This window comes from Corynebacterium sp. KPL2830, from assembly GCF_040225635.1.
In the GTDB taxonomy this organism is placed as follows: domain Bacteria; phylum Actinomycetota; class Actinomycetes; order Mycobacteriales; family Mycobacteriaceae; genus Corynebacterium.
The window spans coordinates 115,065-171,671 of the sequence record NZ_JBEHFR010000001.1 but is presented as its reverse complement, the minus strand read 5'-3'; the positions used below and the strand labels follow the sequence as shown (position 1 = coordinate 171,671).

Genomic DNA, 56,607 nt, shown 5'->3' with positions numbered 1-56,607 from the left:
GAGGACCAAGAATATTTCATCCTCAATAAACCCCGCGGAATGCAGTCGACGATGTCAGATGATCTCGGCCGCCCCTGCGTGGGCGACGTGGTTTCTGAAAAGGTTGCCTCGGGCCAGCGCCTATTCCACGTAGGCCGCTTGGACGCGGATACGGAAGGCCTGCTCATCCTCACCAACGATGGGGAATTGGCCAACCGCCTGATGCACCCCAAGTATGAGGTGAAGAAAACCTACCTGGCCACGGTATTGGGCGAGGCCGATAATAAGCTGGTGCGCCAGCTTAAAGAGGGCATCGAGCTAGAAGATGGCCTAGCCAAGGCCGATTTTGTGCAGGTAGTGGACAAGAACCAGGGGTTCTCTCTGGTCCGAGTCGAGCTGCACGAAGGGCGCAAGCACATCGTGCGCCGCCTGCTGAAGGAAGCCGGCTATCCCGTGCAGCGTCTGGTGCGCACCAAGCTGCATACGGTCCAATTGGGTGATATGAAGCCCGGCGGGTTACGCGCGCTGAATTCCAATGAGTTAACGAGCTTGTACAAGGTGGTGGGGATGTAATGATTTCGAATATGCCTGATGAGGGCCTGATCCTCGCGGTCGATGGCCCCTCCGGAACAGGGAAGTCCACGACCTGCCGGGCCTTGGCCAAGCAGTTGGACGCAAAATACATCGATACCGGCGCCATGTACCGGGTGGCAACCTTGGCGGTATTGCGCCAAGGCGTGGATCCCGCGGACAAAGAGGCGGTGATTTCCGCGACGGCGAACCTGCCCTTGGAGGTTTCCGATGATCCGGACTCCACCCAGGTGCTTTTCGATGGCGCCGATGTCTCCCGCGTCATCAGGGAAGACGAGGTTACCCAGAACGTCTCCGCAGTATCAGCCATCCCGGAGGTGCGGGAGAACTTGGTGGCATTGCAGCGCACGCTGGCACAGCGCGCCCACCGCGCCATCGTAGAGGGCCGCGATATCGGTACCGTGGTGCTTGCCGATGCCCCAGCGAAGGCCTTCATGACGGCCTCGGCTGAAGTTCGCGCGCAGCGCCGACACGGTCAAAACGAAAAGGCCGGCATCGCCTCCGATTTTGAATCGGTACTGGCAGATGTGCAGCGCCGCGATGCCGCGGATTCTTCCCGCGCCACCTCGCCGCTTCGCCCAGCCGACGATGCCACTATTGTCGATACCTCTGACATGAGCCCGGAGGACGTCGTGCAGGCTCTTATCAACGTGGTTAAGGAGTCCCGCTCATGAGCAATAAAGATTTTGAGTCCCCAGAGGAAGAAGTCACGCAGTTCCATTACCCTGCGGGTAAGTTCGACGAGGAAACGGTAGAGACCTCGCCGGGGTGGGCTACGGACGATTTTGATGCCGAAGAATTCGACTACGACTTTGATGAGTCAGAGTTCGGCGAGGCCGACTACGGGGACGAGGACGACCTCGAGCAACCTCTCAGTGAGGACGAGTGGGAGCAGCTCTCGCAGTCGCTTGGCTTTGCCGATGCCACCGAAGAAGCCCTGTGCACCGTCGCCATTGTGGGCCGGCCGAATGTGGGCAAGTCTTCGCTGGTTAATCGCTTCCTCGGCCGCCGCGAGGCCGTCGTAGAAGACCACCCTGGCGTTACCCGTGACCGCGTCTCCTACGTGGCGGACTGGAATGGGCAGCGCTTTATCGTGCAGGATACCGGCGGCTGGGATCCCAACGTTAAAGGCATGCACGCCGATATCGCCCGCCAGGCAGAGATGGCGATGGATACCGCAGATGTCATCGTGATGGTGGTAGACACCAAAGTGGGCATTACCGAAACCGATGAGGTTATGGCGCGCCGCCTGCAAAAGTCCCCGGTTCCGGTGATCGTTGTATCGAATAAGTTCGATTCCGATAACCAGTATGCGGATATGGCGCAGTTTTACGCCTTGGGCCTCGGGGATCCGTGGCCGGTGTCCGCACAACACGGGCGCGGTGGCGCGGACGTGCTGGATGAGATCCTGCGCAGCTTCCCCGAAGAACCGCGCGAGACCTCGATTACGTCGGGCCCTCGCCGCGTCGCGCTCGTCGGCAGGCCTAATGTGGGCAAGTCTTCGTTGCTCAATAAGCTCACCAGTGAGGAGCGCTCGGTGGTAGATAATGTCGCCGGCACCACGGTGGATCCCGTGGACTCGCTGGTGCAGCTAGATGAGCAGTTGTGGAAGTTCATCGATACCGCGGGCCTGCGCAAGAAGGTCAAGAACGCGCAGGGCCACGAGTATTATGCGTCCTTGCGCACCCGCGGCGTGATCGATGCGGCCGAGGTATGCATCATGCTTATCGATGCCTCCGAGGAGATTTCCGAGCAAGACCAGCGCGTGCTCAATATGGTGCTGGAATCCGGTAAGGCGCTGGTCATCGCGTTCAATAAGTGGGACCTGATGGACGAGGACCGCCGCTATTACCTTGACCGCGAGATTGACGAGCAGCTGCGGCACTTGCCGTGGGTGACCCGCGTTAATATTTCGGCTGAGACCGGCCGCGCCTTGCAAAAGCTGGAGCCGGCCATGATCGAGGCCCTAGAAAGCTGGGATCAGCGCGTGTCCACCGGCCAGCTCAATAACTGGATGCGTGAGGCGATTGCGGCCAACCCGCCGCCGATGAAGAATAATCGTTTGCCGCGCGTGCTGTTTGCTACGCAAGCATCGACCCAGCCGCCGACGATTGTTCTCTTTACCACCGGATTCCTCGACGCGTCCTACCGGCGCTATCTTGAGCGCAAGTTCCGCGAGCGCTTTGGTTTCCACGGCACCCCCATCCGTATCGCCGTGCGCGTGCGCGAACGCCGAGGTAAAAAGCGGAAATAAGAGTTCACTGTGACAACGAGCGAAGCACCCACAACCGTGGGGCTTCGCTCAGTTTTTTTATCTATCTCATTACCCTCGGTGTCATTGGCAGCTAAGCTTGAAAGACATCAGCTCATTGGCTTAGGCCCAGAAAGCAAGAAGGTACATACGGTGTCACAGAAAATCGAGATCTTGCACGGGCAAAATATCACTCTCAAGGCGTTGAGCGTAGACCATACCCTTGGACTGGCTGAGGCGGTGCAGGACGGGGAATTATGGAAGCGGTGGTACACCAAGGTTCCATCACCGAGCGAGATGGAAAAAGCCGTGGAAGAGCGCATTTCTTGGTATGACTCCCACGGGTCGCAGCTTTTTACGGTATTTGACTCCGCTGGCACTACGGTGGGAATGACTGGCTATCAGGCCTTAGACCTAGATAACAGGCGCGCACAAATCGGATACACCTGGTACAGGCAATCGGCGCTGAATACGGCGGTTAATGCTGATTGCAAACTGGCCCTCATGGGCCATGCATTTGAGCAGCTTGATTGCTTATCCGTGTTCTTCACCACCAACTCCTTTAACCGCGAAAGCCGCCGCGCGTTGGAATCCCTAGGGGCACATCTTGATGGAATCCTTCGCGGCCACCAGATACTAGATAATGGGATAGTCAGAGATACCTGCGTATACAGCGTGCTGCGGCATGAGTGGCCCGCAGTGAAAAATCACTTGCACTATAAGATTGACCTGAAGTCTGGGAAGGACAAGGCCTGAGGAATCGACAACTAATAGTGCGCAACAGCTTTCGGGGTTGGCACGTGAGGTGTAGTTGAGTTTGTCTCGCCAGCAAAGCCGGATCTCACTGAAGAGGCATCAGGGCGCCTCAAAACTACATAATTTCGCCGGTTAACCCGGTATTTTACCACTTAGGAGAGCAAAAGTGTCACCAACAATGGTGTGACACTTCGCTCTCCTTTTCGCTTCGGTGAAAGCACTATGGCGCCGATAGGATAAAACTTGTCAACCATTTACTTTCTGTTTGAAAGGCATGACATGTTAGCGAATGTGATTGCCCCGGATTCAGTCCTGGCTATCGTGCTTCAAGTCATAATCATTTTAAGTGCTTTGTTATTGGGCACCCGCTATGGCGGGATCGGCCTTGGATTAATTTCTGGCATCGGCTTGATGCTGATGGTCTTCGTATTTGGCTTGGCACCGGGCGAGCCCCCGTGTCGGTCATGCTCACAATCATTGCCGTTATCGGCTGCGCAGCCACACTGCAACAAGCACAAGGTTTGGAAGTGATGATGCAGCATGCAGAGAAGTTCTTGCGTGCTCATCCAGAGCGCATCACCATTTTGGCACCACTGACTACTTGGTTCCTCACCGTATTGTGCGGCACTGGCCACGTGGTCTACACCATGTTTCCGATCATTGAAGACATCGCGCTCAAAAAGGGAATCCGTCCTGAGCGTCCGATGGCAGTGGCCTCGACCTCGGCCCAGATGGGTATTACCGCTTCGCCCGTGTCCGTGGCTACCGTTTCTCTTGCGTCGATCCTTGCGGAAAATGCTGGAGCTATCGACAAGGCTTATTCGATTCCGCAGATCCTTACGGTGGCGCTACCCGCGTCCTTGTGCGGTGTTCTTCTCGCCGCGCTATGGTCGCTGCGTCGCGGAAAGGACCTGGACAAGGATCCGGTATTCCAAGAGCGGATGAAAGACCCAGAGTTTGCTGCTAGCATCAATGAAAGCGCCGATTCGCTCATCGGTAAGCAATTTTCCCGCGAGGCTAAGCGCTCGGTAGTAGTCTTCCTCGTCGCTATTGCCTGCGTGGTCCTCCTTGGCGCTTTCGAGTTCCTGCGCCCGCTGGTTCCTGGTGATGATGGCGAGCTGAGCCCGGTATCGATGAATCTAGTGATCCAGATGGTCATGCTCGTCGCCGGTGCCATCATCCTTCTTAGCTGCAAGGTGGATACTAAAAAGATTGCGTCTACTCCAGTATTCAAGGCCGGCATGACCGCTGTATTTTCGGTCTTCGGTGTTGCGTGGATGGCAGATACGTTCTTCCAATCCCATATCGATGCCCTGGAAACGAACTTGGGATCTGTCGTCGAGGCGGCCCCATGGACGTACGCCGTCGTGTTGGTGGTTGTGTCCAAGTTGGTCAATTCGCAGGCCGCTGCACTGGTAGCAATTGCCCCCATTGGCTTGCAATTGGGTATTGACCCAGCCGTCATCGTTGGTTTCTACGGCGCAGCTTATGGTTACTTCATCTTGCCAACCTATCCTTCTGACTTGGCCTGCATTGGCTTCGATCGCACGGGTACGACGCGAATTGGCAAATACGTCATCAACCACTCGTTCCTCATCCCCGGAGCGATCTCCGTATTTACCTCCTGTGTGATCGGCTCCCTCTTGGCCCAGGTTCTCCTGTAATCAGTCGCGAGACTTCGCCTCCCGTACCAGCACGAATGCATCCGTGCGGTACGGGATGTGCAGTTTTTGGCCGGCGGAAAAGCCCATGTGTTCGTAGAGGTACCAGTTCAGGTTGTGGGTCATGCGCTCGTGGATGGCCTCGTTATTTCTGAGCCAGTATGAACGAGTGTGCATGAGTTGGTGGAGCTGCTCTGGGGTAAGTTCGTGGGTCCAGCTCAGCCGGAGTTCGCGCTCTAAGGTCCAGGGTGCTTTATATTCGGGATAGAAGCCGGGCTTATGCACGTCGCCGGAGTGCATGATGCGGCTGAGACGGAGGATCCAGGGATCCGCGTGTACGTCGAGGGTATTCCACACTAAAAGCACGCGCCCGCCCGGCGCGAGGATGCGGTCCAGCTCGGCAGAGGCGGCGGCAACGTCGACCCAATGCCAGGTTTGGGCGAGGCAGGCGGCGTTGAGGGAGGCATCGGCAAGCGCGGTGTGCTCGGCCGTGGCGCGGATGATGGGGATATCCAAGCGGCGTTGGAGCACGCGGGCCATGTCTGGAGATGGTTCAACCGCGAGCACGTTGGGGTTGGTGAGGGACTCGGTAAGTTTGCCGGTGCCGGCGCCGATATCGGCAACGCGGTGGGCGCCGGCGATGAGCTCAGCAACCTCGGCCGGGTAATGGGGGCGGACATCCTGATAGGTGTGCGCGCCGTGATGGAAGGCGCGCGCTGCCTGGGTGCGCTGGGGATCGGTGCTGAAGGTAGGCTTCTGCTTCGCAGAGGGATTTCGGTAGCTGGGGAAGTGCTGGGGGTTGGGATGGCGAGTCGACATAGGCTATCTAACCTACCGGGAATTAGAATGGCTTGTTATGGCAACACTTCCAGAACCATCAGATCCGCGGTGGTTGCTGAAGACTGTCTTCTCTCGGCCTGGGATGACCATCCCCGCGGCCGTGTGCATGGCTATCTCCTTCGTGCTCAACGGCACAACGTCGGTCATCGTGGGCTACGCCATCGATGAAGCGGTGGTGGAAGGATCGATAGGGCGACTGTGGTGGTGGCTTGCACTTCTGGCCCTAGCCTTCGCCGTTAATGCCGTCACTGGGTGGTGTGGCCGCGGGCTCAACGCGCGCAGCATGCTGGTCATCGGCCACGACGTGCGCATGGCCATCACGGATCGGATTATGGATCCCAAAGGGATGGGCGGGCCGAAACGCACGCCAGGGGAGTTATTGGCCATTGCCTCAACCGATGCGACCCGTGTGCAGAATGCCGTGATGATGACGGTGTTCCCGGTGGCGGAGATTACGTCGATCATTTATGTCGCGGTGATGACCAGCCGGGTGAATGTGCCGCTAGGTGTGGCCATTTTATGCGGCGGTCCCATCGTGGTGTGGGGATCGCTGCGCTCGGCTGGTCCCTTGCGCAAGCGCTCTGGTATCCGGCAAGAAGCATTGGGCCGGGCTAGCGCGACGGCGACGGATATTGTCCATGGCCTGCGCATTATTAAGGGGATCGGGGCGATTGGTACGGTGCGCAAGCGGTATGCGGGCGATTCCGATGCCGCCTACGAGCGAACCGTTGAGGCCAATGCAGCGCAGGCTGGATTGAATGCTTCTACCGAGGCGCTCGGGTCCATTTATGTCATCGCCGTCGCCGTTGCCGCCGGCTACCTGGCGCTGGATGGGCAGATGAGCATTGGTGAGCTCATTATGGTAATTGGCCTTACCCAATTCATCATTACCCCGATGACCATGCTGGGAAGAAATATTGCCTCCCGGTGGGCCGCGGCGCAGGCGAGTGCGCAGCGAATCGTGGGCCTGCTGAGGGCTCCCGGACTTCCCGGGGACGCCGCACCACAGGTGCCGGCGCTACGGCCGGGTATCACCGCCATCGATGGACATGCTCCGGAAGAACTGCGGGAGCTGGCCCGGGAAAAATTCATCGTCGTACCACACGAGGTCATGCTGTTTACCGGAACCGTGCAGGATAATATTCATCCGGATGCAGATACGGCCGCACGGGCCCTAGAGGTGGCCGCGGGCGAGGATATTCCCGGTGGGCTCGAGCGCGCCGTGGGGGAGCACGGGAATAACCTGTCCGGCGGCCAGCAGCAACGAGTCGCCCTTGCCCGCGCAATTGCTGCAGATCCAGAGGTGCTTATCCTTTCTGATCCCACCACGGCGGTCGATTCCGTTACCGAGCAAGAGGTAGCCCACCGCGTTGCGGCCTACCGAAAGGACAAACCCACCATCGTCTATACATCGGCGCCCGCGTGGCACGCCGTGGGGGTGGAGTTCTAATGCGATTCCCCACAGCAACGTGGCCACAGGTGAGAAAGGTTGTGGCACAGCAGCTTTCAGCCATCCCGCACGCGCGCCGGCGCACCCTCATCGCCGTGGCATTTTTGATAGCCGGAGCAGCGGCCAATGTCACCATTCCGATCCTGCTCGGCAAGGTCGTCGATGCCGTGACGACGGGCACCAGCATCGCCCTTCTCGGAGTCCTGCTTATCGGGGTCGCGGCCGTATCTGCCGCATTATCGGCGGCGGGATTCTATGTCCTCTCCCAGCTCACCGAGCGCGTTATTGCGTCCCTGCGCGAGGATATGGTCTCTACGGCACTCGGCCAACCCACCCACCGCGTCGAGGATGCCGGAACAGGGGACTTGGTATCGCGTTCAACGGATGATGTGGCGGAGCTATCCGCCGCGGTTACAGAAACGGTCCCCGTGCTGGCGAAATCCATTTTTGTCATTGCCTCAACGGCAGTGGCACTACTTACGGTGGACTGGCAATACCTCGTGGTCATTGTTGCCGTGACCCCGCTGTATTTCTTAGCCGGACGGTATTACTTGCGGCGTGCCCCAGGCAGGTATGCCGCTGAGCGCGCCGCTATGGCGGACCGCGCCCGCCGGCTTTTGGAGGCAATCCACGGCAGGGACACGGTGCGCGCATTCCGCATGGAACATACGATGCGCGATCGGATCGGCGCGGCTTCAACGCGCGTGGTTGAAGAGGGATATAACGCGCGCCGGACGATGATGGTGCTCCAGGCTCACCTCACCGGCATTGAGCTGGTCTTATTGGCCAGCGGTTTGGCAGTGAGCTTCTGGGTGGTGCAGGCCAATGCGCTTACGGTTGGAGCGGTCACCGCAGCGATGTTATTACTCATTCGCTTGCGCGGGCCGCTAATGGGGCTGATGCGCGTGCTAGATACAGTGCAATCTGGGTATGCTTCGCTGGCGCGCATCGTTGGCGTGGTTATCGATCCGCCCGCACCGGTACCGGATAGCGGTGCACCGAGGGGCGATGGCAGCGTGGATATGCGGGATATTTCCTTCCGTTATGGCGATAACTCTTGGGCCATCGAGGGAGTCAACCTAAAGATTAAGCCGGGCGAAACGGTTGCCCTCGTCGGGGCGTCTGGGGCAGGAAAATCCACCGTGGCAGCGTTGCTTGCGGGCTTGCGCGTTCCGGATAAAGGCACCGTGCTTGTCGATGGCGTCGAGGTTGCCCTGCTTTCCGATGCCGAGCGTATCCAACGCCTCGCCCTCGTCTCCCAGGAGGTGCACGTCTTTTCCGGGAGTCTGCGCGAGGATCTTGCGCTCGCGGCGCCGCAGGCTACCGATGCGGAAATGGTGCAGGCGCTGCGCCAAGTCCGGGCCGACTGGTATTTCGATCTGGAGGCAGGCCTCGATACCATCGTGGGCGCGCAAGGAATGCCGCTAGACCCCGTGGCAGCGCAGCAATTGGCGCTTGCCCGAATCGTACTGTTGGATCCGCGTATCATCATATTGGACGAAGCCACGGCGGAAGCAGGCTCGGTGGGTGCTGAATCCTTAGAAGACGCCGCAGAGTCAGTAATGGAGGGCCGAACCGCCTTGGTGGTAGCGCACCGCCTGGATCAAGCCTCGCGTGCCGATGCCATCGTGGTCATGGATAATGGCCGGGTGGTAGAACAGGGTAGTCATGCAGAGCTGCTAAATTATGGGGGCCGTTATAAACAGTTATGGGCCGCTTGGCAGAAGGGACGAAAATCATGAGACGGAGGCCGGTGCGCGCGACGTTGAGCACCGCAGTCTTGTGCTGCGTGGCGGCGCTGGGCGTGTCATGCGCAAATAATGAGGAAGAATCGGACTCGGCGGTACGCAGCGAAAGCACGCAATCGCACGGGTCGGCTGCCTCGCAGCTCGGGATTCCTACCTCTGCGCCGCTCAGTGGTCCAGAACCGGGATCGTATTCGACGATTAACCTGCCGTCCGGGCGCTCATTTATTCTCAGCGTGCCTAAAAGTTATACGGCACAAAAAGAGTGGCCTGTTGTAATGGCTTTTCACGGGTGGGGGCAGTCAGCGGAAAACTTGCGCGACTATTCCCGCCTTGATGCGGCACAAGCCATTACTGTATTTCCCGCGGGAAAAGAGAAAGCGTGGAGCCCCGCGCCATACGCGAAAACCAGCGGGAGCGAAGACAAAAAATTCGTTCTTGACATCCTCGATTCCCTGCGTGCGACCTATAACGTTGATGATTCGCAGCTTTTTGCCACCGGCATGTCCAATGGCGGTGGCTTCGTAGCCTATTTGGCCTGTCAAATGCCCGGCATCTTCCATTCGGTTGCCACTATCTCCGCTGCATATTACGAAGATATTCTGAAAGATTGCGCCCATGAACCGGTAGGGCGCCTCGATATGCACGGCACCGATGATCCCGTCGTGGGCTATTACGGCGGAACTCGGCACAAGACCAAGTATTTCTCCGTTGAATCTGTCCTAGAGCAGGACCGCAAGCGCAATAAATGCTCGGAGAAGGTAGAAACCAACCGCTTGGTCAATAATGCCCTCGACATGCATTGGCGGGGCTGCTCCGCACCGCTGGAGCATATCCGCATCGGCGGCGGGTCCCACGTGTGGCCGGGTGGTCTTGGAGACAAAAATAATGAAGTAGGACAATTCTTCGCCACTGACCGCGTCTTGGACTTCTTCGGCATCCCGGGCAGGCCTGACGGTACCCGCGAAACCTAGGTTGCGCGGTAGGCCCGGAAAGAGGCCCCAGGCACGGATCGCACGCGCTCTACGCAAATATCCGCGACGCTTAAAAATCCTGCCCGGTGCGCCGAACTGTCCGGGGCGGTGGTCTCTGGAATTTGTACTAGGTGAAAGCTGCGCTCGCCATTGTCTTCCCGGTTGAGGTCGATGACCGCCTGCGCCGTGGTGCCTGAGCCTGCGAAAAAGTCGAGTACCCGGGCATCGTCCCCACCGCCAATGGCGATGAGGTGCTTGATAAGGCGTACCGGCTTGGGGAACTCAAAGATTCCCTCCACGCCCATGACATCCTCTGCGTCGCGGCGGCCCGTGCGGGTTACGCCAAACCTCTGCCCATCGAGGATGGATCGCGGTCGCGCCCCTGCCTTTTGATAGTTCTTGGTGTAGACGAATCCGCGCCGAAACACCAGCTCATCGTAGCGCTTTTCCACCATGTCCTTGCCCCAGCGCCAGCGCGCTACCCGGCTGTGTCCATCCGGTTGGTCCGGCCAGTGTTGCGCGCCATCGGGTGAGGCAATGGGAAAATCCAGCGATGGCAGGTACCCCAGGGTCTTAGAATCTAAGCGTACCAAGGAGTATTTGCCGCGTTCATCCTCGTGGTTATATTTGGTGCTGGTGTAGCCCTCTGCATCTAGGTTAAATCCAGGGTTGTCTGGATTTTTGGCATAGCAGAGGATGTATTCGTGTTCTACCACCGCATACTTGGAATCGTTTTTCCCAGTGCCGGCCTTTTTCCAAATGAATTGCCCGGCATAGCAGCCCTCGCCAAAAACCTCGTCTAAAACCTTGCGGGTATTAGCAGCTTCGTCCTCTCCAATGGAGACGAATATAAAGCCGTTCTCCGCCAGAATTCGCCGGGCCAGGATGAGCCGTGGCAACATCATGGACAGCCACTCGGCGTGCCACTGGGCATAGCTGCCGGAATTTACCTCTCGCCGCGCGCGGTAATTATCGCGATAGACAAAGTCCCGGCCGGTGTTATACGGCGGGTCGATGTAGATGACATTGAAGGTTTCGCCCGTGGAAACCCAGTGCTGTAGAACCGGCAGGTTATCGGCCACGTGGATGCTATTGGGCGAGGTAGGAGAGGTGCTTAAGGCAGCATCGAGCTCGAACTCGGAAGAAAGGGGAGCCTCCGCCGCCGCGCGCGCGGCTTGCTTGCCAGGCCATACCAGCCCAAAGAATTCTCCGGCATTGCCATCTGCACTAGGGCTAGTGTGGGTCATTTGTTGCCTTTTCCGTGCGAGCTGGTCATTGGTCTCATTAACGCTATCACTTTAGGACCTCTGACTAGCTTTGGTGGCGAAGCACCGGCAGTGTCGTTATCGTGGGCAGTGTTGCCAAGCACGGCAATGGTTAGATGAAGTAAACAACGAAAGGATTAGCAATGGGTATCTTTGACAAGGCAAAGGAAGCACTGAACTCCGAAAAGGGCCAGGAAGTTACCAACGAAGGCCTAGACAAGGCCGAGGACTTTGCCAAGGACAAGCTGGGCGAAGACAAGGCAGACCAAGTAGACAAGGCCCGCGATGTCATTGATGACAAGCTTGGCACCAATAACGACGGTGATGACGAAAACAAATAGTTCTTGCCCTAATTCCTAATTAAATATCGCTTAAGCCCCGCTCCTGTCTGGAACGGGGCTTAAGTTTATGTCTATGGCCGATTTTCTGGAAAACGCGGTCCGATTGGGCTAGTGAAAAATGCGCTTTTTAAATCCAGCCCTGAGTTTGGGCGTTCCTAGCAGCCTCGTAGCGGTTATTTGCATCGGTTTTTGTCATGATACTGGACACGACGTTGCGTACGCTGCCGGGACTAAGATGCACTTTGCGCGCCAGTTCCGAGGAAGTCACCCCAGATAATAAAAGCCGCGCGATTTCTCGTTCTCGGGGTGTGAGCGGGTTGTCCGGGGTAAAAAGACTCTCTCGTGCCAGCGCAGGATCGATAACCCGGAGCCCAGCCTTTACTCGGCGAATTGCCTCCGCCAGTTGTTCTGGTGGAGTGTCTTTGACTATGAACCCAGCGATGTTGGCATCTATAGCGCGCTTTACATAGCCGCCGCGGCCAAAAGTAGTAACGATGAGGCATTTGCATGGACTGTCTGAGAGTTCTTCTGCTACGTCTAGACCACTTTTTCCAGGCATCTCAATATCGAGTAAAACTACCTCCACATTGTGCTTGGCAACGAGCCCAGCAACCTCGTTGCCCGTTGCACATTGAGCAACTACCTCGATATCTGGTTCTGTAGCTAGGAGAGCGACAAGGGCACCGCGAACCAACGATTGATCCTCTGCGATAAGGATACGGATGGGTGGAGATGTCTCAGCCATCGGACTCCACTTCATTGTCTAAGTGCAGTAACTCAGTATCACTATTCATAGTAATCAGCGCTATGGTACGGTTGTCCTTCCTCATAATAATTAGCTTCCCACCGCTGTCCTCTATTCGCTTGTGCAGACCCTGCAGTCCGCCCTTTTGGTACTGCTTTTTCGGATCGAAGCCGCAACCATCGTCTACGACTTGGAGCTTATTTTGGGTTACGCTAACCCAGCAGTGCTGTGCTCCTGAGTAGCGAATAACGTTAGTGGTGAGCTCACGTAATGCCCAGGAAAAGGCGGCGTCATAAAGTCCTACGGCTTGGACGTTGGCAGGAAGATGCGCTTGAATCCCTGTAGTATCGAATGCTCGTCGTGCTGCCTGAACCTCTCCTTCGAAGGTCGGCATGCGCATCCGGGTAACTGTGGAGCGGACTTCTGCCAAACTCTTACGGGAAAGGTCACTTATTTCTTGAAGCTCGTTTCGAGCTCGAGTTGGATCTACGTCTACTAACCGCTGTGCCAACTCAGATTTTAAATTGATGACGGTAAGCGAGTGACCGAGCAAATCGTGAACGTCGGTGGCAATGTCTTCGCGTTGGCGAGCGAGATCGAGTTGATGCTCTAAATCCGTGCGCGAGTCTTCTCTTTGAGACATTGTGCCTAGCAACACCAGCAAGATTGGCCAGCCGAATATCACAATGAATGTCCCTAAGAGGTCCTGCGAATCGACGCTCCATAAGGCACCTGTGACTACGAGTCCGGTAAGAAGTACCCATAATAATGCCCGGCGCAGTGGTAATTGAAACCCGAGGAATGCAGCTAGATAGGGCACAAATGTGGTGGCATAAACTCCAAAGAAGGGTATGGCGATAAGCGCTATGAGCGCTAAGGCAGACCACCGAGCAGCCAAGCGATAACGTAAGTTCCAGCCCCGCGGGTAGTAAGTCACCGAACCAAAGCTGAAGAAATATAGGGCGCTGAAAGCGATAACACAGGCAGTGGATCCTAGGCGCTGCGTAGCGTCCACACCAGGCTGAACGAAATTGAGAATTAAGCTGAAGAGCAGAAATATAAGCCAAACGCTGGCAAACACCGCATTATTTGTAGCGAATCCTTTGAAAGGCGAGTGGAATGAATCCATTACATTCGTGATTTGTCGCGGTGGAGCAGCGCTGTGCAGGCTCCGACGAAAATTGCGGTCCATACGGCGAAGTTTAGTCCCGCGCTCCACAAGGAATGATTAACCGTGCCATCGGCATCATTGAGCAGTTGCATCCCTTCTGCCAATGGCCATTGAGCCAACACGACAGGGCCAAAAAGGGGTGTAAAGCGGCCAAACGCCATAAGTGAGGAAGATAGAGGGATAAAGACATTGGCGGCGAACAGCAGGAGGACAATAGAGGAAGAAGCAATAGCCACGGAGTTATCCGTCGGTACAGCAAGTGCCCATATCATTCCATATAAGCCAAAGGGAATAGAGACAACAGCGCACGCAAGAAAGGACAGAACCCATTGGTGGGGCTCCATGTCAGCCTTAGTTAATGCACCAGTGAGAAACACTGCTGCAATGGGGAGCAGAGCTTGCAATGCTATGGATGTGATATTCGCCCAGAGGATCTGGTGAGGGCGCAGCGGAGTAAGCGCTAGTTGGCGTCTCCAACCGGACCGAGCATCAGTGACTGAAGAAGCAGCGGCTCCCACCGCACCGGCGACGCCACCGTACAGGGCCATGCTGATCATTTGGAGAGCTGCAAAGTTACCGTTGTGAATGGGAAGGCTGCCAAAGTCCATTAGTGTGCCGAAAAGTAGATAGAAAAATACCGGCAAAATGGTGGTGAAAAATAGCGGGGCGAGGTTGCGGCGCAGCCGGAGGAAATTGTACCCAGCAAAACGCATTGTATTACTAAACGCAAGCGCGGTGGAACTATTAGACATGGTTGGAATCTTTCGTTTGGGGGCTGGCGGGAGGAGAAACGGGTTAGCTGTGCTCATCGGTGAGCGCGAGGAAAGTATTTTCCAGACTATGAGCGCTAATGGTGAGGTCATAAGCACCTGTATGGTTAAGAAGATGTCGTGCCAGTGAATCCGAATCTGAGGTAGTCATATGGACGTGATCTCCAGTGTGGGTGACTTCGGTAACGCCGGGTAGCGCACTCATTGGAGGAATACTGCCGTCAAATTGGGCCGTAATTCTTCGGACCTCGCCGCGGCTGCGTATGTCAATTACCTTGTCATCGGCCACAACTTCCCCTTTGTGCAAAAGCACTATCCTTTCAGCAAAATTATCTGCTTCTTCGAGATAGTGTGTCGCGAAAAAGATGGTGCGCCCGAGTTCAGCCTGGTGCTGCATGGACGCCCAAAAATCCCGGCGAGCGCCCGGATCCATACCGGCAGTCGGTTCGTCAAGGATGAGTATCTGCGGGTCACCCAGGAGCGCAAGCGCGAAACGAAGACGTTGTTGCTCGCCGCCGGAGCACTTGCCCACTCGTCGAGACAATATCGGTTCTAAGTTGGTATGATGTGCGACCTCGCCAATGTCTAGGGGCTGGGCAAAGGTAGCGGAAATCATCTTTAAGGTATCGCTTACGGTGAGGTCAGGGAGAAGACTTCCGGATTGAAGTACCGCTGCTAGCTGTGCGTTGTTGATCGCTTCCTGGGGGCTTTTGCCTAGGACTGCGACAGTGCCGGAAGATGGTTCGGTAAGGCCCAAGATGAGGTCAATGAGTGTGGACTTTCCAGCGCCGTTGGTACCTAGCAACGCTATGATTTCTCCGGGGGCGATGGAGACTGATACGTCATTAAGTGCTCGCACTGAATGCGAGGAATTCGCTGCAAAGACTTTTTCTACATCACGTACCTCAATCGCTGTTGAGGAACCTGAGTTAGGGATACGTGTAGTTTTCATGTCTTGCACTTAACTACGTTTGCGCTTTTAATAGCAGGGATCGTGTCACGAAGTTGCCATGACAATTGTCATCGGTGGATACGTTAAGCTGATTATGTGATTACTACTCTCGCATCCGCAATCGTCTTATTTATCGTCACCAATATCGACGATATCGTTGTTCTCTCGCTGTTCTTTGCCCGGGGCGCTGGCAGGAAAGGCACGACCAAAGCCATTCTTTTGGGGCAGTATCTGGGATTTTTAGGGATCCTTGCAGTCTCCGTGGCACTTGGTCTAGGGCTTAGCGCCATTTTTCCGGAAGACTGGATACGCTTTTTCGGGCTTATTCCCCTGGGCATTGGCCTCTGGGCAGCCTGGGAGGCCTTTCACGGGGAAGAGGATGATGAGGATGTTTCCGGCAAGAAGCTCAGCATCGCTGCCGTTGCCGGGGTCACCTTTGCCAATGGCGGCGATAATATCGGTGTGTACTTACCGGTATTTACCACTTCTACTACCGCAGAGATCGTGGCGTATTGTGCTGTATTCCTCGTTTTGGTCGCCGGCTTAGTAGCGGCGGCGAAATTCGTGGCAACACGGCCAGCGGTGGCAGAAGCACTAGAGAAATGGGAGAGCGTTTTATTCCCCACGGTGCTTATCCTGTTGGGTCTCGCCATCCTATTTGCGGTGTAGGCGAGGAATGCAGAAAATCCCACGGCGGCGGAAATAAATCCTTGGCCGTGGGATAATTTGTCGGGCTAACAGGATTTGAACCTGCGACCCCTACACCCCCAGTGTAGTGCGCTACCAAACTGCGCCATAGCCCGGCGTCGCTTTGTTTTTCGCGACTGCCCTAGATTACATCAGGATAATTCCACAGTGAAATCTAGCCCGTGACCTGCATTAAATCTCGCCGGTGGAATACACCCATGCGCCATTTAAGCGCCGGAAAGACGATCGCTCCCGCTGGGAGCCGACTGCCTCGCCCTTGTAGAACGCCTCAAATTCCACAATTCCCTTATCGTCTACAAGGACACCGGCCTCGGTATCGAGGATATCGAGGCGGTAGAAACGAATGGGGGAGTCAGCCAAGTCCAATGAGCTGGGCCGAGTCACCGGATCCCAGGTGCGCAGAAGATAGTCCTCATCGCCACTGACGAATGCGCTAAACCGCGACCGCATCAGGGCTTCGGCCGTAGGGGCTTTGGCGCCGGCGTGGTACTTGCCGCAGCATTCGCCAAAGCTCAGCCCACTCGTACAGGGGCAGCGGCGGGAATCGGCGATGGGGTGCAAGGCCACCATTAGTTGGCAACCACGATATCGGTGATGGTGGCGCCGGCGACCATGCGATCAATGTCGGTATCGCGCGCGGCCGCGCGCAGTACATCGATATCGGCATCGCTCAAGGAGCCTTCTAGCTCGATGCGACGCTCGAAGGAGGTAGTACCGGTTTGGGCGATGGTCACGTGGACATCGTCAAGCGCAAGCTTCTTGCCAGACTCCTTGATGGCCTGGGTGGAGGCGGCGGCCAGGGCCGACATGAGCAGGCCCGTTGCAGTAAAGCCCTTGCCCTTGCCGCCCTCCTTTTTGGTGCGGTCTGCGGAAACGGAGTGGTCATTGTGGCGCACCACAACGCCAAATTTGGTGCCGGTAGCTGGGCGGGCAACGGCGGCATCCGTGCCTACCTCTGCGGGTTCATAGTCTGGGACGATAAACTGGCGGGACCACGCACCAATCAGATCAGCGGCGCGGGCCGCCGTTCCCTGCTTGGTGAGCAAGTGATCGGCCTTATCCAGCGAGACAAGGGATTTGGGGTAGCGGGTCATGCGGAAGATATTTTGCGCATTGTCGATGCCCACCGTTTGGTCGATAGGAGAGTGCAGGGATAATAGGGGCTTGCGCAACCGCGGCAGGTATTCCTCCGGGTTCGTTTCCGCCAAATCCTCCAAGAATTTGCGCGAAATCGTCAGCGCCCTGCCTCCCAGAACGACCTCGACCTCGCCATTAGCGTCTGCCTCGCCGATCTTATCCGCGTAGTGCAGCACGGAGTGCGCCGGATCGAAGGGGGCGCCAATGGTGGCTACGGCCCTAATCTTTTTCATTGCCGTAGCGGCCTTGAGCACCGCCGCGCCGCCAAGGGAATGGCCAATGAGCAATTGTGGTGCGGAGTAATGCGCTTCCAACCAGTCGGCTGCGGCGCGGACATCGTCGACGTTTTGGTTAAACGTGGTGTCCGCAAATTCGCCTTCTGATTGTCCCAGGCCGGGAAAATCAAAGCGCAACGTGGCGATGCCGAATTCCGTTAATTGCTTCGAGGTGCGGGCCGCGCCAGGTGTATGGCGCGAGCCGGCAAAGCAATGCGCGAAGACGGCGAAGGCGAGAGGGGGAGCATCAGGAAAGTCGATGGTTCCTGCCATCTCGGTTCCTCGGCTGGACGGCAGCTTAACATTGACGGATTGCATGGCACCTACAATAACGGCCCCATAAGTTCCAAGCCAGATGAGGTTGACTAGAGTCGTAGGCAGCCAGCCCCTAAAGGAGGAATTGTCGTGGGAGCATTCGATTGGTTCTGGAAAGCGATGGGCTCGCAAAGCGAGCGAAACGATAAGAAATCCAAGGCCGTCGTGGATGAAGCTCGCTCCGCCGCGCAGCAATTCGCACACAGCGACGATGCTGCAGTGGCCCAAGCCGCCCGCGATGCGGTGCGAGGCGGCGAGGTCGCTGACAAGGCCCAATTCCTGGGTGCCCTTGCCGTAGCGTGTGAACGCACCCTGGGCCTGCACCCATTCACCGTGCAATCGCAGGCGGTACTGCGACTGCTTACCGGCGATGTCATTCAAATGGCTACCGGTGAGGGCAAGACGCTTGTCGGTGCGATGGCCGCAACGGGTTTCGCGCTGACTGGGAAGCGGGTCCACGTCGTGACGGTCAATGACTATCTGGCCAGCCGCGATGCTGAATGGATGCGGCCTGTCGTGGAATTTTTTGGGCTGCAGGTAGCCTCCGTGACTGAGGGTATGAGCGCGGATGAGCGCCGCGTGGCCTATGCGCAGAATATTATTTATGCCCCGGTCAATGAATTGGGGTTTGACCTGTTGCGCGATAATCAGATCACCGAACGTGCACAGACGGTGCAGGCTCCTGGCGATGTCGCCTTGGTAGACGAGGCCGATTCTGTCTTGGTGGACGAGGCCCTCGTGCCGCTGGTGCTCGCCGGAAATCGCCCCGGTGAGGCGCCCACGGGGCAAATTACCAATGTGGTCTCCCGCCTGCGGGAGAACCACGAGTACGTTATCTCGGATGATGGGCGCACGGTGCAGCTTACCGATGTCGGCTCCGCACGCGTGGAGCGCGAGCTCGGCATCGATTCTCTTTATTCCGAGGACAATATCGGCACCGTCCTCGTGAAGGTCAACTTGGCGCTGCACGCAAAGGCGCTGTTGATCCGCGATATTCATTACATCGTGGTGGATGGCAAGCTGCAGCTAATCGATGCCTCCCGGGGCCGCGTCGCCGATCTACAACGCTGGCCCGACGGGCTGCAGGCAGCGGTAGAGGCCAAAGAGGGCCTGGAAGTCTCTGAGGGCGGTCGCATCCTCGATACGATTACCCTGCAAGAACTCATGCGCCGGTACCCGCTGGTCTGCGGAATGACAGGCACTGCGGTAGAAGCCACCGACCAGCTGCGGCAGTTTTATGACCTGCACGTTTCTGTTATTGACCGGAATAAGCCACTGCAACGCTTTGATGAGCAGGATCGGATTTTTGCCACCATAGGAGAAAAGTCGGTGGCAATCGTAGAAGAAATTGCCCGCCTGCACGAGGCCGGTCAACCAGTGCTTGTGGGAACCCAGGATGTTGCGGAATCAGAAAATTTGGCGGAAGCCTTGCGCGATCGCGATATCGAAGTCAACGTGCTTAACGCCAAAAATGACCGCGAAGAAGCACAGATTGTCGCCGAAGCTGGTGATATTGGACGGGTAACTGTCTCCACACAAATGGCCGGCCGCGGTACCGATATCAAGCTCGGCGGCGCCGATGAGGCCGACCACGATGAGGTGGCCGAGCGCGGCGGCCTTGCCGTAATCGGAACCTCTAGGCACCGCACCGCGCGGCTCGATAATCAGCTTCGCGGGCGTGCGGGGCGCCAAGGAGACCCAGGCCTGGCCCTATTTTTCGTCTCCCTGGAAGATGATGTGGTGCAACAAGGCGGTGCTGGGGAAAAGGTCAGCGCGCAACCTGGCCCTGGCGGGCTCATCGAATCCAAACGGGTGCAGGACTTTGTAGCCCATTGCCAGCGGGTAACAGAGGGCCAATTGCTAGAAATTCACGCCCAAACCTGGAAGTATAACCAGCTCTTGGCGGACCAGCGCATCATCATCGATAAGCGCCGTGCAGCGCTATTGGATACAGACCAAGCATGGCAGGAACTAGCTGAGCGCGCCCCAGAGCGGGCCAACGAGCTTGCGGATCTCCCGGAGGCTGTACGAATTCAGGCGGCGCGGGAGATCATGCTGTATCACCTCGACATGGGCTGGGCTGATCACCTCGAGCTGCTCGATGATGTGCGCGAATCCATCCACCTGCGCGCCATTGCGCGCGAGACCCCAATCGACGAATATCACCGCATCGCGGTGCGCGAGTTTAAGGACTTGGCGCAGCGGGCGGTGGATCAGGCCGTAGAGACCTTCAAACAAGTGCCTATTGACGCCGAGGGGGCACACCTTGCAGACTCTGGGTTGAACCGTCCAAGCGCAACGTGGACCTATATGGTCTCTGATAACCCCCTTGCGGGGCAGGGAAATTCCGTGTTGAGCGGCATCGGAAACATTTTCCGGTGAAATAATTGCCCACTGAGAGATCACAGACTCGGAAGAGTCGCTATTATTGGTAGAAGTAACTCAAAACTAATCCCCGGAGGTAACAATGAGCGAGAACACCGGAACCCCGGAACCACAGGTGGAGACCACCTCTGTATTCCGCGCTGACCTGCTCAAGGAAATGGAAAATGGCACCAAGGGAACCGATACCTCTGCGGTAGGTACGGAAAACCTGGAAGATGGCCAGGCGTTGCTCGTCGTCAAGCGCGGCTCCAACGCCGGTGCCCGCTTCTTGCTTGATCAGGACACCACCACGGCAGGGCGCCACCCGGAGGCAGATATCTTCCTGGATGATGTCACCGTTTCCCGCCGCCACGCTGAATTCCGCAAGAATGATGACGGCCAATTCGAGGTAGTAGACGTGGGATCCCTGAACGGTACCTACGTCAACCGCGAGCCACGCAATTCGCAGGCGCTCGAGGTTGGAGATGAGATTCAGATCGGTAAATTCCGCCTCGTCTTCATCACCAAGCAGGACTAAAACTGCAGCAGACAAACCGTTTTGCCGGACTCGGTTAAAGCGGTTTAGTCTCATTTTTATATCCAACGACTACTGAGACACCTGTAAAGAGATAGACACAGTGAGCGCAGCAGAATCCGCGGCGGCATCAGCTCGCCGCAAGAGTCCGAACACGAAGAAGGCTAAGACCATGTCCATTGGCGTGGTCTTAGAAACGCTGAATCAGCAATTTCCTGATGTCACTGTGTCCAAAATCCGCTTCCTCGAATCAGAGGGGCTGATTTCTCCCCAGCGCACTGCCTCCGGCTACCGCCGGTTCACGCAGGAAGACGTGGATAGGCTGCGCTACATCTTGACCACCCAGCGGGATAACTACACCCCGCTCAAGGTCATCCGCGAGCAGCTGGAAGCAATGGATTCCGGCCAGGTTACCGCCATTGTTTCTGCTGGCAATGCAGAGACCTTGCTTTCCCCGCAACAGTTCAAGGCTCCCGCGGTAACGCGCCTGACCGATGCCGAGGTCGCAGAGCAAGCCGGCGCATCCGAGGCGGATATTGCCACCTTTATCAAAGATAAACTGATTAAGCCGGATGCCGCGGGCTTTTTCAATACCGACGACGTGGCCATTGCCTCCGCCGCAGTGGCGTTGCAGGCTTTCGGGTTTAGCGCTAGCCAGCTGAAGTCCCTGCGCAATAGCGCCCGCCGCCAGGCGGATTTAATCTCCCAGGTCGCAGCCCCCGTGGCGCACTCGAATTCCGATACCGCGCACCAGCAGGCAGAAGAACTATCCCAGCAGATGACGGCGCTAGTGGTTTCTTTGCATGCCACCTTGGTTAAGACGGATTTGCGCCACGAATTTAACGCCTAACTCACCATGGCCGCCTCCCGTGTGGGAGAGTAATAGCTATGAGTGATGTAACCCTTGAATTTCACGGCATTCACCAGCTTGGGCCAGAAGATGATGTCTGCGCACTGCTGCGTTGGCCCGAAGAAAATCGCCTCATTCCCATCTGGCTCTCCGCCGTAGACGGAATCCAATTGGCAGCAGTTTTTGCTGACCAGCGCCCGAACCGCCCCACGACTCACGATCTTCTCTGTGAGGTCTTGGAGGCTGCAGGTGGCGTCGAGGCCATCGAGATTGTTAACCACCATCAAGGCACATTCATGGTGGATATTCAGACCGCGCAAGGCGAGGTTTTTGATGCTCGTGTAAGTGATGCCTTGGCGGTAGCTGACCACTTTAAGGTACCCATTCTTGCAGAGTCTGCGCTTTTGGCGCAGGTATCCGTTTTCGCCAGCGAGGAGGACATCAAGGAATACTTCGACCTTGAACTTCCTACCCCCACCCAGGACGGGCGAGATAGCGATGCTTCCTCTGCTGAGGAAAGCACCTCTGCATCTGGAAACGCGCAGGCCGATGCCGATTTTGAAGAGATGATGCGCAGCCTTGGCATGGATGAATCCGATTTCCACACGGGGGAAGAAGACGGAAAAAATTAATGACACGCGTGTGACTAATGGTGACAATGTGGTTTTTAAAGTCTAAAGTTGTACTCGAAGGTTAAGCAAGCACCGCTTGACGGGGGTGTGCGCTTGGCATTTAATTGATCTTTAGAGCTTCCAACAAACCCCATTGGAGTAATTACGTGAGCATCACCGAGGACACTCAGTCCGAGTCCCAGTACGTCCAAGAATCCCTCTTTGATGTGGGACCGGACGAAGAAGTGGGGTACCGCGTGCCCATCGCCTGCCAAGTTGCTGGCATCACCTACCGCCAGTTGGACTACTGGGCACGCACCAACTTGGTCAACCCCTCCATTCGCACCGCACGCGGCTCGGGTTCGCAGCGCCTCTATTCTTTCAAGGACGTCTTGGTCCTCAAGATTGTCAAGCGCTTGCTCGATACCGGTATTTCCCTGCAGAATATCCGCTTAGCCGTGGAATCTTTGCATGACCGCGGCGTTAACGATCTGGCTGAACTCACCCTCGTCTCTGATGGCACCACCGTGTACGAGTGCCGCTCCAATGATGAGGTCATTGACCTTCTCGCCGGCGGTCAGGGTGTCTTCGGCATCGCCGTACCGGGAATCTTGAAGGAACTGTCCGGCACGATTACGTCCTTCCCCGCAGAGCGCATCGAGGAATTGCCCGATGACAATGTGGTTGGCCTCGATGAGCTTGCCGCTCGCCGCAATCGCAAGAGCTCCTAAGCCTGCTTAAAAGTTCTCCCTCCAGACCCCAGCTCACGGGGGTGGAGGGAGAACTTTTTGTTTAAACCCCAGCGGCCTTATCCATCGCAGCGTTGAGGTCCTTTTGCGTACCCGCATCGACACTAGTGAAGTTGTCAGCAGCGTCCTTTAGCTGTTCATCGACTTCCCCTGGGCCCACGTGGACAACGGATAGCTCTACGTTGTCTGACTTGGCACCGTCAAGGGAGGCTGCAAACTGGGCATCGTCTATGTCGAGCTCAGTACCGGTCGTAACGAGGACGACCCGTGTCTTTCGGTTGGTGTCAGCGGCTTGATCCGCTGCGGTATTCAGTGCGGCGATTGTAGCGCTGCGCGATTGCGGCACACCACCGGTGCCGAGTGCTGCGAGCGTATCCGGAACCGCAGAGCCATCGCCGAATCCGAGGTTATCGCGGTAGCCTACCACCGCGGCCTCCGAAATGGGAGAAGAATAGTTCCACAAGGCTACCTGACTATTGTTGTCACTCAATTTTTCCGCAGTGCCAGATAGCGCCTGTTGCGTTGCATCAAACATCGCGGTCATATTCGCAGAAGTATCAACGAGGAGGAGAGTATTGGGTGCCATGTCCACGGTGGAGGAGGAAGCCTCTTTGCCCTCTTCGCCGTCGTCCGACTCCCCAGGAGCGGACGAGGAGTTTCCTGGGCTGCTTTCCACGGGGGATTGGGACGCGGTTTCTGCGGCTGTAGGCTCTCCAGAGTCATCCCCAGCGCGCAACAGAAAAATCAATGGTGTGATGACGGCAATGATTGCGATGATGGTGACCGCGATAACCCAGCCGGCTAGTGCGAATCTGTTTTCCCCGTTTGAGTGCCGTGCCATATAGTGCCTTTCTCCAAAACTCCCGAGCCAGCGCATGATGCGTTTAATCTAGTGTAACTGGCAATAAGCCCTTTCCATTACTGCGACAAGCCGCTCACGCAGCGGTTGCGCCCGCTGCGCTAGGCCTCGTTGACGATTGACATACGTCGCCTTACCCTCTGGTGTTTCAATAGGAACTACCCCAAGGCCCCAATTACGGCAATCGTACGGAGAGGCCTCCATGTCAAGGATGCGGGCATCGATAGCCAGGTCCAGGCAATCGAGGAAGAGATCTCCTGGGACCAAGGGACCGAGCTTCCACGCCCATTTATAAAGATCCATGGTCACGTGCACGCAGGCTGCCTGGTCGTTGGCCGGTTGATCCTCACGATTGAGCACCGTCAAGTTGAGCGGACGCGCTGGCGGGGTAAAGAAACGGAACGCATCATAATGCGAGCACTTAAGGGAGTGAGTATCAACGACGCGGTTGGTTCCTTCTGCGCCCAAGCGCAGCGGGAGATCGTGGCGCGGGGAATCGGTGTGGTAAACCATCGCCCATTCATGCAGGCCAAAGCAATCAAAGTGCACCGGGTTGGTGGAAGAGCGCCGCAGCAGATCCAAAATATAGTCAACGGAACTGCCGCGGCGTTGCATGTAGGACTCCACGTCCACGGTGATGCCGTCCGCAGTCTCGTGGTAATCGCGCCAGCTAGCCTGCGGCGCGTCACCCTCGAGCGCCGTGTCGATGCCCGGATGCCAGCGCTTTAGATGCGACGGGCGGACAGGGTAGTACTCAAAGAGAAAATCAAACACGGGGTGATAGCTGCCCGGATGGCGAAACCTTTCCAAGCGGTCAGCCGCCCGCCGCTCGTGCTCATTCATGCGGGCTGTCCAATCAGCGGTAGATAAAACCTGCACGCGCGAATCCTCCTTTCTGTTGCGCTAGCGCTTAGCGACGCCGCCCCTTACCCCTCCTGGCTCCACCAACCTGCCGCTTCTGTTGGCGTGGGGGTTGTTTCTTTTGTTGCTGGTCCGAGCCATGAGAACCGTCTTGACCCGGTGGTGGAAGGGCCGGTCCGTGCGGCTTGCGGGCGCCGGTGACCGTGCGCAGCTCGGGCGCGCCGGCGGGGTTATCGCGGTGAGAAATATCGTGTTCGGTAGCGCTCACACCGGCCTTTTTGATGAGTGCAGCTACTTCTGAGCGCTGTTCGTCGGTGACCAGGGTAACCACCGTGCCTGTTGCGCCGCCGCGCGCCGTTCGTCCGGCGCGGTGCAGGTAGGCCTTGTGTTCTGCCGGAGGATCCACGTGGACGACGAGAGAAACGTCTGCAATATCGATGCCGCGGGCCGCAATATCGGTGGCAACGAGGACTGGAATGGAGCCATCGGCAAAGCCAGAAATGGCGCGGGTGCGCGCGCCCTGACCCTTATCTCCGTGCAGTGGATAGGCGTTGATGCCGACGCGCCTTAGCTTTTTCACCTGCCTATCCACGCCGTGCTTGGTACGCATAAACATGATGGTCTTGCCCGCGCGCGCGGCGATGCGCATTACCACCTCGTTGCGCGCAGGGCGATCGCCCACGAAAAACAGGTGGTGCGACATCGATTCCACCGCTGCTGCGACTGGAGCGGTGGAGTGGACCACTGGATCGTGCAGGAATTGCTCGACGAGCTTATTAACGTCCCCATCAAGGGTCGCAGAGAAAAGCAGCCGCTGACCGGTGGGCGGGGTGTAGTTTAAAAGCTTGCGCACCTGGGGAAGAAACCCCATATCGGCCATCTGGTCCGCCTCGTCCAAAGTGGTGATCTGTACCTTGTCGAATGACAGCTTGCCTTGGGCGATGAGATCCTGGGCGCGACCAGGTGTGGCGACCAAGAGATCCACTGGACGCGCAAGAGAGCGGATGTGGTGGTTGATATTGACGCCGCCGACCACCGCGAGGACTCGCAGCCCTAATGCGGCGGCGGGTTCATCGAGGCGTTGCTGGATCTGCGTCGCTAACTCGCGGGTGGGGGCGAGAACTACTGCTCGGGGCTGTCCCGGGGTCGAGGCACCCGAGCCAGCCAATCGGGCCAGCGTGGGAAGCCCGAAGGTAAAGGTCTTTCCGGAACCGGTAGGACCGCGGCCAAGTACGTCTTTGCCCGCGAGTACATCCGGGATCGCTGCGGCTTGGATGGGAAATGCTTCCGTGATCCCTTGGTCATGTAAAACGTGAACCACGCGCTGAGGTAAGCCGAGTTCGGCAAAAGTAGTCATCGTTGGGCAATTCTAACTGGTGGGTGCGCAAAACCCCGCATCGGACAGCGCACGATTGGCGGGCGACGGAACAAGTGAGAAATGCCATAGCAAAAATAGGGCTCTGCTTTAGGTATTTCACTGGTTATTACCTAACGTGGAAGGTGGTGCTGGGAAGCACGCAAGATTTATTCCTCCACTCACCGGCCCCTTCCAGGGGCACACCGAACTGTTAAGGAGTCCTCCCATGGCTCAAGCACAAGCATCCACGGCCAGTTCTTCTGCCGACCCCTCGCCGCAGGATTCATCAGAGCCCACGAAGAAGGAGAGGTTTCACCTTGACGCCTTGTGGTTCGCGCTGGCCTTCGTGGCCTTAGCGGCCGTCTTACTTATCCCGATTCCGGGGCTCGACTGGCCCGCCAAAGTGGCCCTAGGCATGCTGGCATTCGCGGTGATCATGTGGGTGACCGAGGCCGTGAGCTATCCTGTGAGCGCCTTGCTGATCGTCGGCCTTATCTCCCTGTTGTTGGGCCTCGGGCCGGATCCAGAATCCGATGGCATCTACGGCACCTCCAACGCCCTCAAGGTCGCGATGGCTGGCTTTTCCTCGTCTGCGGTAGCGCTTGTGGCCGCGGCGCTGATCTTGGCCGGAGCGATGCAGGCAACGGGGCTGCACAAACGGATTGCCCTGTACGTGCTGAAGATCGCGGGGGAGAAGACCTCCCACATCGTTATCGGCGCCATCGCGATCGCCATCATCTTGGCCTTCTTCGTTCCCTCTGCCACCGCGCGTGCGGGCGCCGTGGTACCCATCTTGCTCGGTATGGTGGCCGCTTTCGGCCTATCTTATGAGTCGAAGCTGGGCGCCCTACTCGTCATTACCGCAGCGCAGGCCGTCTCAATCTGGAACGTAGGCATTAAAACCGCCGCCGCCCAAAACCTCGTGGCGGTGGGATTTATTGAGGATCAAATGGGGCAGTCGGTCTCCTGGGGGCAGTGGTTTATTTGGGCCGCGCCCTGATCCATCTTGATGTCCATCGCGCTGTACTTCATCATGCGCGCCGTCATCAAACCGGAAACGGAACGCATTGAGGGAGGAAAGGAGCTCATCGCCAAGCAGCTAGAGGACCTCGGGCCCACCTCGCCCGAAGAGAAAAGGCTAATCGGGTTTTCCCTCCTCCTGCTCTTTTTCTGGGCCACGGAGGGACTACTGCACCCGATTAGCTCGGCCGTCATTACCGCGGTGGCCGTCGCCTTGATGCTGCTGCCCAAGATCGGCGTATTTACCTGGCCAGAGGCGCAAAAGTCCGTGAGCTGGGGTACCCTCATCGTCTTTGCCATCGGCATTTCCCTCGGCTCGTTCCTGCTGGATACGGGCGCCGCAACGTGGCTTTCAGAAAAGACCTTTGGACTGATGGGCTTGGACTCGCTGCCGATTCTGGCAACGATTGCACTAGTATCGCTATTTAATATCCTCATCCACTTGGGCTTTGCCTCGGCTACGTCGCTGGCCTCCGCGCTCATCCCGGTCTTTATTGCCTTGGCCTCCACGCTGGATGTGCCCAACGGCGGCATCGGCTTCGTAGTCATCCAGCAGTTCGTCATCTGCTTCGGATTCTTGCTGCCCGTCTCGGCGCCGCAGAATATGCTGGCCTATGGCACCGGTGCCTTTAGCACCAAGCAATTCCTACGCTCCGGTATCCCGCTGACCATCGTCGGGTACCTGCTCATCCTGCTGCTGTCTGCCACCTATTGGTCGTGGCTGGGCTTGGTCTAAATCCAGGTATCAAAAAGGGGAGGACCTGCACCGTGCAGGTCCTCGCCCTTTATTTGCAGTACTTAGTCCGTCTGCGTCAGGCTGCGGTCGCCGGACCACTCGACGTGGAAGGTGCCGGGCTTATCGGTGCGCTTGAAGGTGTGTGCACCAAAGAAATCGCGCTGACCCTGGATTAGGGCGGCGGGCAGGCGCGTGGCGCGCAGGCTGTCATAGTAGGACAGCGAAGAGGCAAAGACCGGAGCGGGCAGGCCCATCTGGGTTGCCGCGACGACGACGCGGCGCCACGGTTCGATGAGGTCTTCCAGCTCACCCTTGAAGTAGGGATCCAGGATGAGGGCGGGAAGCTCTGGGTTGTTATCAAATGCCTCGCGGATGCGGTCTAAGAACTTGGCGCGGATGATGCAGCCGCCGCGCCAGATGGTGGCCAGATCGCGCGGATCGACATCCCAGCCGAATTCGGCTGAACCGGCCTTGATCTCATCGAAGCCCTGGGAGTAGGCGATGAGCTTGGCGGCATAGAGGGCGCGGCGAACGTCTTCGATGAAGGCATCCTTGTCGATGTCGAAGTCCGCGTTCGTGCCTGCCGGAAGCTGGCCCTCCTGCGCGGCGGCGCGCTGCTGGCTAGAAGAAGACAGTGCGCGGGCAAAGACGGACTCGGCAATGCCGGTAATCGGCACGCCCAATTCGAGGCCGTTGATGGCGGTCCAGCGGCCGGTGCCTTTCTGGCCGGCGGCGTCCAAGATGACATCGACAAGCGGGACGCCCGTGTCCGGATCCTTCTGGGCGAGTACCTCGGCGGTGATTTCAATGAGATAAGAATCCAAGTCGCCGGAGTTCCACTTTTTGAAGATCTCCGCGATTTCGGCTGGCTCCATGCCCGCGCCGTAGCGCAGCAGCTGGTAGGCCTCGCCGATGACCTGCATATCGGCGTACTCGATGCCATTGTGGACCATTTTGACAAAGTGGCCGGCGCCATCCGGGCCGATGTGGGTCACGCACGGGGTGCCATCTACCTCGGCGGCGATGGACTCCAGGATGGGGCCTAAGGTCTCCCAGGACTCAGCAGGCCCACCGGGCATGATGGACGGGCCGTTCAAGGCGCCTTCCTCGCCGCCGGAAATGCCCGCGCCTACGAAGTGCTTGCCGCGCTCGCCCACTTCCTTTTCGCGGCGAATGGTATCCGTAAACAGCGCGTTGCCGCCATCGATGATGATATCGCCGTCATCCATGGCATCGGCAAGCTGATCAATCACCGCATCGGTGGCCTTGCCCGCCTGCACCATGATGATGGCCTTGCGGGGGCGCTCCAGGGAAGCGACGAAATCCGCGATGGATTCGGAAGGGATAAAGTTTCCTTCGTCGCCGTGGGCCTCAATGAGGGCGTGGGTCTTTTCCGGGCTGCGATTATAGACGGCGACGGTATTGCCATTGCGGGCAAAGTTGCGGGCGAGGTTAGAGCCCATTACCGCCAGGCCGACAACACCAATGTGCGCGAGTTCGTTCTTTTCAGTCATGGTGCCTATCCTACGTCACCGCCGCGCTTTCGCCGCGCTGGCGGCTAAGCTTAAAGACTATGTCAGATACCCAGATACTCAATGACTTACTTCATACCGCGCACACGCGCCTGCTCAACGAGGAAGAGCTGGAGGAACTAAATTCGGTCAACGGCGGGCTTGCTGAGTTCATCGGCCTTACCTTCGACCGCGTGGGCCCATCCGAGGCCCGCGCGCGCCTTACCGTGACTCCACAGCATCACCAGCCGTGGGGCGTGGCGAATGGCGGGCTATATTGCACCATCGCGGAAACGGTGGCCTCCCTTGCCAGCGTCGCGGCTGCCGATGCCCCAGCGATGGGGGTCAATAATTCCACGGACTTCATCAGGGCGACGGGGGAGGGCGAGCTAGAAGCCGTGGCCACCCCCATTCAATTGGGCACGCGCACCCACGTGTGGAGCGTAGAAATGCGCCAAGGAGACACACTCATTGCACGCACCACGCTGCGCACCATGATTCTGGCTGAACGAAGCTAGGGCTAGAGCCAGTGGTTTTTCCGGAACCACGCCCACAGGCCGCCGACGACAGCCACCATGATGATTATTGCCATGGGATAGCCAAAGGCCCAGTGCAGCTCCGGCATGATATCGAAGTTCATGCCGTAAATTCCGGCGACTAGCGTCGGCGCTGCCCACATACCGACGACGGCGGAGATCGTGCGCATATCGGAGTTTTGCTGCATAGTGACCTTGGCCACAGAGGCATCAATAAGCGAGGTCAAGCGTTCATCGAAGCTGGCCACCAAGTCATTGACCACGAGCTCGTGGTCGTAGACATCGCGCAGGTATGACCGGATCTGCTTAGAGATGAGATCCTTGTGATCCGAGACCATCGCCTTTAATGCCGCAGAGAGCGGGTAAATGGCGTGCTTCATCTCCAAGACTTCGCGCTTGAACATATAAATGCGGTCGACGTCGAATTTGAGGTTAGGGGTAAAGATTTCCTCTTCGAGTTCATCGACTTCATCGCTAATCAGGCGGGCGACCTCGGAGTAGCGGTCCACCATCATGTCCAGGATCTTCCAGGCCATGGCGACGGGGCCGAGCTCCACCAGGTCCTGCTCGTCTTCGACCGTGTAGGCCAGATTGGGCAGCTTCGCACCGTGGCGAACGGTGATGATGAAGTTAGAGCCCATAATCATCTGGATTTCGCCCGTAGAAATGATCTGGCGCTTATCTTGCACCTCATCGTGGTCGCGGTAATTCACCGAGCGGGCCACCACAAAGAGCTGGTCATCGTAGCGCTCTAGCTTAGGGCGCTGGTGGGCCATAACGGCGTCTTCCACGATGAGCTCGTGGATGCCAAATTGCGAGGCGATCTTCGTCATCTGAGATTCATAAGGCTCATGCAGGCCCACCCAGACAAACCCGCGGCCATATTCCGCCACGGTTTCCAGGGCGGAATGTGCGGAATACTCGCCGGGTAGGGCCTCACCATCGACGAAGACGCGGCAGTGCTCAATGGCGCGCTCCGCGGGAACCGGCGGGAAGGAGGGCTGACTAGGAGGCGTGGATTTCTTTCGGCCCCTAAAGGGCGTGGGTACGGACGGCATCGTTTCAGCCTCCTTTGCACGGTAGTGCGGATAGTAACGCAATCAAGTAGTAAAACGGGCCACGTTTTACGCAGCGGGTAAAGCTTACACCGACGGTGGGTAATATAATCGAATCTATGCCAACGTGGAAAGAAGTTACCGAAGCCAATCCCGCCCACTCCCATAATTTCGCCCGCAAATGGAAGATGCTGGAGGCGCAGGGCAAAGACATTCATGGGGAGGCCCGGCTTGTCGATGCCATGGTGGAGCGCAATTCCACCATCCTCGACGCCGGCTGTGGAACCGGCCGCGTCGGCGGGGAATTGCTGCGCCGCGGTCACAGCGTGGTGGGCATTGACGTGGACCCCATTTTGATCGAACACGCCGAACATGACTTCCCCGACGGCGAGTGGTTCGTCGGGGACCTGTGCACGGAAGAGGTTCCTGAAGGCCCCTTTGACTTGGCTGTTTCCGCAGGAAACGTCATGGGCTTTTTGGCCGTGGACGGCCGCGAGCAAGCACTGCGAAATATTTTTAACTCGCTGACCCCCGGAGGGCGCTTCGTCACCGGCTTTGGGGAAGGCCGCGGATGGGACTTCCAGGACTTCCTCGATATGGCGCAGAAGGTGGGCTACCGCGTTGACTTCACGTTTTCTTCCTGGGACATGAAGCTATTTTCGGAGCATTCCACCTTCTTGGTCGCCGTGCTATCTAGGCCTGGCGCGGACCTCTTGGCCTAAGGCCTTAAAAGCGCCGGTCCGCTTGGTCGAAGAAATCGACCTCGTGGATGCTGGCGCTGATAAAGGCGCGCTCGGCGCGGGTCCGAGTGGCCTCATCCGCCTTCTCCAGGTTTTCCTCCACAATCTTGATACTCTCGCGCACCCCGGCGAGGAAATCTTCGCCGCCGTAGACCTCCAACCAAGCATGGTAGGGGTGATCGGGCGAGTCGAATTCCGCCAAATGCAGGCCTACCTCTGCATACAGCCAGTAGCAGGGCAGCACCGCCGCGATGCCAACGGCATAATCGTCCGTATGCGTGCTGCAGATGAGGAAATCCGTGTAGGCGCTGGTCACCCGCGAGGGCGCCGTGGTGGCCGAATCCTTCAACCACCCGCGGTGCAGTTCAGCCTCCTCCGCGAGGCACTCATAAGCGCCCTGCGCCCAGTGCAATTGCTGTGCGGTATCGGGTGCCTGGCTGGCGAGGCGAGCCAGGGCCTTCGAGTAGGACGCCAGGTACTGCGAATCCTGATCGAGGTAGAAGCTGAAAGCATCGTTGGCAAGTGCACCGGAACCCAGCTTCTGAATAAAGGGGAGTGCCTTTACCTGCTCCCAGTGATCCGCAGCGATATTCCACAGGCGCTGCGTGTACGGGCCTGCGGCCGCAACCCGCGGCTGTTCCGGGTTTTCCACCTCTTCCAAAGGCCCAGCCAGGTGAGGAAGCGGGACCGAGGATGCAGCCCGCATCAAGCGCTGCGAGCGGTGCAGGTGGTCCACCGGGCCGCTGCCCTTGCCGACGGCCAGCGCATCCGCATTGGCAATCGCCTCGTGCAGCCAGTCCGTGGACCATTCGTGGGCGCTTGCGGCATCATCGCCTGCGCCGAGCCGCGTTGCGAGGGCAGAGGAGAGGGAGCAGCCAGTGCCGTGGGTATTCTTCGTCTGCACCCGGGCCGATTCCACGCGGTGAACCGTGCCATCGCCGGTGACCACGGCGTTATCGGCAATCGCCGAATCAAGGTGTCCGCCCTTGACGATGACCGCCGTATCCGCCTCAGCGGCCCATGCCTTAGCCACCTCGATGGCACGATCCAGGTCCGCGGCTTCTTCCGTCTGCGTCAGTACGGCCAGCTCCTTGAGATTGGGCGTGATGACATCAGCGCGGGAGCACAGTTCGCGCACCGCCTTTTCCGCCTCGGGGGCCAAGAGGCGGTCGCCGCTGGTGGCCACCATAACCGGGTCCAAGACCACAGGGACGGACGGGTCGATGTGGTCGAGGAAGGTGGCCACGAGGTCGGTGATGTTGGCATCGGCAAGCATGCCGATCTTAATGGCATCGATGTCTACGTCCTCGCGGACCGAATCCAGCTGCTCCTGGAGGAAATCCAGCGGCGGGACGTGGACGCTGCGCACGCCCTGAGTATTTTGGGCCACCAGCGCAGTGACCACGCTCATTCCGTACCCGCCCGCGGCGGCGATGGACTTCAGATCGGCCTGGATGCCGGCTCCGCCTGTGGGATCGGTTCCAGCAATCGAGAGAATTCGGGGATAAGTTCCTTTAGCCACGGTAGGCCTCCTTTAGGTTGTGTGCTGCGGCTGCCGGGTCATCGGCAGCCATGATGTCGCTGACCACGCAGATCCCTGCGAAGTCGCTTCCGGAAAGTTCGTGGGCATTGTGTGCCTTGATGCCGCCGATGGCGACGGACTCGATGCCGCGTTCGCGCGCCGCGGTGGCAAGCCGGCCGGCGGCCTCTACGCCTATTCCCGCTGGCGCATTCTTCTTGGTCGCCGTCGAGTAAACCGGGCCAATGCCAATGACGTCGGGGGATTGCTGCGGATCGATGGCGTCCAACTCCTGCTGCGTTCCCACCGAAAGCCCGATGAGCTTATCGGGACTGAGCAGCGCGCGGGCCTGGGATAAGTCCATATCGTCTTGGCCAATGTGCAGGTGGCAGCCCACCCTGGCTGCTACCTCGGCGCGGTCATTGATAAAGAGCGGGACATCGCCCAAGACCTTCATGAGTTCGCGGGCGGTAGCTTCCACCTCCTCGTCGCTGGCCTCCTTATCGCGCAATTGCACGACGGTCGCCCCGCCGCGCACCGCCTCTTGCACGATGGGAACTACGTTGTCCCGCCCGCCGGCGAGCTTAGGATCGGTGATGAGATACAGCGTCCAATCGATGCTCATGCTAGCCCCGCAACGTCCGCGACCTCGGAGGCAGAGATGTGCTCTTCGATGGCGTCAGTGGTGAGCTCATGCAGCGCATCGAGCCAGGCAACCGCAAAGGAGCCAGGCGCAGTAGATTTCTCAGCGGCAACGCTGCCCGCGGCCCCGACATGCGCATGCGCGGCGATGATAGCCGCGAATGGATCATCCCACGCTGCCAGGTAGGCCGCGCAGATGGCACCTAGCGAACACCCCGTTCCGATGACGTTTTGCAGCATCGGGTGCCCAGACTCGAGGCTTACCGCACGCGGCCTTTCGCCTGCCTGCACGATGAGATCCGTGGGGCCAGATACGCCGATGACGGCCCCAGTTTCGCGGGAAAGTTTGAGTGCTGGTTCCAGCGCGGCCTCCACGCCATCGGTGGATTCCACGCCGCGCCCGCCGGCTCCGGTTCCAGCCAAGGCGATGATTTCGGAGGCGTTGCCGCGAATCGCAGTCGGGCCCTGCGGCAAGACTTCATGCATGAACTCGGTGCGCTTTTTTAGCCCGCCCGCACCGACGGGGTCAAGGACCCACGGGTTTCCAGCCGCGGTCGCACCGGCGATTGCCTCACGCATGCCGGCGTATTGCTCGGAATTCGGCGTGCCGCAATTGATGAGCACGCCGCTGGCGATCCTCGCAAACTCTTGCGACTCTTCCAGAGTATCTACCATTGCCGGGCTGGCGCCGATGGCCAATAGCGCATTGGCAGAAATATTGCTGACGACCTTATTGGTCAAGCACTGAATAAGTGGAGCGGTATCGCGCACCGCATCGTGGGCACGCAGAAATGATAAGTCCACAACAATCCCTTCGCTAGTTCTAACTGAGAGCAGGTTCGATGGGTTTATCTCAGCCACGGTGCGTGGCACCCCATGTTGTAATGTCCAAGCCTAACAAAAATGGGAAAATAGGAACGAAAACAACAAAACCGCCGCCCACAGCCCCGCAGGCGGGGAGTGAGACGGCGGCTGGTGCCGAGGAGAATTTAGTTCTTCTTTTCTTCTTCTGCCTCATCGATGAGGTTGCGGGCGATGCGCTGCTGGGTAGTAATCTCCAGGTTGCCGCGGTTGCGGGAGAGGATATTAGCTGCCCAGTTGACCAATACGGCCAAGCGGCTGCGCAGGCCAACGACGTAGGTCAAGTGCAGGCCCAACCATGCCAACCAGCCTGGGAAGCCGGAGAATTCGGTCTTGCCCAGCTTCACAACGGCATTGAAGCGGGTCACGATGGCCATCGAGCCCTTGTCGAAGTACTCGAAAGGTTCCTTTTCATCGGCTGTGGACTCCTCGTCCACCTTAGTCTCGATGAGCTTGGCGACGTGCTCGCCACCCTGAATTGCCACCTGCGCCAAGCCCGGCAGGCGGTTCAGGGACATCATGTCACCGATGATGTAGACGTTGTTGAAGTCACCAACGGTCATGTCATCGTTCACGGAGACGCGGCCCGCACGGTCAGCCTCGACGCCGGCTTGGTCAGCGACCATCTTGCCCAGCGGGGAAGCGGAAACACCAGCGGACCAGATCTTGGTCGCGCCCTCGAGGGTGACCTCTTCATCGGTCTTCATGTTCTTGTAGGTTACGGAGTCTTCGTTGACATCGGTCACCATGGCGTTCAGGCGCACGTTGACGCCTTCCTTCTCCAGGGTGCGCTGGGCACGGCGGCCGAGGCGCTTGCCAAACGGCGGGAGTACCTGTGGCGCGCCGTCAAGCAGGTAAATCTTAGCGGCGGAGGTGCCGTAGGTGGAGTAGACATCGCTAAGCGTGCGGTTAGCCAACTCAGCGATCTGGCCGGTGAGCTCCACACCGGTCGGGCCGGCGCCAACGATGATGAAGGTGAGGAGGCGCTCGCGCTCAGCGGGGTCATCGGTAAGCTCAGCTTTTTCGAAGGCGGAAATGATGCGGGAACGCAGCTCCAAGGCATCATCCAAGGTCTTCATGCCAGGTGCAAACTCCGCAAAGTGGTCATTGCCAAAGTACGACTGGCTGGAGCCAGCGGCGACCACAAGGGAGTCATAGGAGTAGGTGCGCGAAAAGTCATCGAGCTCGGCGGTAACCGTCTGGTCTTCCAGGTTAATGTCGGTCACGTTGCCGTTGACAAAGTCCACATTATCCTGGTTGCGCAGCAGCTGGCGGGTCGAGGGCGCAACCTCACCTGCGGAAATCATGCCGGTTGCCACCTGGTAGAGCATCGGCTGGAACAGGTGGTGGTTCTTCTTATCGATGAGGGTGATCTCAACATCGGCGTTCTTTAACTTCTTCACAGTGTTAAGACCGCCGAATCCACCGCCAACCACGACAACGTGGTGACGGCTTCCGTTTGGACGATAAGGGGTATCAGTCATGGAATTAATGCGACCTTCCTCGAGAAAGCTTAATTTAAGTACCCGTATAGTGTAAACGCTCGTCACATAACGTGCATACTTGATGCCCATTTACATGCGTTTCGGGTTTCCTTTCCTGCGGAGCGTCTTGACCGAAACCGCTCAGAAACTGGCTAAAATAAGCCCACACCGTGACCCCTTGCACCCAGGAGCGCTCCCCAAACCATGAGTTTTTCCACCCCCGAGCATCTACGCTCCATCGACGCGGAGGCATGGCCCAATATCGCGACCGTGCCATCGCAGCGCTGGGCGACGCTAAAATCCCGCCGGGCCGAAGCAGAATTTGCCAAGGCCTGCGATAATGCCGGCTTGGAGCTCGAACTCGATGCAGCGGGCGGTCCCGACTTAAAGGTGGGCCACGATGCGCTCTTCGAGCGGATCGCCGCTACCGGATGGTTAGGCTTTGCCGAAAGCTACATGGCAGGCGAGTGGACCGTCGAATCCTCCGCCCAATTGGTAAAAGTTTTGGGCAAGCTCCTGCAGGTGGGGTACCTTCCCAAACCGCAAGGGGTAAGCGTGCGTGATTCTGAGCCAGGGGAGCTGCCGCTCGACTTGGTGCGCCTCTATGCCGGCGATGGCCTCAGCCACGTTGGCGGGATTTTCTCCAGCGGCGTGCCGACGACGATCCGGGAAACGGTCGAGAGCTTTAGCCCGAAAGCCGGCGGCAGGGAGCCGAAGAGCCACTTTGTCGATGTCACCACGGTGAGCGAGCCCACCAACGTGGACCGGGATGACTTGGGAGAGGCGCAGCGCAGGGCGGCAGACTGGCTTCTCGATGCCACCCGCACCGGCGCCGGTACCCACCTTCTTGTCTATCCAGCGGCCGGGATGCAGGCCGCGATACGCGCTACCAAGCGCCGCGCCACAGTCGACGTCCTGACCAGCGATGTCGAACAAATCACCCAGATGCGCGAGGCGCTTGTCTTTGCCGGAACGGAAGATTCTATCCACGTAGAGCGGATTCCGGATTCCGTTCCGAGCCCGAAGCAGTGGCGCGGGCACTACGACGCGATTATCAGCGTGGAAAAATTCGAGCAATTAAGCCCGCGCGAACGCAAGGCGTATATCCGGGTCCTCGATCGCTTCCTTACCGCAAACGGGCGGGCGGCTTTTCAATCCATCGTGGCCACCGAATCCATGTCGGACGCGGCCCGAGCATCGTTGCAGGCCATGCGGGCCTATATTTGGCCAGGCCTCGACTACCCGCTGACTATGGATCTCCACCGGCTCGTGGATAAGAACTCTCACCTGCGCATTGTGTCCGAAACGCACGTGGGCAGCCACTATATTGAGTCTCTGCGCCAGCAGCGATCCTTTTTCGATGGGCACCTGCGCGAGGCCGCCGCCGCAGGCTTTGATCCGGTTTTCCGCAGGTTATGGACCTTCCAATTCGCACTTCGCGAGGCGCTCATGACGCTCGGGATGATCGATTCCGTGCAATTTGGCCTAACCCACCGCAATCGCGGCGGGCGCCGCTAGGCTCTTTAGTGCGGAAGCTCGTCGAATTCGTCTAGCAGGTAAACGCTCGGGACGAAAAAGTTCGTACCGGTCAGGGCCGTGGAGAAGTCCAGGATCCGGTCGTAATTGCCTTCCGGATCGCCGATGAACATATTGCGCAAACGCTCGTTGATATCTTCTGGGTCCTTCGCATATCCAATGAAGTACGTGCCCATCTCACCTGCAGCAAAGGAACCGAAGACCATGTTCTCGCGGTAAATATCTTCCTCGAGGTCATTGAGAGACACGTGGGAATTGGAGGGCTGCGCATCCTCATCGAGCTCCACGTCATCGGCCTTGGTGCGCCCGATAACGCGTTCCTGCTCTTCGGTGCTGATACCGCTCCACTTATCTAGGTCATGGGTGTACTTTTGCACGGTGACGTAGGAGCCGCGGGGATAATCGGCGTCATCGGCAAGCAGCACTGTTTCTAGAGCTTCCTCGGGGAGGGGATTGGCGGTGCCATCCACAAAGCCTAGGAGGTCGCGCTGGTCCAGGTACTTGAAGCCCTGGGTCTCATCGATGACGGTGGCGGCATCGCCCAGCTGGCGCAAGACCTGGCGCGCCATCTCGTGGCAAAGGTCATACGTGTTCGCGCGGAAATGCAGCAGGATATCACCGGGGGTGGAAGGCGCCTTGTAGGTACCCTCCAGCGGCTCGAACTCCTTGAGCTTGTCCGGGCGGGGAGCGCTGGTAAGGCGCGGCCACATGGACGCGCCGATGCCGACGACCGTATACAGCTCGCCCTCATTGTGGCGGAAATTGACGGACTTGAAGGTATCGCTAAAAGCGGAGAGCATGTCCCGAGTGGCTTGCTCGCCGCCTTCCGCAATGTCCAAGACTAGGAACAGGGCGGCGCGGGAAGGCTTAGTGACAACGCGTTGAATAGTCATGAGTTCCAGCATATGTGTCCGCTTTGGGCGTTGCACGTTTGGTGTATGTGGCGCTGTGGTGTGATGTGGATGCTTTGGTGGGTGGGCTTTGATGCGTGATGTGCAGGGTTTGATGCGTTTTGACAAATAGTGGGCCGATTTAGGTGTTTTGGAGGGCACTATTTGTCAATTTGGAACATACTGCGCTGTGAATGGCTTGAACATTCTAAACTGACGGGCCTCGGTCCCGGTGGGAGGGACTTCCACGGATCTAAAATGACATAATGTACATTATCGGACAATTATGGAGTTCTGCAGGTTAAGCTGCGGGCGGCTTGAGCGTGTATGAATTGCGTGCGATGCTGACTGCCGTGTTCGCGGTTCGGTCCGGAGCGTTGACCGCCCTGCTTGTTTTGGATGCGGCGTGCTAAGGTTTGAAGGTTCCGCGGATAAGTTGGCCCAGACTTTGCCGAGACGCCTTTGAATACCTGAAGCGAGCCAGCCTTTCGAATCCGCTTGGGCTTACCTAGGGTGCCTAGCGAACAGCCCCAACAGCCTAAACGCCCACTTGTGTGGACGGGCGCCGATAGCGGGACTTTCCCGCTGCTGCGTTAAGGCGCTTGCTATGCCCCGGTATTTAGTCACAGTGACGTTAATTAAAGGGGGAAGCCTTGGTTCTCTATTGGTTTTTATAGGCACTCCATAGCTGCCAGATGGTTAATACCGCCAGCAATGCTGCAATCGCTGTGACTAGCCACATTTGCTGGACCGCGACGAAAATCGAGAAAGCTATGACGACTATAAGGCGGAACCACAGGGCGGAAATTAAGCGGCGAGAATTCACGGTTTAATCCTTGTTCAAGGAGATGCGCAGGTTGATCTCGCCGTCCTCGGCGACCTTAGCCGCCAGCATGTCTGGGGTTTCCACGTTGTAGTCCAGGCGGTTAATCGGAACGTCGCCGCCAATGACGATATCGTCACCGTCACGCAGGACATCGAACTCCTGGGTGATTTCCTGCGTCTTGTCCTTGATCGTAAGGTCACCGGTGAGCTTGACGGAGCCGATGGTGCCGTCTTCGGGGACATCGGCAAGCGAGGCGGGCTTGGTAAGCGTGAAGGAAGATTCTGGGAAGTCTGAGGTCTTAAAGAGCTTGGACTTCATGTTTTGGTCGCGGACTTTCTTGTCCGTGGTAAGAGCATCCATATTCACCGTGATGGTGGCGGATTCCAGCGTGGAATCGGAAATCTTCGCCTGACCGGTGACCTCCGTGGTCGATCCGGAGGTGGACGCCCTCTCCGCAGGCAGAACCTCGTCGAAGGTAAAGCCCACCGAAGTGTGGTTATCGGCGCGACCCTTGGCCACTGACCAGGAACCGTCGAGCGGAGTCGAGGCTGCCTTGGCGCCATCGGCAGTCACGGGCTCCGTCTTGACGCCGCCGCTTTTGAAAAGCGAGTACACAATCGGGCCGATCGCTACGGCGGTAAGCACGAGGATTAAAACCACGAAAATGGAAACAACAAGTTTCCGGTTATAAAAAAGCTTTTTCATCTACTATCGAAGTCCTTCTAAACGCCGAGCCAGCGAAACAAGCTCCTCACACAGACTGGAAAGCTCTTCCGCGCTCGCGCCTTCTTTTGCGGCAGTTTGAATGTCTTCTGCGGAACACCGCAATTCAAAAAGGCCGTCGCGCAAGCCTTGCACTTTATCTGGGCTCAAGATTACTGCATCGGCAGGAATATCCGTGCCACTAACATTGTTTCTTTGTTCATAAGCACGCTGTTTGCACGAGGCGCTGCAAAACTTACGTGGTCGTCCCCTACCGCCTTGGTCAATATCCTTTCCACACCACTGGCAGGAACCGACATTGCTTTCACGACTAGCTGTACGGATCACTAGATACACTTTAGTCCATTAAACGGCGGGCTGGGAACAATACCGCGTGGGTGTTCGTTATAATAAATAGCTCTTAGGCGAAACTATCGCCGTCAATCAGGGATCTCTTTGAAAAGGATGATGTTGCATGGCAGATCGCGTACTCCGTGGCAGCCGTATGGGTGCAGTCAGCTACGAAACTGACCGCGACCACGACCTCGCACCGCGTCAGATGGTGAAATACCGCACGGACGATGGTGAGATTTATGAGGTGCCCTTTGCACATGAGGCAGAAATCCCTGAAGAATGGATGTGCAAGAATGGCAAACTGGGCCACCTCGTAGAGGGCGAAGGCGTGGAAGCTAAGCCCATCAAGCCACCGCGCACACACTGGGATATGCTGCGGGAGCGTCGCTCCATCGAGGAGCTCGATGAGCTTTTGGAAGAGCGCATTAACCACCTGCGCTCCCGCCGTCGGACCGCTGCTCGCCTCCTCAAGGAGCAGGAACAGCAGAAGAAGTCTTAAAGGCTCAAGCGGAATTAATTAAAGCCCGTACCCTGACCGCCACGGTCGCGTTGGGGTACGGGCTTTATGCTGCTTAGATTACTTCTTCTTAGTCAGCTGGCCCACCTGGTGCTTGACCAAGTATCCCAGCTCATTGGCCAAGTTGGTGGCCCAGCCCACACCGTTGCGGGCCTTCTGGCCGGCATTGTGAACAGAGCCGTATTTGACCTCGTGGTCCGCCAGCTTGGACATCTCGCCGGCAAAATCCTTCACCTGCTCCGCGCGGTGGGCCACGCCCCACTTGGTTACCTCGAAGAGGGAATCCTTGACAAAGGAACCATCCAGCTTGGATTCGCCGTACTCGCGCTCGGTGAAGGTGATGGGCACCTCGCGGATATCGTATCCAGCCTTGACCGCGCGGAAGGCCAAGTCCACTTGGAAGATGTAGCCGGCCTTGGACAGCTCGTCAAAGTCGATGTCTTCCAACAGCTCGCGGCGGAAAGCGCGGTAGCCTGCGGTCATATCGGACAGGTCGGTGCCGAGCGCGAAGGAGATATAGAGGTTGCCCAAGCGGGACAGGTACTCGCGGGATGCCGGCCAGTTGACGGTCTCGCCGCCTGGCACATAGCGGGAGCCGATGACGAGGTCGGCGCCCTTGTCAATCTCCTCCAGCAGCAGGTGCAGCTGCTCTGGGGCGTGGGAGCCATCAGCATCCATCTCACAAAGGACCTGGTAGTCGCGCTCCAAGCCCCACTCGAAGCCGGCGATATAAGCGCCCAAGAGGCCGCCCTTGCCCTCGCGGTGCAGCACGTGAATGTGGTCATCTTCTGCAGCGAAAGCATCGGCCTTCTCGCCGGTGCCGTCAGGGGAATTATCATCCACAACGAGGATGTGAACCTCTGGCAGCGCCTCGCGGACGCGGCCGGTAATCAAGGGAAGGTTTTCAATCTCGTTATACGTTGGGATGATAACCAGCGTCGCAGAATCAAGAGTGCTCACAGTAATTAATGCTCCTACTTTTCTTTAGCGCCGACACCGCGAGGTGTACGACCCAATCGGTTGATACGCACGGCAATGAGTGCGCAGACGGTACCAATAATAACCATCAGCCACTGCATGAGCGAACCGTAGCGCACCGAAAATGTTTCACCGGTTTTCAGTGGCAGGCTTTCTACCAGTGCCGCGGGCTCAAAGAGCTCCGAGGATTGGCTCACGCTGCCGTCTGGGTGCACGAGTGCGGACACCCCAGAGGTGGCTGCGACCACGACGGCGCGGTCGGTTTCGAGCGCCCGCAGCCTGCTCATGGCCAGCTGCTGGTAGGTCATATCGGAAAAGCCGAACGTAGCGTTATTGGTAGGCGTCGTGAGAATCTGCGCGCCGTTGTTGACGGATTCGTGGAAGGCGTTATCGAAGGAGACCTCATAACAGGTCGCCACACCTACCGCGACGGAATTCATGGAGACCACACCGGGCCCGTCCCCTGCCTTGAAATCCCCGGCGAGGTCAACGTAGTCAGAGAAATGCGCGAAGAAGTCCCGCATGGGCATGGTCTCACCGAACGGCTGCAGGTACTTCTTATGGTGGTGATCGCCCTCACCGTGGCCAGGGGTAAAGACTTGCATGGTATTGCGCGCGCCTACCTCATCGCGGGTGGCGGTACCGACCAGCACGGGAGCGTCAATGGCATCGACGGCCCCGCTAATGGCTTGGGCTGCTTCCCCATCGCGGAAAGGATCAATATCGGAAGAATTTTCCGGCCAGATCACCAGATCTATATCGTCTTCGCGGCGCGCGAGCTTCTCCGTTTCCTGAACGTGGTTATTTAGTACCGCGCGACGCTGCCCGGCGAAGTCCAGACCGCTGCGCGGCACGTTACCTTGAATGGCCGCCACCTTGGTATCGCCAACCTTGGTATCGGCAGGATCGATGCCACGCCCGGCCGCTAGTCCAACGATGAGCGGGAGAATAAGGGCGGCGCCAGCGGCAATCTTTACCCGCCCGCCGCGCAGCAATAAGCCGGCAAGGCCGCAGGCGCACAGCGCCGTTGCCACTGTAATCAGGGAGGTCCCGCCCCACGGGGCGAGATTGGCTAAGGGCCCTTCGATTTGTCCCCACGCCAGTTTGACCCAAGGGAAACCACCAAAAGGCACCGAGGAACGCAGGACCTCAACGGCGAGGTACACGAAGGGAAAGACCAGAAATCCATATCGCCATCGCGCCACTGCGGCCCCGAAGATACCCAAAAGGATGGCATAGACCGAAAGCCAGATAGCAAGCGCCGCATAGGGCACGGTCCCCACCAACTCGCCGATCCAGGGCAGGCTCAGCAGGTACAGAATCAGTCCGTGCGTCACCGCCAAAAGGGCGCCTAAGGATCCGCGCACCTGTCGCCCACGCCACGGCATCAGGCTCACATACAGCAGGGCGATGCCAATAACCGCGCCCCACCACCAGCCGCGCGGCTCAACGGCGGTAAAGGTCAGCGCACCAGAAATGCCCGCTATGACCAAGCGAGCGAAAAATACCGCCACTTATTTTCCACCCTGCGAACCATCATCGCCGCCACGGGGGCCGAAGTCATCAGGGTCTAGGTTCTCGGACCAGTTGCGCAGCTCTTCCTCATCAATTACCTCGTGGGAGTCGCTCTGACCAGATGACTGGCCAAAGGATTGCCCCGCTGCTTGCCCAAAGGAACCAAAGTTGCCATAGCTATCGTGCTGCTGCGCCATGGGCGATGCCTCGTAAATGCGCACCCCCAAATTCTCCACCTTGCGATAGATGGATACGGCCATAACCTTGCGAAACAACGACCGCGTTGGGGCAAAGATGAGCAGAATCCCCAGAAAACTGGTCAAGAACCCAGGCAGGGACAACAACATGCCACCGGCCAAAGTCAAGCCCACGTTGCCGGCGGTTTTTCCTACATTGTCATCGCGCACGTAGTAGGTCCCGTCACCGGCCTGCTCTACTTGTTTACCCATCAACCGGCGCACCTCAATGCCAGCGATGGACATGCCAAAGAACATGGTGATGAACAGGGCAATGAGTGCCCAAAAGACGCCAATCCACTCGGCGACGGCCCAGAACGCTAAGGTTTCCGCCAGCATATAGAGGACGAGATATAAAAACGGCATAACTTTCAGTTTAACGAGCAATGCTGGCGATATGCTGGCAACACTCAGGCTAGACTGGCAAGCTATGCATTACCCCGAATTTTTCCAGCACCCCGAGTCCGGCACTTGCCTGCGCTTACACGTTGTGGGCGGGTTTACCAGCCCCAATGATTGGATCCATTTGGGTTATTGCGCGGCGCATTGGACCGATGGCAGCGTTTATATTCGCCCCAATTCCGCCATCGAGTTGCGGGGCGTCACGGACAAGGCGCAGCTGGCGGCTGAGCTGGATAAATTGGAGTTGCAGAGCTTCCACATTCCTGTGCTGGCCTCTCCCCTTTTTGCCGCGGCGAAGCAGGCCGCGCGCGAGCTGGCCACGCACCTGAATACCGAACAGCCCGGTGTGGAGTCGCTCGCGATTACCGCTACCGACGACGATCTCCTGGCTTCTGCCACGCAGGTCAGCATGCGTCTGCTTGACGATGCCACCTTGAATATCACCCAGTCCCCCGCCGCCGACATCCCTACCGCAGGCCTCTCGCTTGCCGATGCCGCAGCCCACCTCCAACGCCTCGGTGCACAAAGCACCGAGACGAAGGGCGGTGTGACAAGTGACGCGGAGCTTAACGCAGAACCTGGGCCCATTGGCTGGTTGGACGAGCACCAGGCAGAAGGCGTGGTCGACCTTGGCGCGGGGGTCTACCAAGGCGCCATCCCGGCGCAGTTCGCGCAGCTTATCGGCCAGCTCGAGGTGAACATCACGGTCACCCCGTGGGGTGGCTTAGTCTTTCACGACATCGCAGAGGGCGATGCTGAGGTTGTCCTTCGCGTGCTCGCCCCGCGCGGTTTCATCTTCGACATCAACTCGCCCCTGTTGCGGGAGGATGAGGCCGACTAACGCGGCATGTGCCGCCAGATGGGTCGGGGCACCAACCGCATGACCCATGCCAAGGCTTGCAGCGCCCTTGGGATCCACAGGGTGTGGCTGCGCGCCTGACCGCGGCGGTCATCGTTATCTATGCAGGCAACGACGGCATCGGCGACATCGCCTGGCCGCACCGACAGCGGCGCTGGCTTCATTCCTTGGGTCATGGATCCGATGACGAACCCGGGGCGCGCGGTAATCAGGCCGAGCCCGCTGCCGTGCAGCCTGTCCGCAAAGCCCTGGCAGAAAGCATCCAGCCCGGCCTTGGTGGAACCGTAGACATAATTGGCGCGCCGCGCTCGCCACCCAGCGATGGAAGAAAAGGCCACGATGTGGCCGCGCGGCATCGACTGCGCCGCCACCGTCAGCACGGAGACCTGGGCGGTGTAGTCGATGGTGGCGATCTGTGCCGCGTGGGCAGGATCGGTTTCCGCGCTATCTTGATCCCCCAAGATGCCAAAGGCGACCACCGTCAGCTCAATGGCGCCGACGCGTTCCTTGGCCTCGGCAAAGATTTGGCGGTGCTGGGAAAAGTCCTCCGCGTCAAAGGAAAGCTGGTGGACGCTGCGCGCACCAGCGGCCTCTAGCTGGGAGGTAATCTCCTCAAGCCCATGCGTCCCGCGCGCAGCGAGGACGATGTCGTTGCCGCGGGCCACGCGCTGGGCAATTTCGCCGCCGATATCGCTGCGCCCGCCCAGGATCAGTACGCCAGCCACTTAGCGCACTTCGCGTTCGACGACGTTGAGGGACTCGTAGCCATCCTTGGTAAGTACCACGATGTCCTCGAGGCGCATGCCCCACTGGCCCTCCAGGTAAATGCCCGGCTCGATGGAAAAGGCCATGCCCTCTTCCAGCGGCAGGTCATTGCCCTCCATGATGAAGGGCTCCTCGTGGGTCGAGAGACCAATACCGTGGCCGGTGCGGTGGACGAATTTATCGCCCCAGCCGGCATCGGCAATAGCCTTCCTAGCAACCCCGTCGATTTCCTCGGCCGTGCTGCCGGGCTTGGCGGCGGCGCGGGCGGCCGCTTGGGCATCGTAAAGCACAGCATAGGCGTCCTGGAAGTCCTGCGGCGCCTGGCTGAGATCGCCGCCTACGACGTAGGTGCGGGTGCAATCGGAGTGGTAGCCGGAGGGCAGGGTGCCGCCGAGATCCACGACGACGGGCTCGCCCGCAGCCAGCTTCCGGTCGGAGAAGCTGTGGTGCGGATTGGCGCCATTCGGGCCGGACCCCACGATGACGAAGTCAATGATGGAATGCTCTTCGAGGATGAGCTTTTCCAGTTCATGGGCCACCTCGGCCTCGGTGCGGCCGGGCTGCAGAAGCTCGGGGACCTTGGCGTGCACGGCGTCGATGGCTTGGCCGGCTTTGCGCAGCTCCGCGATTTCTGCTTGGTCCTTGCGGGTAAACAGCTCTGCCAGCGCGTAGGTGGCAAGAACGTAGTCCGCATCAGATACGAGCCCCTGGAACTGCAGGATATGATCCGCCGTTAGGGATTGGCCCAGCGCGACCTTCTTAATTGACGCAGCGCCCTTGAGGGCGAGCTCGTAGGGATTATCGCCGTCATTCCACCCGCGCAGCTCCACATCGAGCTTGCCGACGGGCGCCGATTTAATATCCGTAATATCCGTATTCGGCGAGACGATCCACGGCGTGCCGCTCTGGGGAACGGCCAGCACCGTCAGGCGTTCGTGGGACGATACCCACGAACCGGTCAGGTAGGCGAAATCGGGGCCGGTGCCAATCAGCAAAAGGTCAATGCCCTGCTGGGCGGCCGCTTCCTGCGCGGCCGCGAGCCGGCGCGAATACACTTCGGGAGAAAAAGCCTGAGTAGTCATGCCCCACAGTCTACTAGCCGGTAGGACGGGCTAGCTTAAGCCCCGATCGCGACGACCCCGCGCTGGATGGCATCGATTGCGCGGCGCGCATTGCGCTGGATCTGGCCATCGTAGCCAGTCTTGGCGATTTGCTGCAGTAGGTCCACAACTTGGCGGCACCACCGCACAAAGTCACCGGGGGTAAGCTCCGCTCCCGCTTCATTGGCCGCCGCCATGCAATAGCCCAAGGGCGCACCCGCCGACCACTGGTGAATGGCCAGCGCAAAACCGGCTTCTGGCTCGCGCGTTGGCGGCAGGCGGTGGCGCCGTTCATCCGCGCTGAGCTCGGTATAGATGCGCCAGGTCGCATTCATGGCATCGGCCATGCGGTCCGTTGCCGCCTCCGGCTGGCCCCCAGTGGCCTTCCTGTTTTCAAAGCAGCACAGGGAAGCAACGCCGGCCAATTCCGCCGGATCCAGCTCATCCCAAATGCCGCGCTTCAGGCATTGGGCAACGAGCAGATCGGATTCGCTATGGATCTTTGCCAAGCGCTCGCCTTCCTCAGTAATGACCGGCGTGCGATCGCTGCCGGCACCAGAGAACTCGACATAGTCCATCTCCGCGAGCAGATCCACGATGCGTTCAAAGGTGCGACCCAGCGTATCGGTCGCCTTATTCACCTTGGCCTGCAGCTTTTCAAGGTCGCGCTCGCGCCGCGCCAACTTCTGCGCCACGCCGGCTAGCTGCTCCCTATCGGTGGCGGGCCACTCGTGTGCAGGGTGCTCGCGAATGGCATCGCGCAACTCGCCTACCCGCTTATTTGGTCGCAGGCGTGGTTTCGACTTCATCCGCTTCGGACGATCAAACTTTTCGCGGCGGAAGACATCCTGGATGTACTTGGTATTGCGCCGCGGATTCTTCCGCACCGGCTTCGGGATCTTAATACGGCCCAGCTGAATCGGTGGATTGCTAATCCCGGTGGCATCGATGCGCCCAGACCACCCAGATTCCGTGGTCACCCACGGACGTGGATCCTCAGTCTGGTTGGCCGGGTTGACCACCGCGGCAAGGGTGGGCCGTTTCTTTCCGGCAATCGCGATGACGTCGCCCAATTGCAGGCGGGCTAGCACCGCGACTACTTCCTGGGTGCGTTGGTGTTCCTTATCAACCTTGGATTGTTTTTCTTCTGCCGTTAGCTCGCGGCGCAACCGGATATAATCCATGAGCACCTCAGCGGGATCTTCGCCGTCCTTAGCTGGTGGTGCGAGGGCATCGACGGCATCGTCAAGCTGCTCCCGCAACTCGCGCACGCGATGCTCCGCGCGTTCTAATTCGCGGGTTTCTTCCACCACGGAGCCATCGGCTTGGAATTGTGCGAAGGACTTTTCCAGCAGCCGCAGCGAGTCTTCAAAACCGAGCATGCCCAGCAGGTTAATGGCCATGTTATAGCCCGGTGCAAACGTAGAAATGAGTGGATACGTGCGCGTCGAAGCCAAACCGGCGACAAAACGCGGATCCATAGCCGGTGCCCACTGCACGACCGCGTTGCCCAGGGTATCGATTCCGCGCCGGCCAGCGCGCCCAGTCAGCTGCGTGTATTGGCCTGGCGTGAGGTCCACGTGTGCTTCGCCATTGAACTTAATGAGCTTTTCGAGCACCACCGTGCGGGCGGGCATATTAATGCCTAAGGCGAGGGTCTCGGTAGCGAATACGGCGCGCACCAAGCCGCGAACAAAGAGTTCTTCTACGATGTGGCGAAATGCCGGCAGCATCCCTGCGTGGTGGGCAGCAAAACCACGCGAGAGCGCTTCGCGCCACCGCCGAAAGTCTAGGACCTGGAGGTCTTCTTCTGGGATGCCCTCGACGCCGGCATCGACGATGGCCTTGATTTCTTCTGCTTCTTCTTGCGTCGTCAGCACCATCCTGCTGCGCAGGCACTGATAGAGCGCGCCGTCGCAACCGGCGCGGGAAAAAATAAAGGTAATCGCGGGCAGCATATCTTGCGATTGCAGCACCTTGAGCACCTCCGGGCGCCCTAAGGGACGGTAGCGATCCTGCGGGCGAGAAGAACCGGAACGACCGCCGGCCTTCCCATGAAAATCGCTGCGCCCGCCGCCCTTGTGGCGCGCCCTCGCGCGAAAACCCTTGCCGGATTTATAGTCCGCGCGCGCATCATCGCTATCGCCCGCCTCCAAGCGCTGAATGCGGCGCTCTAACTCAGAATTGACCTGGCCGCCGGATTCCGGTTCAAAGAGCGGATAAATCTTGCGGCCCAACATCATCCATTGATCGAGCGGAACCGGCCGGTGTTCGGTCACAATGACAGAGGTATCTCCGCGGACGGTAGCGAGCCATTCACCGAATTCCTCGGAATTGGACACGGTGGCAGATAGACCAATGATGGATACGTGGTCCGCCAAGTTCAAAATGACTTCTTCCCAGACCGCACCGCGGGAGGCATCTGCAAGGAAGTGGATTTCATCCATGACCACGTGGGTAAGCCTATCCAGCGCGGGCGAATCCGCGTAGATCATATTCCTCAGCACTTCGGTGGTCATGACGACGATTTCTGCATCGGAGTTAATGGAGACATCGCCAGTAAGCAGACCAACGGCATCCTCGCCGTGCTCAGCGACGAGATCGTGGTATTTCTGGTTGCTTAGCGCCTTAATCGGGGTGGTATAAAAGCACTTAGTGCCGCGGCTTAAGGCCAAAGAAACGGCAAACTCGCCAACGACGGTTTTACCTGCGCCAGTAGGGGCGCAAACGAGCACACCTTGGCCACTTTCTACCGCCTCACACCCCTGCACCTGGAACTCATCCAAGGGGTATGGGAGGCCGGCAGCGAAGGTATCCAGGTGAGTTTCAGTCATATCTCACAAGGCTACCCGTGCTTAAAGCACATCGTCGAAAAAGCCGCCTTCATCGGTAGGCCGTGGCGGCCCCTTGCGATCCCCAGCCTGCTGCGAAGTGCTATCCGCCGCCCGCTTTTCCGCGCGGACAGTCTGCGATGACGCGCTAGGTGCCGTGGGCTTTGGGGAGGCATACACGCCCGATGGGGCATCGACAGGCGCGGGTCCACCCACGCCCGTGGGGCCCTCATCAAGCGCGGACGCGGATTCATCATCAAGATCCATCCACTCAGGGCGCTGCCGGTTCTGGCGTTTATCGTGAATGCGGCAGAACTGGAAGGCAATCTCGATAAGCAGCAAGAGGCAGGCGGATAAGACCAGCATGCTAAACGGTTCTTGGCCTGGCGTCACCAAAGCAGCGAAGATCATAACCACGACGATGATAATGCGGCGCTTGTCCTTGACGTGGTTGTATTCCAAGATACCAATGAGATTGAGCGAGACCACCAAAAGTGGAACCTCGAAGCTGATGCCGAAGATGAGCAACATCGCCAAAAGATAATAAAAATATCGCTCACCGGTTAATGCTGCGGTTTGATACTCAGCGCCGATACCAATGAGGAATTCCAAGCCCACGGACAAGATGAAGTAGGCCAAGACGGCGCCCGCCAGGAAGAGTGAGACGGCCACAACGACGAAGCTCAAGGTATAGCGGCGCTCGTTCTTATGCAGGCCTGGGACAATGAATGCCCACACCTGGTAGAGCCAGACAGGGGACGAAATCACCGTACCGGCCAAAGCACCGACCTTCAGACGCAAAATGAGCATCTCGAAGGGGCTGGTGGCAAGCAAGCGGCATTCGCCATCGTTATTGAAATTGGCCCGCTTATCTTCCGGCAATGAGCAATAAGGCTCGCGCAGAATTTCTCCCAGCGGCGGAATCCGGAAGGGCGCCTGCTGGTACCAAATGAAACCGATGATCGCACCGATAACCAAGGCCAACAAGGAAATAATGATCCTTCGCCGCAGCTCTTGCAGGTGCTGCACTAAGGTCATCTCGCCCGTTGGATTCTTGGGCTTGCGTGAAAAACCTCGCCGCTTGCGGCGCACGCGGGATCCTTGTTCACCGACAGGGTGGGACTGTGAGGACATCAATTTGGCTCTTTCAACGCACAAGAGCGAACACTACCCTGCTCACTCGGTATCTGGATGCCGCGCGCCGGCACGGCTGGCGAGTACATAAGCAAAGCGTGTTCGCATTTCTAGCAGGCAGAAGGCGCTAATTCTGAGAAGAAGTGTTTCCCTGCTGGTGGCCAGGTTGCATATCTGGGCGGTTCCAGAACTCCTCATCGGACTGCTGGCGCTTCTGGCTCAATTGAGCTTGAGCCTCAGAGCGCTTGGTGTCCTCCGATTGCATTTCATTGACCTCAGATTTGAAAATGCGCATCGAGCGGCCCATGGAACGAGCAAGATCGGGCAGTTTCTTCGCGCCAAATAGCAAGATGATGACGAGAACAATCAGGCCGATTTCCAATGGTCCTAAGGTCATAAGATCCTCTTTCGGTTCTTCTTTGCCTGCGCCAGATGGCCGCCGCGCTCTCTCCCTTCGCGGGGAGAATTCGCGAGGCAATTTTAAGACGCATGTGCGTGCAGTAACTGAATTTTAAGTATAGCCCTTCAACGCGGCATTTCCGCGTTCCGCAATGAGATTCACAATAGATTGAGGGGCTATAACGCGTAACCTATCGGCCTGCCCGAGGGCGAAACGAACCAGCCAATCCACCGATCCTACCTGCATCGTTGCAGCTACAGTGCCGTTTTTTAGGCGTTTGCTTAGTTGCATATCGTAGTATTCTGCAAGCCAAGTGAATTCTTCATGAATGATTAATTCCACGGAATCCGCCGTACCTAAATTAAAGGGTGCTGCAGCGTCGAAATCCAGCTCCTTGAGGCGCGGATGAGCAGTTTCCTCGGTCAACTCGGCATGCTTGATGCGGTCGATGCGGAAGGTCCTATGCCCCTGCTTTTCTTCTTCCCATGCCGCGAGATAAGGCTCGGCATCCACGATGAAGATCCGAGCCGGATCAACTAGGCGCTCGGTTTCCTTATTAGATGAAGCACTCCAATAGCGCATCCGGATGCGCCGTTTTTCATTGAGCCCGCGGTTTAAGGTTGCCTGGATATCGGATTCTTGCGGGTCCACCGTCGATAACGTGTCATAGATACTCAGCGTGCGCTCATCCATAATGGAGCGCAATTTCTCCGCGGCCGTCTTAATCGCCCGCGCATCCAGCAGCCCAGGCATAGCCTCGAGGGATTCTAGGGTAAGTAAGAGCGCGCCCGCCTCAGTCGGCGTAAGCCGCAATGCTTGCCCCAAGCCTTGGTCATTGTAGATGGTGACCCCATCGCGGTAGCTGAAAGAGAGATCGATGAGCTCTTCGGTATTGCGGCCAGTCCCAGAGCAAAATAGCCGGTCCACGGCATCTTTTAGCTCTCCTGGGTCCATCCCCAAATCCGCGGCCGCCTCCATCGGGGTTTTATCCGGATGGTTTTGAAAATACGGGATGAGGTTGAGCGACCGGACGAGCGCTTGCAGTTTATGAGATCCATCGGCCATTGGTTTACTCAGCTCCATTGTGGTTGGCGGCTGCGCGCAATAGATTAATGATGTCAGTGCGCACCTCGGGGGGATCGAGCACTTTTACTTCTGGGGCATAGCCCGCTGCGCTGCGCACCAACCAATCCTTCTGGACCCCGGTAAGCACTACGGTGCCATCGGCGGTGCGCGTGCCCACGCTTTCTAGCTCTTGGGCTTGACCCTCTGGAATATACAGGGTCGCATCCACCTTTTCGCCGCGTTGTAGCGCCTCTTTGACGAGCTTGTCGATGTCCACCGTCGGCTCGATGTGCTCAGCCGGCTGGTGGGACCGCTTGATATCGGAAAGCCTTAAGGCCCGGAAGACGCGCGGGGCTGCGCGGTCAACATCGAAGCCAACAATATAAATGCGACTTTGGTGGTTGACCACTCCCCAGGGATCCATGGTCCGGCGCACTGTCTCAGCCGCCGGATGGGGGCGGTAGGAAAAGGTGATGCGCACTTTATTTCGCACGGCGGCGAGGACGAAGGTGATGACTTCGGGGGCGAGCCGGGTGATGTCATTGACCGCGGTATATACGGGGGCACCCTCCAGGTTGCGGGAGGCCCCCGAAGCGGCAATCTTGGTCCACCCGGACAGGGAGAAATCGCTCAATCCACCAGGGGTTCCCACTCCCCCTGCGATGCCAAGCACCATCGCTTCTTCCGGTGAAAATTCCACCGGCGGGAGCTGGTAATTGCTTTGGTCGAGGCGGTACGAGACACCGTCTTCCCCACCGGTGTGCACGATGGGGACTCCGGCGCGTTGCAAGGTGGCGATATCGCGGCCCAGTGCCTTGGTGAAAGCCTCGTCGGACTTATCGCTATAACCTGCGACGTGGCTGCGGATCCAGGCCGCGGAGCGGTCAGGTGAACCACCCGAATTCGCCGCTCCTTGCAGCGCAAAGGATAGGTTGGTGAGCCTTTCTACCGCCGCATCCTGCCGGCTCGGCGTGGATCGTGATGCCACCACGTTGTCTACTCTCCCCAGTGCTCAATGTGCACGCCCTAGGCGTGATTATCGTGCATATAGTCTAGCAATGCCTCAACGCGCGGATCGGTGGACGCGAAGGGATCGAGCAGTTCCTCGGTGCGCGGTTCTGGGCGGTTAACCTTCAGCCGCGTCCAATCCACGGTCACGTGCGCGCCGCATTCTTCGGCCGCAGCTAGGAACTTTCCGCGCAAAGCCGCGCGCGTAGTCGGCGGCGCGGCCGATACCGCGCGCTCGATGGACTCATCATCAATCCAGCGCTCGATCATCCCACGGCGCAGCAGCACGTCATATAAGCCTCTCCCAGGCCGGATATCGTGATAGGTCATATCGACCTGCGTCAGCTTCGGATGCGCCCAGTCACCGCCCAAGCGGGAGCGGTAGCGCTCGAGCAGCTCGAGCTTGATCACCCAATCAATCTCGCGGTTCACTCCGGAAAAGTCTCCGGTCTCGATGGCGTGCAGGATGCGCTCCCACAGGTCAACGACGCGTTCTAATTCCGCCGTGGGCGTGCCGGCATCTTCGCGGTGAGCGAGCCAATCGCGCGCCCGCGCGCAGAGCCGCTGCTGGACCTCCAAGGCGGTAATGGTTCCCCCGCTAACAAGCGGCAGCGGCGTAGAGCCGGTCACATCGCGTGCGATGGAGCGGATGTGGTGGATTGGATCTGCGATCTCGAGTTCGGGCAGCTCGAAGCCTGCCTCCAGCATCTCTAACATGAGCAGGGTGGAGCCGACCTTCAATGCGATGGTGGGCTCTGCCATATTGGAATCGCCCACGATGATGTGCATGCGGCGGAAGCGCTTGGAATCCCCATGCGGCTCATCGCGGGTATTGATGATGGGCCGGGAGCGGGTGGTCGCGGACGATACGCCCTCCCATACCTGATCGGCGCGCTGGGATAAGAGGAATTGCGCGGGTTGGTCGCCCTTGGCAGGCTGCACCATTCCCGCCCCGCAGATAAGTTGGCGGGTAATCAAGAACGGCAAGAGCGCTACGCCCAGGTCTTTGAGCACCATGTGCCGGCTAATAAGGTAATTCTCATGGCAACCAAAGGAGTGCCCGGCGGAATCCACGTTGTTCTTAAAAAGGTAGACCGCGCGCTCGTTTCCTTCTTCGGCCAAAGCGTCTTCCGCCTGCAGGGCCAGGCGGTTCATCACGCGGTCACCGGCGCATTCATGGGCGATGAGCTGGCTGAGGCTATCGCACTCGGCGGTGGCTACCTCAGGGTGCGAGCCGACGTCGAGGTACAGGCGGCTGGCATTGGTGGCAAAAATATTGGACGAGGCGTATTTTTCCACGATCGGCCGGAAGAGCACGCGCGCAACCTCATCGGGGCTTAATGCCCGCTGGCTCTTCGGCGTCGCCGTGGACAGGCCGTACTCGGTTTCGATGCCCATGATCCGCCGAGCAAAAACGGGACGGGTGGATTCCACGCCTACTGTCCGCCCTTTTGGACGTACGAGCGGACGAATTCTTCCGCGTTATTTTCTAGCAGGCCATCGATCTCATCCAAGAGATCATCGGTGCCGGAGGTGTTGATATTGAGCTGGGTAGCGGTAAATTCTTCCTCTGACTCGGGGCCATTTCCCCCATTATTGCTACTGACCTGGCGATTCGAAGTGGACACGGTGTCATCCTTTCCTCATATTAGGTGATCATTACTTACGATACTCGGGCTGGATGCCGATGGCAGCAAGCCCTTCAAGTAACTCCTCTACGCTGCTGGCGCCCTCGATGATGCCTTCGCAGTCCGCACGGGTGAGGCCACGGGTATCATCCATGGCCACGGTAGCCCAGACTCCGTTTCGAGATGGCCCGCCTGTGTTACCACAGCGCAGGGTGAGACTTTGCCAACTGGCGGCGATGATATCTTCGCCGAATTTCTGCGTTATGCGCCCGCGGAAATATGCACGGGTGTCGGTAGGCGGCTCGGCCGCGGCCCGTCGCAGGTCCTCGGCGCTAAAGAGCTGGCGCATCTGGCCCTTGCGCACCAGCGCATAGTGCAGCGACTTCGCCGGATCGATTTCGGCATATTGCAGGTCGATAAGGCGCAGCTTGGGGTCATCTGGGGCGATGCCGCGGTCGAGGTAGCTCTTGATTAACCGGTACTTGGCCACCCAATCTAGGAGGTGGGCGGCCTTGAGGGGGTCATCGGCAAGCAGCCCTACCGCCTCGTCCCAGGCCGCCAGCACCTTGTGGTCGGCGGAAGTCTCCGGCTGCAGGCGGCGGCGGTATTCGGCGAGCAGCTCGAGGGCGGTGAGCTCGCGGCCATCGGCAAGCGTGAGCTGGTGGCGCAATTCGAGGTCGCGGCTTACCAGGGGCACCTCCGCGACGGCATCGGCAAGGCGCAAATCGCTAAAGTCCGTGCCGGCCTCAATGGCATCGAGCACCAGCGAGGTCATGCCCAATTTCAGCAGCGTCGAGGTCTGCGACATATTCGCATCGCCGATAATGACGTGCAGGCGGCCGAAGTCATCGTGGATGGCATGGGGCTCATCGCGGGTATTGATAATGCCGCGGTTGAGCGTGGTTTCCAGGGAAATTTCCTGCTCGATATAGTCCGCGCGCTGGGAAATCTGGAACCCCGGTTCCTCCCCAAACTCCCCGCGGCCCATGCGCCCAGCACCGATAACGACCTGCCGGGCCACGAAGAAGGGAATCAGCGCCTGGGCCATGACCGAAAAATCGGTGCTGCGGGCGTACTGATAATTTTCATGCGAACCGTAGCTGGCGCCCTTGCCATCAACGTTGTTCTTGTACAACCGCAGCGGCGAGCACGGCTGCCGGTCCGCCAAGACGGACTTTCCCTGTTCCGTCAGCTCAGCGACGGCATCCCTGGCCTGCAGTAGCGTGTGATCGCCGGCGGCGTCATAGAGCGTCGCGTCCCAAGCATTCGTGCATTCCGGCGCCGAGTACTCGGGGTGGGCATGGTCCACATAGAACCGCGCCCCGCTCGGGGTGACAACATTGGCCACACCAACCGCATTGGGGTCTACCACGGGAACCGTATCGTAGCGCTTGAGGTCAAAACCGCGGGAATCTCGCAAGGGATGTTCTTCCGCAAAATCCCAGCGCGAACGCGCGCCCGTGTACAGCGCTGCATAGGCCACCACCGCGTGGGTCGAGGTGATGATTGGGGATTCCTCCGGCGAATCCGGCGTAGAAATGCCGTATTCCGTTTCCGTTCCTAGCACGCGGGCCACGTACAGCTCCTTCCGCTTAAAAGTTCCACACTGGTCACACGCGATCCGCCGTGATCCGCGGAAACAATC

General features: G+C 58.4%; 54 protein-coding genes, 1 tRNA gene, 2 pseudogenes and 1 riboswitch (2 of these 58 running past the window's edge). Of the genes and pseudogenes, 21 read left to right on the top strand and 36 right to left on the bottom strand.

Features of this window, described 5'->3' with window-relative positions:
* From ABRP87_RS00810 to ABRP87_RS00790, 5 genes and pseudogenes are all read left to right on the top strand, one after another.
* A protein-coding gene (locus ABRP87_RS00810) for a pseudouridine synthase (protein ID WP_239268027.1) crosses the window boundary here: on the top strand, window positions 1-552 show its 3' portion. The gene continues 360 nt to the left of window position 1, outside the view; only the last 552 of its 912 coding nucleotides appear in the window; its start codon lies beyond the left edge, outside the window; it ends in the stop codon at window positions 550-552.
* A complete protein-coding gene (gene cmk / locus ABRP87_RS00805) occupies window positions 552-1,244 on the top strand; it encodes a (d)CMP kinase (protein WP_023022241.1) in 693 nt (230 codons plus the stop codon). The genes ABRP87_RS00810 and cmk overlap by 1 nt, the downstream gene beginning before the upstream one ends.
* Window positions 1,241-2,824, top strand: coding sequence for a ribosome biogenesis GTPase Der (der, locus tag ABRP87_RS00800; RefSeq protein ID WP_239275852.1), 1,584 nt, complete (start codon window positions 1,241-1,243; stop codon window positions 2,822-2,824). The genes cmk and der overlap by 4 nt, the downstream gene beginning before the upstream one ends.
* 150 nt (window positions 2,825-2,974) lie before the next feature.
* Window positions 2,975-3,577: a GNAT family N-acetyltransferase gene (locus tag ABRP87_RS00795; RefSeq protein ID WP_349867105.1), complete on the top strand. Its 603-nt coding sequence runs from the start codon at window positions 2,975-2,977 to the stop codon at window positions 3,575-3,577.
* 279 nt (window positions 3,578-3,856) lie between these two features.
* Window positions 3,857-5,241 (top strand): annotated as a pseudogene (locus ABRP87_RS00790) (anaerobic C4-dicarboxylate transporter).
* On the opposite strand, the gene ABRP87_RS00785 reads toward ABRP87_RS00790, so the two are convergent.
* Window positions 5,242-6,057, bottom strand: a complete 816-nt coding sequence (locus ABRP87_RS00785; RefSeq protein WP_349867103.1) for a class I SAM-dependent methyltransferase — start codon at window positions 6,055-6,057, stop codon at window positions 5,242-5,244.
* Window positions 6,058-6,094: 37 nt separating this feature from the next.
* Between ABRP87_RS00785 and ABRP87_RS00780 the strand changes: the two genes are divergently transcribed.
* The 3 genes from ABRP87_RS00780 to ABRP87_RS00770 all read left to right on the top strand — a co-directional run bounded on the left by ABRP87_RS00780 (window position 6,095) and on the right by ABRP87_RS00770 (window position 10,247).
* Window positions 6,095-7,528, top strand: coding sequence for an ABC transporter transmembrane domain-containing protein (locus ABRP87_RS00780; protein ID WP_349867101.1), 1,434 nt, complete (start codon window positions 6,095-6,097; stop codon window positions 7,526-7,528).
* Window positions 7,528-9,270, top strand: coding sequence for an ABC transporter ATP-binding protein (locus tag ABRP87_RS00775; RefSeq protein WP_349867099.1), 1,743 nt, complete (start codon window positions 7,528-7,530; stop codon window positions 9,268-9,270). Before ABRP87_RS00780 ends, ABRP87_RS00775 begins: the two co-directional genes overlap by 1 nt.
* Before the next feature lie 203 nt (window positions 9,271-9,473).
* Window positions 9,474-10,247: a CE1 family esterase gene (locus tag ABRP87_RS00770; protein ID WP_349867134.1), complete on the top strand. Its 774-nt coding sequence runs from the start codon at window positions 9,474-9,476 to the stop codon at window positions 10,245-10,247.
* Here ABRP87_RS00770 and ABRP87_RS00765 read toward each other — a convergent pair.
* Window positions 10,244-11,494, bottom strand: a complete 1,251-nt coding sequence (locus ABRP87_RS00765) for a site-specific DNA-methyltransferase (RefSeq protein ID WP_349867097.1) — start codon at window positions 11,492-11,494, stop codon at window positions 10,244-10,246. The genes ABRP87_RS00770 and ABRP87_RS00765 overlap by 4 nt on opposite strands.
* Window positions 11,495-11,655: 161 nt before the next feature.
* On the opposite strand from ABRP87_RS00765, the gene ABRP87_RS00760 reads away from it, so the two are divergent.
* Window positions 11,656-11,853: an antitoxin gene (locus ABRP87_RS00760; RefSeq protein ID WP_023022261.1), complete on the top strand. Its 198-nt coding sequence runs from the start codon at window positions 11,656-11,658 to the stop codon at window positions 11,851-11,853.
* Window positions 11,854-11,980: 127 nt separating this feature from the next.
* On the opposite strand, the gene ABRP87_RS00755 is transcribed toward ABRP87_RS00760, so the two are convergent.
* From ABRP87_RS00755 to ABRP87_RS00740, 4 genes are all read right to left on the bottom strand, one after another.
* Window positions 11,981-12,598: a response regulator gene (locus tag ABRP87_RS00755; RefSeq protein ID WP_349867095.1), complete on the bottom strand. Its 618-nt coding sequence runs from the start codon at window positions 12,596-12,598 to the stop codon at window positions 11,981-11,983.
* Complete coding sequence (locus ABRP87_RS00750; RefSeq protein WP_349867132.1) at window positions 12,591-13,727, bottom strand: sensor histidine kinase; 1,137 nt, start codon at window positions 13,725-13,727, stop codon at window positions 12,591-12,593. The genes ABRP87_RS00755 and ABRP87_RS00750 overlap by 8 nt, the downstream gene beginning before the upstream one ends.
* Window positions 13,727-14,482 (bottom strand): ABC transporter permease, encoded by a 756-nt coding sequence (locus ABRP87_RS00745; protein WP_349867130.1) that lies wholly within the window; start codon window positions 14,480-14,482, stop codon window positions 13,727-13,729. The genes ABRP87_RS00750 and ABRP87_RS00745 overlap by 1 nt, the downstream gene beginning before the upstream one ends.
* 82 nt (window positions 14,483-14,564) lie before the next feature.
* On the bottom strand, window positions 14,565-15,491 hold the full coding sequence (locus ABRP87_RS00740; protein WP_349867093.1) for an ABC transporter ATP-binding protein: 927 nt from the start codon (window positions 15,489-15,491) through the stop codon (window positions 14,565-14,567).
* Between the two features lie 96 nt (window positions 15,492-15,587).
* Here ABRP87_RS00740 and ABRP87_RS00735 point away from each other — a divergent pair, with 96 nt between their 5' ends.
* On the top strand, window positions 15,588-16,160 hold the full coding sequence (locus ABRP87_RS00735; protein WP_349867091.1) for a cadmium resistance transporter: 573 nt from the start codon (window positions 15,588-15,590) through the stop codon (window positions 16,158-16,160).
* Between the two features lie 60 nt (window positions 16,161-16,220).
* On the opposite strand, the gene ABRP87_RS00730 is transcribed toward ABRP87_RS00735, so the two are convergent.
* From ABRP87_RS00730 to ABRP87_RS00720, 3 genes are all read right to left on the bottom strand, one after another.
* Window positions 16,221-16,294 (bottom strand) — tRNA-Pro (locus ABRP87_RS00730).
* A gap of 76 nt (window positions 16,295-16,370) precedes the next feature.
* Window positions 16,371-16,769 (bottom strand): YchJ family protein, encoded by a 399-nt coding sequence (locus ABRP87_RS00725; RefSeq protein WP_349867089.1) that lies wholly within the window; start codon window positions 16,767-16,769, stop codon window positions 16,371-16,373.
* Entirely contained in the window at window positions 16,769-17,929 is a 1,161-nt protein-coding gene (locus ABRP87_RS00720; RefSeq protein ID WP_349867087.1) for a bifunctional alpha/beta hydrolase/OsmC family protein, read from the bottom strand. Before ABRP87_RS00720 ends, ABRP87_RS00725 begins: the two co-directional genes overlap by 1 nt.
* Before the next feature lie 87 nt (window positions 17,930-18,016).
* On the opposite strand from ABRP87_RS00720, the gene secA2 reads away from it, so the two are divergent.
* The 5 genes from secA2 (at window position 18,017) to ABRP87_RS00695 (ending at window position 23,017) form a co-directional block, all read left to right on the top strand.
* Window positions 18,017-20,308 (top strand): accessory Sec system translocase SecA2, encoded by a 2,292-nt coding sequence (gene secA2, locus ABRP87_RS00715; RefSeq protein ID WP_349867085.1) that lies wholly within the window; start codon window positions 18,017-18,019, stop codon window positions 20,306-20,308.
* A gap of 85 nt (window positions 20,309-20,393) precedes the next feature.
* Window positions 20,394-20,828: an oxoglutarate dehydrogenase inhibitor Odhl gene (gene odhI / locus ABRP87_RS00710; protein WP_005279257.1), complete on the top strand. Its 435-nt coding sequence runs from the start codon at window positions 20,394-20,396 to the stop codon at window positions 20,826-20,828.
* A gap of 100 nt (window positions 20,829-20,928) precedes the next feature.
* A complete protein-coding gene (gene ftsR / locus ABRP87_RS00705) occupies window positions 20,929-21,675 on the top strand; it encodes a transcriptional regulator FtsR (RefSeq protein WP_023030770.1) in 747 nt (248 codons plus the stop codon).
* Between the two features lie 38 nt (window positions 21,676-21,713).
* Entirely contained in the window at window positions 21,714-22,307 is a 594-nt protein-coding gene (locus ABRP87_RS00700) for a bifunctional nuclease family protein (RefSeq protein WP_239268062.1), read from the top strand.
* 146 nt (window positions 22,308-22,453) lie between these two features.
* The gene (locus ABRP87_RS00695) at window positions 22,454-23,017 is read left to right on the top strand and encodes a MerR family transcriptional regulator (RefSeq protein ID WP_005282882.1); all 564 of its coding nucleotides are present in this window, start codon (window positions 22,454-22,456) and stop codon (window positions 23,015-23,017) included.
* Between the two features lie 61 nt (window positions 23,018-23,078).
* Here the strand turns inward: ABRP87_RS00695 and ABRP87_RS00690 are convergent, their stop codons facing one another.
* The 3 genes from ABRP87_RS00690 to ABRP87_RS00680 all read right to left on the bottom strand — a co-directional run bounded on the left by ABRP87_RS00690 (window position 23,079) and on the right by ABRP87_RS00680 (window position 26,112).
* Window positions 23,079-23,876, bottom strand: coding sequence for a vWA domain-containing protein (locus ABRP87_RS00690; protein ID WP_349867083.1), 798 nt, complete (start codon window positions 23,874-23,876; stop codon window positions 23,079-23,081).
* 48 nt (window positions 23,877-23,924) lie between these two features.
* Window positions 23,925-24,737: a 3-methyladenine DNA glycosylase gene (locus tag ABRP87_RS00685; protein WP_255716742.1), complete on the bottom strand. Its 813-nt coding sequence runs from the start codon at window positions 24,735-24,737 to the stop codon at window positions 23,925-23,927.
* Between the two features lie 67 nt (window positions 24,738-24,804).
* On the bottom strand, window positions 24,805-26,112 hold the full coding sequence (locus ABRP87_RS00680) for a DEAD/DEAH box helicase (protein WP_239268067.1): 1,308 nt from the start codon (window positions 26,110-26,112) through the stop codon (window positions 24,805-24,807).
* A 226-nt stretch (window positions 26,113-26,338) separates the two neighbouring features.
* Here ABRP87_RS00680 and ABRP87_RS00675 point away from each other — a divergent pair.
* Window positions 26,339-27,868 (top strand): annotated as a pseudogene (locus ABRP87_RS00675) (SLC13 family permease).
* Window positions 27,869-27,930: 62 nt separating this feature from the next.
* Here the strand turns inward: ABRP87_RS00675 and gnd are convergent.
* Window positions 27,931-29,382, bottom strand: a complete 1,452-nt coding sequence (gnd, locus tag ABRP87_RS00670; protein ID WP_239268071.1) for an NADP-dependent phosphogluconate dehydrogenase — start codon at window positions 29,380-29,382, stop codon at window positions 27,931-27,933.
* A 59-nt stretch (window positions 29,383-29,441) separates the two neighbouring features.
* On the opposite strand from gnd, the gene ABRP87_RS00665 reads away from it, so the two are divergent.
* Window positions 29,442-29,897 (top strand): PaaI family thioesterase, encoded by a 456-nt coding sequence (locus tag ABRP87_RS00665; protein ID WP_239268073.1) that lies wholly within the window; start codon window positions 29,442-29,444, stop codon window positions 29,895-29,897.
* 2 nt (window positions 29,898-29,899) lie between these two features.
* Here the strand turns inward: ABRP87_RS00665 and corA are convergent, their stop codons facing one another.
* Window positions 29,900-30,973, bottom strand: coding sequence for a magnesium/cobalt transporter CorA (corA, locus tag ABRP87_RS00660; protein ID WP_239268075.1), 1,074 nt, complete (start codon window positions 30,971-30,973; stop codon window positions 29,900-29,902).
* 116 nt (window positions 30,974-31,089) lie between these two features.
* On the opposite strand from corA, the gene ABRP87_RS00655 reads away from it, so the two are divergent.
* Window positions 31,090-31,692, top strand: coding sequence for a class I SAM-dependent methyltransferase (locus tag ABRP87_RS00655; protein WP_239268077.1), 603 nt, complete (start codon window positions 31,090-31,092; stop codon window positions 31,690-31,692).
* A gap of 4 nt (window positions 31,693-31,696) precedes the next feature.
* Here ABRP87_RS00655 and ABRP87_RS00650 read toward each other — a convergent pair whose 3' ends face one another.
* The 4 genes from ABRP87_RS00650 to ABRP87_RS00635 form a co-directional block, all read right to left on the bottom strand.
* Complete coding sequence (locus ABRP87_RS00650) at window positions 31,697-33,232, bottom strand: bifunctional hydroxymethylpyrimidine kinase/phosphomethylpyrimidine kinase (protein WP_349867080.1); 1,536 nt, start codon at window positions 33,230-33,232, stop codon at window positions 31,697-31,699.
* Window positions 33,225-33,854 (bottom strand): thiamine phosphate synthase, encoded by a 630-nt coding sequence (gene thiE / locus ABRP87_RS00645; RefSeq protein ID WP_349853039.1) that lies wholly within the window; start codon window positions 33,852-33,854, stop codon window positions 33,225-33,227. Before thiE ends, ABRP87_RS00650 begins: the two co-directional genes overlap by 8 nt.
* Window positions 33,851-34,675: a hydroxyethylthiazole kinase gene (thiM, locus tag ABRP87_RS00640; RefSeq protein ID WP_349867077.1), complete on the bottom strand. Its 825-nt coding sequence runs from the start codon at window positions 34,673-34,675 to the stop codon at window positions 33,851-33,853. Before thiM ends, thiE begins: the two co-directional genes overlap by 4 nt.
* Window positions 34,663-34,758, bottom strand: a riboswitch (TPP riboswitch). Its footprint overlaps the gene before it by 13 nt.
* Window positions 34,759-34,860: 102 nt before the next feature.
* A complete protein-coding gene (locus tag ABRP87_RS00635; protein ID WP_239268085.1) occupies window positions 34,861-36,216 on the bottom strand; it encodes an NAD(P)/FAD-dependent oxidoreductase in 1,356 nt (451 codons plus the stop codon).
* Between the two features lie 204 nt (window positions 36,217-36,420).
* On the opposite strand from ABRP87_RS00635, the gene ABRP87_RS00630 reads away from it, so the two are divergent.
* Window positions 36,421-37,734: a class I SAM-dependent methyltransferase gene (locus tag ABRP87_RS00630; protein ID WP_349867075.1), complete on the top strand. Its 1,314-nt coding sequence runs from the start codon at window positions 36,421-36,423 to the stop codon at window positions 37,732-37,734.
* A 5-nt stretch (window positions 37,735-37,739) separates the two neighbouring features.
* Here the strand turns inward: ABRP87_RS00630 and ABRP87_RS00625 are convergent, their stop codons facing one another.
* The 4 genes from ABRP87_RS00625 to ABRP87_RS00610 form a co-directional block, all read right to left on the bottom strand.
* The gene (locus ABRP87_RS00625; RefSeq protein WP_349867073.1) at window positions 37,740-38,645 is read right to left on the bottom strand and encodes a Dyp-type peroxidase; all 906 of its coding nucleotides are present in this window, start codon (window positions 38,643-38,645) and stop codon (window positions 37,740-37,742) included.
* Between the two features lie 658 nt (window positions 38,646-39,303).
* Entirely contained in the window at window positions 39,304-39,468 is a 165-nt protein-coding gene (locus ABRP87_RS00620) for a hypothetical protein (RefSeq protein ID WP_284853931.1), read from the bottom strand.
* A 3-nt stretch (window positions 39,469-39,471) separates the two neighbouring features.
* The gene (locus ABRP87_RS00615; RefSeq protein ID WP_349867072.1) at window positions 39,472-40,173 is read right to left on the bottom strand and encodes a YceI family protein; all 702 of its coding nucleotides are present in this window, start codon (window positions 40,171-40,173) and stop codon (window positions 39,472-39,474) included.
* Window positions 40,174-40,176: 3 nt separating this feature from the next.
* Window positions 40,177-40,518 (bottom strand): hypothetical protein, encoded by a 342-nt coding sequence (locus ABRP87_RS00610; protein ID WP_349867071.1) that lies wholly within the window; start codon window positions 40,516-40,518, stop codon window positions 40,177-40,179.
* A gap of 127 nt (window positions 40,519-40,645) precedes the next feature.
* On the opposite strand from ABRP87_RS00610, the gene ABRP87_RS00605 reads away from it, so the two are divergent.
* Window positions 40,646-41,023, top strand: a complete 378-nt coding sequence (locus tag ABRP87_RS00605) for an RNA polymerase-binding protein RbpA (protein WP_005279221.1) — start codon at window positions 40,646-40,648, stop codon at window positions 41,021-41,023.
* 78 nt (window positions 41,024-41,101) lie between these two features.
* Here ABRP87_RS00605 and ABRP87_RS00600 read toward each other — a convergent pair whose 3' ends face one another.
* From ABRP87_RS00600 to ABRP87_RS00590, 3 genes are read right to left on the bottom strand one after another with little or no spacing between them, the layout of a single operon-like run.
* On the bottom strand, window positions 41,102-42,001 hold the full coding sequence (locus ABRP87_RS00600; protein WP_284771869.1) for a polyprenol monophosphomannose synthase: 900 nt from the start codon (window positions 41,999-42,001) through the stop codon (window positions 41,102-41,104).
* A 14-nt stretch (window positions 42,002-42,015) separates the two neighbouring features.
* The gene (gene lnt, locus ABRP87_RS00595; protein WP_349867069.1) at window positions 42,016-43,533 is read right to left on the bottom strand and encodes an apolipoprotein N-acyltransferase; all 1,518 of its coding nucleotides are present in this window, start codon (window positions 43,531-43,533) and stop codon (window positions 42,016-42,018) included.
* Window positions 43,534-44,136, bottom strand: a complete 603-nt coding sequence (locus ABRP87_RS00590; RefSeq protein WP_284869693.1) for an FxsA family protein — start codon at window positions 44,134-44,136, stop codon at window positions 43,534-43,536. It abuts the gene before it with no gap.
* Window positions 44,137-44,200: 64 nt separating this feature from the next.
* Here ABRP87_RS00590 and ABRP87_RS00585 point away from each other — a divergent pair, with 64 nt between their 5' ends.
* Window positions 44,201-45,013, top strand: a complete 813-nt coding sequence (locus ABRP87_RS00585; protein WP_349867065.1) for a precorrin-3B synthase — start codon at window positions 44,201-44,203, stop codon at window positions 45,011-45,013.
* On the opposite strand, the gene ABRP87_RS00580 is transcribed toward ABRP87_RS00585, so the two are convergent.
* The 11 genes from ABRP87_RS00580 to arc form a co-directional block, all read right to left on the bottom strand.
* On the bottom strand, window positions 45,010-45,756 hold the full coding sequence (locus ABRP87_RS00580; RefSeq protein ID WP_349867062.1) for an SDR family oxidoreductase: 747 nt from the start codon (window positions 45,754-45,756) through the stop codon (window positions 45,010-45,012). The two genes, ABRP87_RS00585 and ABRP87_RS00580, sit on opposite strands and share 4 nt — an antisense overlap.
* Window positions 45,757-46,878, bottom strand: coding sequence for a M24 family metallopeptidase (locus tag ABRP87_RS00575; RefSeq protein WP_284869690.1), 1,122 nt, complete (start codon window positions 46,876-46,878; stop codon window positions 45,757-45,759).
* A 35-nt stretch (window positions 46,879-46,913) separates the two neighbouring features.
* Window positions 46,914-49,730: a DEAD/DEAH box helicase gene (locus ABRP87_RS00570; RefSeq protein WP_349867059.1), complete on the bottom strand. Its 2,817-nt coding sequence runs from the start codon at window positions 49,728-49,730 to the stop codon at window positions 46,914-46,916.
* A 21-nt stretch (window positions 49,731-49,751) separates the two neighbouring features.
* A complete protein-coding gene (gene tatC, locus ABRP87_RS00565; protein ID WP_232208515.1) occupies window positions 49,752-50,861 on the bottom strand; it encodes a twin-arginine translocase subunit TatC in 1,110 nt (369 codons plus the stop codon).
* A 127-nt stretch (window positions 50,862-50,988) separates the two neighbouring features.
* Window positions 50,989-51,258 (bottom strand): Sec-independent protein translocase subunit TatA, encoded by a 270-nt coding sequence (gene tatA, locus ABRP87_RS00560; protein ID WP_023022332.1) that lies wholly within the window; start codon window positions 51,256-51,258, stop codon window positions 50,989-50,991.
* A gap of 114 nt (window positions 51,259-51,372) precedes the next feature.
* On the bottom strand, window positions 51,373-52,326 hold the full coding sequence (locus ABRP87_RS00555; RefSeq protein ID WP_023022334.1) for a helix-turn-helix transcriptional regulator: 954 nt from the start codon (window positions 52,324-52,326) through the stop codon (window positions 51,373-51,375).
* A gap of 4 nt (window positions 52,327-52,330) precedes the next feature.
* Window positions 52,331-53,317: a helix-turn-helix transcriptional regulator gene (locus ABRP87_RS00550; protein WP_023022336.1), complete on the bottom strand. Its 987-nt coding sequence runs from the start codon at window positions 53,315-53,317 to the stop codon at window positions 52,331-52,333.
* Window positions 53,318-53,352: 35 nt separating this feature from the next.
* A complete protein-coding gene (gene pafA, locus ABRP87_RS00545; RefSeq protein ID WP_349867128.1) occupies window positions 53,353-54,732 on the bottom strand; it encodes a Pup--protein ligase in 1,380 nt (459 codons plus the stop codon).
* Between the two features lie 38 nt (window positions 54,733-54,770).
* Window positions 54,771-54,962 (bottom strand): ubiquitin-like protein Pup, encoded by a 192-nt coding sequence (locus ABRP87_RS00540; protein ID WP_005279201.1) that lies wholly within the window; start codon window positions 54,960-54,962, stop codon window positions 54,771-54,773.
* A gap of 31 nt (window positions 54,963-54,993) precedes the next feature.
* Complete coding sequence (gene dop, locus ABRP87_RS00535) at window positions 54,994-56,538, bottom strand: depupylase/deamidase Dop (RefSeq protein ID WP_023022342.1); 1,545 nt, start codon at window positions 56,536-56,538, stop codon at window positions 54,994-54,996.
* On the bottom strand, window positions 56,523-56,607 hold the 3' portion of the coding sequence (arc, locus tag ABRP87_RS00530; RefSeq protein ID WP_023022344.1) for a proteasome ATPase. It continues 1,496 nt past the right edge of the window; 85 of the gene's 1,581 nt are visible here — the last part of the coding sequence; its start codon lies beyond the right edge, outside the window — the gene reads right to left on this strand; the stop codon is at window positions 56,523-56,525. Before arc ends, dop begins: the two co-directional genes overlap by 16 nt.

Excerpts from the sequence above, each read along its gene's own strand:
- ABRP87_RS00590 (WP_284869693.1), bottom strand. The coding sequence starts at position 44,136 with ATGCCGTTTTTATATCTCGTCCTCTATATGCTGGCGGAAACCTTAGCG.
- ABRP87_RS00625 (WP_349867073.1), bottom strand. The coding sequence starts at position 38,645 with ATGACTATTCAACGCGTTGTCACTAAGCCTTCCCGCGCCGCCCTGTTC.
- ABRP87_RS00635 (WP_239268085.1), bottom strand. The coding sequence starts at position 36,216 with ATGACTGATACCCCTTATCGTCCAAACGGAAGCCGTCACCACGTTGTC.
- ABRP87_RS00680 (WP_239268067.1), bottom strand. The coding sequence starts at position 26,112 with ATGACTACTTTTGCCGAACTCGGCTTACCTCAGCGCGTGGTTCACGTT.
- tatA (WP_023022332.1), bottom strand. The coding sequence starts at position 51,258 with ATGACCTTAGGACCATTGGAAATCGGCCTGATTGTTCTCGTCATCATC.
- gnd (WP_239268071.1), bottom strand. The coding sequence starts at position 29,382 with ATGACTGAAAAGAACGAACTCGCGCACATTGGTGTTGTCGGCCTGGCG.
- ABRP87_RS00665 (WP_239268073.1), top strand. The coding sequence starts at position 29,442 with ATGTCAGATACCCAGATACTCAATGACTTACTTCATACCGCGCACACG.
- ABRP87_RS00755 (WP_349867095.1), bottom strand. The coding sequence starts at position 12,598 with ATGGCTGAGACATCTCCACCCATCCGTATCCTTATCGCAGAGGATCAA.
- ABRP87_RS00725 (WP_349867089.1), bottom strand. The coding sequence starts at position 16,769 with ATGGTGGCCTTGCACCCCATCGCCGATTCCCGCCGCTGCCCCTGTACG.
- ABRP87_RS00765 (WP_349867097.1), bottom strand. The coding sequence starts at position 11,494 with ATGACCCACACTAGCCCTAGTGCAGATGGCAATGCCGGAGAATTCTTT.
- ABRP87_RS00700 (WP_239268062.1), top strand. The coding sequence starts at position 21,714 with ATGAGTGATGTAACCCTTGAATTTCACGGCATTCACCAGCTTGGGCCA.
- ABRP87_RS00685 (WP_255716742.1), bottom strand. The coding sequence starts at position 24,737 with ATGAATGAGCACGAGCGGCGGGCGGCTGACCGCTTGGAAAGGTTTCGC.
- ABRP87_RS00745 (WP_349867130.1), bottom strand. The coding sequence starts at position 14,482 with ATGCGTTTTGCTGGGTACAATTTCCTCCGGCTGCGCCGCAACCTCGCC.
- tatC (WP_232208515.1), bottom strand. The coding sequence starts at position 50,861 with ATGTCCTCACAGTCCCACCCTGTCGGTGAACAAGGATCCCGCGTGCGC.
- ABRP87_RS00740 (WP_349867093.1), bottom strand. The coding sequence starts at position 15,491 with ATGAAAACTACACGTATCCCTAACTCAGGTTCCTCAACAGCGATTGAG.
- ABRP87_RS00690 (WP_349867083.1), bottom strand. The coding sequence starts at position 23,876 with ATGGCACGGCACTCAAACGGGGAAAACAGATTCGCACTAGCCGGCTGG.
- ABRP87_RS00760 (WP_023022261.1), top strand. The coding sequence starts at position 11,656 with ATGGGTATCTTTGACAAGGCAAAGGAAGCACTGAACTCCGAAAAGGGC.
- ABRP87_RS00655 (WP_239268077.1), top strand. The coding sequence starts at position 31,090 with ATGCCAACGTGGAAAGAAGTTACCGAAGCCAATCCCGCCCACTCCCAT.
- ABRP87_RS00785 (WP_349867103.1), bottom strand. The coding sequence starts at position 6,057 with ATGTCGACTCGCCATCCCAACCCCCAGCACTTCCCCAGCTACCGAAAT.
- ABRP87_RS00630 (WP_349867075.1), top strand. The coding sequence starts at position 36,421 with ATGAGTTTTTCCACCCCCGAGCATCTACGCTCCATCGACGCGGAGGCA.
- cmk (WP_023022241.1), top strand. The coding sequence starts at position 552 with ATGATTTCGAATATGCCTGATGAGGGCCTGATCCTCGCGGTCGATGGC.
- ABRP87_RS00775 (WP_349867099.1), top strand. The coding sequence starts at position 7,528 with ATGCGATTCCCCACAGCAACGTGGCCACAGGTGAGAAAGGTTGTGGCA.
- odhI (WP_005279257.1), top strand. The coding sequence starts at position 20,394 with ATGAGCGAGAACACCGGAACCCCGGAACCACAGGTGGAGACCACCTCT.
- ABRP87_RS00570 (WP_349867059.1), bottom strand. The coding sequence starts at position 49,730 with ATGACTGAAACTCACCTGGATACCTTCGCTGCCGGCCTCCCATACCCC.
- ABRP87_RS00780 (WP_349867101.1), top strand. The coding sequence starts at position 6,095 with ATGGCAACACTTCCAGAACCATCAGATCCGCGGTGGTTGCTGAAGACT.
- ABRP87_RS00605 (WP_005279221.1), top strand. The coding sequence starts at position 40,646 with ATGGCAGATCGCGTACTCCGTGGCAGCCGTATGGGTGCAGTCAGCTAC.
- ABRP87_RS00585 (WP_349867065.1), top strand. The coding sequence starts at position 44,201 with ATGCATTACCCCGAATTTTTCCAGCACCCCGAGTCCGGCACTTGCCTG.
- der (WP_239275852.1), top strand. The coding sequence starts at position 1,241 with ATGAGCAATAAAGATTTTGAGTCCCCAGAGGAAGAAGTCACGCAGTTC.
- thiE (WP_349853039.1), bottom strand. The coding sequence starts at position 33,854 with ATGAGCATCGATTGGACGCTGTATCTCATCACCGATCCTAAGCTCGCC.
- corA (WP_239268075.1), bottom strand. The coding sequence starts at position 30,973 with ATGCCGTCCGTACCCACGCCCTTTAGGGGCCGAAAGAAATCCACGCCT.
- ABRP87_RS00555 (WP_023022334.1), bottom strand. The coding sequence starts at position 52,326 with ATGGCCGATGGATCTCATAAACTGCAAGCGCTCGTCCGGTCGCTCAAC.
- pafA (WP_349867128.1), bottom strand. The coding sequence starts at position 54,732 with ATGGGCATCGAAACCGAGTACGGCCTGTCCACGGCGACGCCGAAGAGC.
- ABRP87_RS00720 (WP_349867087.1), bottom strand. The coding sequence starts at position 17,929 with ATGCAATCCGTCAATGTTAAGCTGCCGTCCAGCCGAGGAACCGAGATG.
- ABRP87_RS00615 (WP_349867072.1), bottom strand. The coding sequence starts at position 40,173 with ATGAAAAAGCTTTTTTATAACCGGAAACTTGTTGTTTCCATTTTCGTG.
- ABRP87_RS00750 (WP_349867132.1), bottom strand. The coding sequence starts at position 13,727 with ATGGATTCATTCCACTCGCCTTTCAAAGGATTCGCTACAAATAATGCG.
- ABRP87_RS00575 (WP_284869690.1), bottom strand. The coding sequence starts at position 46,878 with ATGACTACTCAGGCTTTTTCTCCCGAAGTGTATTCGCGCCGGCTCGCG.